Raw genomic sequence first — 57,671 nt, 5'->3', positions numbered from 1 at the left:
AAAACATATGGGTAGCAAAGAACGCGTAGAACGTTTAAAAGCAGAGGTCCATCAGCTTATTCTTGATGCAGCAATGGGTATCGTCAAAAATGAAGGATGCGAGGCGGTAAGCATCAGGAAAATTGCCGATACCATTGAATACAGCCCAACTATTGTATATTCTTATTTCCTGAATAAGGAAGCTGTTTTGATTGAGCTGTCGAAACGGGGTTTTACTATGCTGATCAATTGCATAAAACAGCAGTTGGTATCCGTGACCGGTGCAAAAGAAAGAATGGAGACCGTACTGAGGGCCGTTCTTTACTTTGCCAATAACGAAAACGAGCTTTACCAGTTAATGTATACAGTGGGTACCAGTGTTGAGGATGTTGGAAAAGCATTTCCCGCACTGTCGACATTTATTAATGTGTTCAGGGAGGAAATGCGACCTGTGGTAAAAGGAAATGCACTCACAGAGGAGGTTTTTTGGTGTAATTATCTCATTTGCATGTCTTTTGTACATGGTTTGGTCGCCCTGAATCGCTATTATAAAGATATTGATCCTGCCATGAACAATATGGTATTAAAGAAAGCCATAGGGGGGATTATCGGAACGATTGAACTTTCATAAGCATTATTGCTGCCGCGAGTTTTAACTCGTGGTACACATGTTTTCAGCTTTCAGCTGAAAACATAAGCCGAAGGCTTTGACCATGCCACCCACGAGATACGCTGCGCTAATCTCGCGGAAGCTTAACCTAATATCTGTCGATACAAGTCAAAATAATCAGCCACCATTTTATCTTTCGAAAACCTGGAAGCGGCCCAGGTATGGCAAGCCACCCGATCAATAGTATTGATCTGATTAACGGCTTCTACAGCTTCATCAACGTTATCCACCAAAAAGCCGGTTTCGGCATCCCTGATCAACTCCGACATCGATCCCCGGTTAAAGGCGATCACCGGGGTGCCGCAGAGCATGGCCTCGGCCACACTCATACCAAAGGGTTCATTAAAACTGATGGGGTGGAGGAGGGCGTAGGCATTGCCCAGCAATTGTTTCCGCTTTTCTGGTCCGGCATGGCCTATGTATTCTATTTCAGCCGATAAAAAGGGCTCTACTTTTTCGCGGTAGTAGTTTTCATCCTGAATGATACCGGCTATCAGCAACCTGCGTTTGCTTTTTTTGGCAATGGCTATCGCTTCGGCAGTACCTTTATCAGGGTGGATGCGACCGAAATAAAGCAGGTAATCATCTGGCTTCTCGTAAAATTCAAAATCGGCAGTGTCCAGTCCGTTATAAACCGTAGCCAGATATTCCAGCTCCGAACTGCGATCTGCGTTGCTGATACTCACATAATGCCCCCTATGGTTATATTTTTTGTACACGGGGATAATGCGGGGTGACGAAAAGCCATGTATAGTAGTAATCAACGGCGTTTTAATCAGGCCCGAATAGGTGAGGGGCAAAAAATCAAAATTGTTATGGATGATATCAAAAGCTCCGGCCTGCTCCATCAGGTTACTGATGTGCAGGCATTCCAGCACTTTGGCATCCTGACCGCGGTCTTCCTCGTAACCTACAGCACAAACCGATTCTAGCTTGCCCGCAGTTATCGAATCGCCGGTGGCAAAAAGGGTAACCTCCATGCCCAGCTTTACCAATCCCTCGGCAATGTTTGATGCTATTTGCTCCCAGGGGCCATAATGCCTGGGCGGTGTACGCCAGGCAACAGGCGCTAATACGGCAACCCTCATTTTATAGATGTGCAAATGTGCATATATGTAGATTTCAAATGTGCAAATGTGCGTATGTGCAGATGTGCAAATGATGGTTTTGAATTAAAACATATGATAATATCTCTAGTCATAAGAACGGACATTTATGTATCTACTCATCAATAATCTGCACATTTGCATATCCGCACATCTAACAGGTTTCCATTTTTTGTGTACCATACTTGTTGTATTCGTATTCGAGCTCAAAAGCTTTCAGTACGGTGAGGTGCGATATAAGATAGGCCAGCGTACTTTCGGCGCCCTGGTTGCGGTTGATGCCAGTTGGCAGCAAACCATCGCAGCAGCCTTTGGTTTCATGATCATACAAAGGTGCGCGCAGGGTATTTTCGCCCAGGAACCATTTATAGCTCAGGAACATTTTTTCGATATACTGTGGCACCCGGAATATCTGGTAAGCCTGGAAATGCATCAGCACCATAGCCATGGTTTCAATAGCCTGCTGATCAAACGTAGGGAAACTACCGCCACGGTAATACCAGCCATCATTACCTACCGGACTCAGATACCCGTTTGACAGGGTGAGTTTATCCAGGAAAGCCATTGTAGCCAAAGCTATACGCTTAGCATCTTCGTTCCCGGTAATTTCACAGGAGTGTAGCAGGGCCAGCGGCAGTATGGCGTTATCATAGGTCATTTTTTCTTCGAACCATTGCCAGTCGGCCGATTGATTATTTTCATAGGCATCAATGAGTGGCTGGGTAAGGTTGTTCAGTATTTTTACCATACCCTCGTCGGTTGGGTAAACCTGCAGGTATGAGCTAATACCGATGATGGTATTGGCCATGCCTCTCAAATGTCCCAGTTTTTCAAAATGGGGAACCGATTTGTGGAATATCTCCAACGCAAACTCCCGGTAGGAATTACTGGCCGCACACCCGATCAGATGACCCAGCGCCCAAATGGTACGACCGAAAGAATCCTCAGAACCTACCTCATCCAAATAACGACGGTCGAAACTCAGGAAATTGCGGAAATTGCCATCATCCGTTTGCATATAGTGAATATAGCTGAGGTAGATGGGTAACAGTTCAAACGCTTCACGGCTTTTACTACGCTGGTAAGCCATCAGGGCCATAATGAGCGCGCGGGCATTATCATCTAAACAATAACCCTCTTTTAAATTGGGGATGCCATATTTGGCGTGTTGCACAATACCGGTATCATCAGTTAAACGCAATACATGCGTTAGGCTGAATTTAGGCAATATCTCTGGATCAACGATACTATTCTTGAGTATCTTATCGCTAAAGTCGAACCTGACAATAGCCTCCTGGGCTACTTTTATAAATTCGGCACCTACAACAGGCCAGCGTAAATGCAGGCCATATTGATAGGCATTCTCTTTCAATTCTTTCAGCACACGGTCCTGGTCTAGCAATTCAATAACGGTATCGGCCAGGGTATCTGAGTTTTTAAAATCAAACAGGCGCCCGCGCTTATCGGCCAGTAGCTCGGTAGCATGCCAGTATGGGGTTGATACTACGGCAGCACCAGCACCTACAGCATAAGAAAGCGTACCGCTGGTGATCTGCGCCTCGTTGAGATAGGGAGTAACATAAATTTCGCAAGCGGTGAGGTAGTTCACCAGTTCCTCTTCTGAAACAAATTTGTTGATGAAAGCCAGGTTAGCCGATACGCCCAGCTGGGCGGCAAGTGTTTTGAGGTGGTCACGGTATTCCTCGCCCGAGCTTTTGATGACACCCGGGTGGGTGTTGCCTAACACCACATACATGGCATCAGGATGTTTGGCTACGATGCGTGGCAGGGCTTTTACTACAGTTTCCAGACCTTTGTTACGGCTCAGCAAACCGAAGGTGAGCAGTACGCGATGTTTTTTAAATGACGACAGATTTTTAACCGGGTTATCTTCCAGCGCTTCCACATCGGGCACACCATGTTCAATAATCTGGATCTTTTCGGCGGGGATATCATAAATGGTGGTTAAAAACTCCACGGCCCGCTGGCTCATCACAATTATTTTTGACGATTGTTCCGCTATTTCGCGGATGATGATGCGTTGCACATAGCTGGGATCTTTCAGTATGGTATGGAGTATCGAGATCAGCGGTTTTTCGAGCCGGTTGATTAGCGGTAAAATATATATGCCGCTTTCGCCGCCGTATATACCAAACTCATGCTCCATGATACATACATCGGCATTGCTGGTGTTGATGTAATTGGCAGCGCGGATATAATCTTTTTGGTGATCCTGGCGAATAACATATTTTACCTCCTCCGGGTATTCGTAATGCTGCAGATTCTCAGAATCATTGAGCGCGACCACGAAACCACCATGTGCCAATGATTGCCTTTCAGGAAAATTGGCGTTAATAGCCCGCATCAGGTTTTGGTTGAAGGTAGCCAGGCCGCATTCGCGGGGAGGGTAAGTTGATATATATGCTATTTTCATATTGGGTATAGATGTTAAGAACGTACGGTTATTGATTAAACAAGTCTTTTTAATTAATTGTTTAAACTGTGACTATAAAAAAGAGCATAACTGATCTGTTTTGGTAGGAAACAAGCATTTTAAGAGCTTTTCATACAGTCTATGCTATAAATGCACAAACCATACCAATTTAATTCAAACTATAAAAAATGATATATTATTTAATAAAGTAACCTGAAAGTTACTTTCAATAGATGAGTCGATTTTTCTGATCTGTGTTAAGGTACGGAATAATATCTGATAAGCTGCTATATGGATTGCTTTAGACTCACCCTGACGTGGTTTCTCTGGGTGATCGTACCTCAATGACGCGTTTATTATATGAGCCTTATGCTAGCACACACGTATTATGCCGTATAATACCCAACAGCCTCCAATATCACCTCGCAGGCATGTTCAATTTGTTGTGGAGTGATGATAAGCGGAGGAGCTATGCGCATGGAATTGCTGCAATGCAGAAACCAGTCGGTGATGATGCCGTGTTCAATACAGCGGTCAATTATTTTTTTGTTAAGATCAAAACTGTCCAGTTCAATGGCCAGCATCAGTCCTTTACCCCGAATTTGTTTAATAGCCGGATGAATCAGCAGCTTGCGGAACAGTGCTTCTTTTTCGGCTACGCCGGATACCAGGTTTTCTTCTAATAATACTTCCAATGCGGCCAATCCTGCCGCACAGCATACGGGGTGCCCTCCAAAGGTGGTAATATGGCCCAGGATGGGGTTTTCTTTGAGCGCGCTCATGATGGTGTTGGAGGAGATGAAAGCGCCTACAGGCATACCGCCTCCCAGCGCTTTGGCCAGCAGCAGGATATCTGGCACAATGCCAAAATGTTCAAAAGCAAAAAGTTTGCCCGTGCGACCAAAAGCGGCCTGTATTTCATCCAGTATTAGTAAAGTGCCGGTTTCGTCGCAGCGTTTGCGCAGTGCTTGCAGGTAACTGGCATCGGGTACGCGGATACCGGCTTCGCCCTGTATAGTTTCGATAATGACGCAGGCGATCTGATCGTTGATCAGTTTCAGATCATCCTCCTCATTAAAACGGATAAAACTCACACCAGGTAATAGGGGACGATAAGCCTGTTTAAATTCTTCGTTACCCATAACGCTTAGGGCGCCCTGTGTACTGCCATGGTAGGAGTTGTGGCAAGCGATGATCTGCTGACGGCCTGTATAGCGTTTGGCGAGTTTTAAAGCCCCCTCAACGGCTTCGGCTCCCGAGTTGGTAAAATATACCGATTGTAGATTTGGGGGTAGTACAGATACCAGCTTTTCGGCAAAGCGAACTTGCGGAGTTTGTACATATTCGCCATAAACCATGAGGTGCATATATTGGTCAACCTGGTGCTTAATGGCTGCTATCACTTTCGGGTTGCCGTGTCCCAGGCTGCTTACGCCAATGCCCGATATGAGGTCGGTATGGGCTTTGCCTGCCGTATCATACATATATACGCCTTCGGCCCGTTCAAACTCCAGCAACAGCGGAAAATTAGTGGTTTGCGCATTATTGGCTAAAAAGAGCTGGCGAAGGGTAGGCATTTTAAGTCGTAAGTTTTTAGTTCTGAGTCCTAAGTTATCGGAAGCAAAGATAGGTTTTAATGCAGGAATATAAATTGAACCGGAATCAAAACAAGTAAGGTCAATAGGAATTGTCACTAAAGACTAAAGACTAAAGACTAAAGACTAAAGACTAAAGACTAAAGACTAAAGACTAAAGACTAAAGACTTAATTTCCTGCTCTTTCGCTGCGTTCGCTGAGTTGTTTGATGAGCTCATCGCGGAACTCGCGTTCGCTTTTGTAAAGCTCGCTCACTTTTTCGGGGGGGAGTATTTTCAGAAAAGCGTCTTTATAACGCTTGCGTATGGCTACCTGCTGACTTTCGTAATAAATTTCTTTATCTATTTGCTCGGTACCATTGGCTGCGGCACTGGAGTTATTTAAACGCTTGAGTACGTTAACGGCAGTGAGCTCTTGTTGATATTGACGATAAATCGGCCAAAACTTGGTAGATTCTTCATCAGTAAGATTGAGCTGTTTGGTAATGAACCTGTCGCGGGCTGCTTCTAGTCTTTTACCAGTTCCTTTTTTGTCACGCAAAGGGGCAGGGGTTATCTTTTGCTTTTGCACCAGGCTGTTATTTGCCTGTGCAAAGGATTGGTAACCCGCTGCTATTATAAAAAATAAAATAAAAATATGCCTGATCAATATACGCATTAAAAAGTATCGTTAATTAGTAGTATCCAAATAGTCTGACAGGTCTTCATCCAAATTTGCACTGTTAATTTGCTGTCCTCCATCCATCAGGGTACGGGTATCGCTTGCATCTGCGTGTAATTGCAGGTAACTCTTAATTTCATCAACCGGCACTGTTGATAGTTGTTCATGTAAAAAAGAATGATCATGTTTTACAGGTGAATCGCCATTTCTGATCACCACACCAATGCCCAATATCAGGGCAAAGCAGGCCGCTGTTGCATACCTGAAGGTTGGTGACGCGAACATCCTGCGTACGATACCTTTCTTTTTAGCTGCCACGGGCAAGGTAAAGCTTTTGGCAGTAACTACCTCATTCTCGTTAACGGTTTTATTTAAAATATTCTGGTTTAACTGCTCAAAATAGTTCTCAGGCACAGTAAAGCTTTCGGCCTCGCTGTTGATATGCTGCTCAACAGCTATCCTGCTTTGAATATTACTGCTCAGTGTTTCGAAGTAATTTTCGGGCACGGTGAAGCTTTCGGCTTCGCTGTTGATATGCTGTTCAATAGCTATCCTGCTTTGGATACTATTGCTCAGTTCGTTAAAATAATTTTCGGGTACACTAAAACCCTGATGCTCCGGGTTTAATGCCTCCTCAATCGTTATCCTGCTTTGAATGTTGCTGCCAAGCTCGTCAAAATAATTTTCAGGTACGGTAAAACCGGAGTCCTGTATGTTCACAGCGTCTTCAACACGTATGCGGCTTTGTATGTTACTGCTTAATTGATCAAAGTAGTTTTCAGGCACGGAAAACCCTGTAGATGAGTTTTTCAACTCTTCCAGCCTTATGCGTGATGTTATATGCTGCGCTAATTCATCGAAATAGCCAGGCGGAACCAGGAACGGATTCTTGGCATCGATCCGTTTCAGTGATTCATAATCATCCAGCCACTCCCTATTGTCCATATCGCTTTTCATACAGTACTATAGATGAATTTATTGCTAAAAGGTTTAACGTAATTCTGTATTAATTTTGAATTTAATCTCTCGACAATAAAAAAGCCTCTATCTTCTTGACAGCCAGGTGAAAAGACGCCTTTAAAGCGCCCACACTTGTGCCCAAAACATCCGATATTTCTTCATATTTCATATCATCATAATACTTCATGTTGAAAACCAGACGTTGTTTCTCGGGCAGAGTTAACAAGGCTTCCTGCAATTTGCGCTGTGCCTGGTCACCATTAAAATAGGTTGAATCGGCTAGTGAATCTGCCAGTTCATAAGCTACATCATCCAACGGTATATTATTTTTTTGTTTTTTCTTATTCAAAAAAGTAATACACTCGTTGGATGCTATCCGGTACATCCAGGTATACAGTTGTGCGTCGTTTCTAAAACCCAGCAGGTTTTTCCAAACCTTTATAAAAACATCCTGCACCAGGTCGTCCGCATCGTCATGGTCAACAACCATGCGGCGGATGTGCCAGTAAATTTTTTGCTGGTATTTTTTCAATAACAGGTTAAACGCTTCGTTACGTGTTTTTTCGTCCTGGAACTTACTTAAAATCTCTGAATCTTCAACCTGCAACGACATTTTTCAATTTTTATAGTTAAATGCTAATTACCGCATTTTGTTTTCTTTTCATTACCTTTTTTGCAGCCAGTACAATATGTTCAGCATCAAGGCCATACTTGGTCATTAGCTGCTCTGGTGTACCGCTTTCGCCAAAGCTATCATTAACGGCTACATACTCCTGCGGTGTTGGGTTATGTACAGCCAGCACCTGTGCAATACTGTCGCCCAAACCACCCAGGCGGTTATGCTCTTCGGCAGTTACCACACAACCTGTTTTTGCTACCGACTCTAATACGGCTTCGGCATCTAAAGGTTTTATGGTATGTATGTTAATAATCTCGGCATCAATACCTTCCTCAGCCAACATTTCGCCGGCTAATATGGCTTGCCATACCAAATGACCTGTGGCAAATATACTTACATCTGCGCCTTCATTCACCATCCAGGCCTTACCAATCTCAAATTTTTGATCAGGGTCGGTAAAAATAGGTACCACCGGGCGACCAAAACGCAGGTAAACCGGACCTTCATACTCGGCAATAGCCAGGGTAGCGGCTTTGGTTTGGTTATAATCGCAGGTGTTGATCACGGTCATACCAGGCAACATTTTCATCAAGCCGACATCTTCCAGGATCTGGTGGGTAGCGCCATCTTCGCCCAGGGTTAAACCAGCGTGTGAGGCACAAATTTTTACGTTTTTGTTAGAGTAGGCTATCGACTGGCGGATCTGGTCATAAACCCTGCCGGTTGAAAAGTTGGCGAAAGTGCCTGTAAACGGAATTTTACCACCAATGGTCATACCGGCGGCAATACCCATCATGTTAGCTTCGGCAATGCCAACCTGTACAAAACGCTCAGGAAATTCTTTGATGAAATCATTCATTTTTAACGATCCGATCAGGTCGGCGCAAAGGGCCACTACCTGGTCGTTTTTTCTGCCGGCTTCCAGCAGCCCGGCGCCAAAGCCCGAGCGGGTATCTTTTTTATCTGTGTAAGTGTACTTCTTCATTTCTGTTGTGAGAGGGTTGTACGTGGTACGTTTTAAGTTGTACGTTTTTTTGATTTAATTAAGATGTATCACGTAAAACGTATAACCTCTTAAATTATACGTAATTTTTAATTGAACAGTGGGTAATTGAGTTTAAAACGTATTACGTAAAACGTTCAACGTATAACCTCAAAAAGGGCAAATCAATAATCGCCCAGTGTTTCTTCCAGTTGACCGAGGGCTAGTTGCAGCTGCTCGTCGTTTGGTGCTACACCGTGCCATTTGTGGCTGCCCACCATAAAATCAACACCATAACCCATTTCGGTATGCATCAGTATCATGATTGGTTTACCCTGGCCTGTACGGCTTTTGGCCAGCTCCAGCGTTTTTACCACATCGGCCATATCATTACCTTTCATTTCCAAAACGTCCCAGCCAAAGGCTTCCCATTTGGCATGCAGATCGCCTAATGACAGTACCAGGTTGGTAGGCCCGTCAATTTGCTGGCCGTTCACATCAATAGTCGATATCAGGTTATCAACTTTATTGTGCGGTGCAAACATGGCAGCTTCCCATATTTGTCCTTCCTGTAATTCACCATCGCCATGCAGGGTAAACACTAATGATTTATCACCATTCAGCTTTTTAGTAAGTGCAGCGCCAATGGCTACCGATAAACCCTGACCTAGTGAGCCCGAAGCGATACGCACTCCGGGTAAGTGTTCATGCGTGGTTGGGTGACCCTGTAAACGGGTGTTCAGCTTGCGGAAGGTAGCCAGCTCGGCTTTGTCAAAATAGCCTGCATGAGCCAGTGTACTGTAAAATACAGGCGAAATATGCCCGTTTGATAAAAAGAAAATATCCTCGCCAACGGCATCCATATTAAAATTAGAGTCGTGGTTCATTACCGAAAAGTAAAGGGCGGTGAAATAGTCTGTACAACCTAATGAACCACCCGGGTGACCCGATTGGCAGGCGTGTACCATACGTACAATGTCGCGACGGATCTGCGACGCGGTTTTTTCTAATTCTTGAATAGTAGGTTTCATTAATAAAGTTCGGGAAGGGCTAAAATAGCCTGGATATGGTTTTTAAAGTTTATGATATCAGGTCGAGTATTTGCTGTGAAGCATTTTGAGTATCAACCTTGTGAATTATTTTGCTGATGATACCATCGGCACTGATCAGGAAAGTAGTGCGCGCGGTGCCCATATATTGTTTGCCGTACATGTTTTTCTCTACCCAAACACCGTAAGCTTCAACAATTTGTTTTTCGTTATCGGCTATGAGGGTAAAAGGCAAGCTGTATTTGGTTTCGAATTTTTTGTGCGATTTTTCGTCGTCGGTGCTTACGCCGATCACTTCAAAGCCAATTTTTGATAAAACCTGATAGTTATCCCTAAAGTTACATGACTCGGCAGTACAGCCCGGGGTATCATCTTTTGGATAAAAATAAAGAATCACATTTTTTCCTTTGTAATCAGCAAGAGTGATGGTTTTTCCATTCTGGTCTTTTGCCGTAAAATCAGGGGCTTTATCGCCTTCTTTTAATGTTGCCATAGGTTTTGTTTTTGTTGCGAGGGTCGGGGAGCGAGGTTTGAGGGGGTAGGTTGTTTTCAAAACACAAACCCCGCTCCCCGAACCACGATCCCGACCCTACCTGTAAAAATCGGCTGTAAATTCCGAAAAATTATTTTTATTGTCGCCAACTGTCAGCTTAAATATGTGCTTGCCAGGAGCAATTTCGCCGCTAAAGGTATAACTTAGTATTTTACTTTTATAATCCCACTCCATTAAAACCCATTTATTGTCGATAGTGCCGCTATAGCTTTTAATGCCCGACAGGTTATCGCTCATCCTAAAGTTGATACTTTTGGCCGCTGCCATGCTTTTACCGTTCAGGATATTGAGCGGATGGATTACCGGCGGTATGGTATCAATCCTGATAAAATAGTCGCCAAAGGCAGTCACTTTTGATTTTATGTACCCATCCTGGAAATAGCCGCCCTGGCAGCCACCGGCAATGCTTACGATAACCGCTTTATCGGCATATTTACCCAGATCGACATCGGGTTTTATCCAAAGATCGTAACTGTCATGAATAGGCGTGAGGCGGTTATGGATATGATGCACCTGCGAAAAACCAGAAGCTGGTTTGGGTGATACGGAATAAATAAAATCCAGATCATCATACAAATTGCCCGGCATGATGCTCACTTTTACCTTATCAGTACTAAACTCGCTTTTTTTATCAAAATGAAATAGTGTTCCTGTTATTTTATAAGCGGGAGGTGTGAATTTTTCAGACTGTACTTTTAGCTTTAAGGTAGATACGTTGCCCGCCACATCTTTTACAACATATTCCACATCATGCAGGGCATTATCATCAAAAGTCATGATGCCCCGGTTGATGGATTGGGGGTAAAGGGATATATGACTGCCCGGCAATATAAAGCACTTTTGCATCCAACGGCGTGATGATTCAAAAGCGGGATAATCAATATAAGCGTTGATGGCATGGGTTTGATCAAAGGCAAAGCGTTCTACGGTAAAAGTATACACGGTTTGACCGTCGAGCTTTAACTCCAGCGAGTAAATACCATTATGATTGGCAGAAGCACTGTTCATGTCTGTAGTATTGATGCCGAAACCTACATAACCACTCAGGTGCAAAATCTGTGGTTTTAGTAAGCGATAATTGCCGGTCCCGGTGGCTCCGGTTACTGCCAGAAACTCTTTAGGTGTTTTTTCGCTGAAGGAACTTCCATTGAGATGGTAGATACCAATAGAAGTAATGGAAGGCGGAACCCTGTCTGGAATGGTTAGGCCAAACAATTGCGGGTTAATAGTTTCTTCTGTTTGGGTATCCCTGATCTCGAAATGGACGTGCGGCCCGGCTGATGCACCGGCATTGCCAGACATGGCAAATACCTCGCCTTTTTGAAGCGGTACTTTTTTAGCATCAAGGTTAAAATCGGCCTCGTAAGTTTGGTGCTCATATTGGTACGCTTTTACCAGGGCTGCTATAGCCGGCGAAAAAGCTTCGAGGTGACCGTAAACGGTAGTATAGCCATTGGGATGGGTGATGTATACAGCCCTGCCAAAACCACCAAATTGTACTCTTAGCCGTGAAACATATCCATCGGCCGCGGCATGTACCGGATAGCCCGTACGCTGATTGGTTTTAAAATCGAGCCCCGAATGAAAGTGGGAAGGCCGCAGTTCGCCAAATGAACCGGCCGTAGTTGGCTGCAAATCAAGCGGATAGCGAAAATAGTTTTGCGGGTATTGCCTGCTTTGTATGGGTGTTTGTGCCTGTATGCCCAAATTAAAAACGAGGCATAGCAAGGTAATCAGCTGTTTTTTAATCATGTTTTATTTGAAATTTAGCCCCCTCTAAATCTCCCCCCGGTAAGGGAGACTTTCTGTTGTTGCTTAAAGCCCTCCCTTCCGGGGAGGGTTTGGGTGGGGCTGATCATGTTTTATTTCACGTAAAAGTCAAGCAATTTTTCGTCCTCTAAATATCCTTCCAGCCTGTCGCCAACTTTTACTTTTGATACGCCGACTGGCGTACCGGTAAATATAAGGTCGCCTTTTTTAAGGGTAATATATCGTGAAACAAAGGCAATAATGTTTTCAAACGGAAACAGCAGATCGCGGGTATTGCCCTGCTGCCGGGTTTCGCCGTTTATATCCAGTTTGAAATTCAGATCATAAATTTGCCGGAATTTGTTTTTAGGCACAAAAGCGCTGATAGGTGCTGAGCCATCGAATGCTTTAGCCAGCTCCCAGGGCAAGCCCTTTTCTTTATGTTTACTCTGTATATCGCGGGCGGTAAAATCAATACCCAAGGCAATTTCTTCGTAGTAACCGGCCGCGAATTTCTCGTTGATGTGCTTGCCTTCCTTACTTATTTTTAAAACGATCTCGATCTCGTGATGTACATCGTCAGAAAAATCTGGATGATAAAAAGGTTTGTTATCCTTAATGATGGCCGTTTCGGGTTTCATAAAAATAACCGGAACGGCAGGCACCGGGTTATTTAATTCTTTGGCATGTTCGGCATAGTTGCGGCCAATGGCAATTATCTTCATTTGTTTTATTTCGGATTTCGGATGTTCGATTTCGGATTTTGTTAATTATAGATACAGACGATATAAATCTGAAAGCCAAAAATTCTAAAATAAATCCGGAATAAAAATTAAATCCGAAATCGAACATCCGAAATCCGAATTAATTACAGTACCGAGATACGTTTAATAACCGATTCGGTACCGGCTACCACGCGTACGAAGTAAAAGCCGCGGGTAAGTTTGTTGGCTATAGGATAGTTGATGTTATGATCGCCGGAATCAACCCTCGACGAAAACATAGTGGTGATATCGTTGCCCAATACATCCATTATTTTAATGGTGACATTGGTATTGCGGGATAGGGTATATTTTAAATTGATTTGATCGGTAACCGGGTTTGGGTATAACTGAACATCATTCAACAACTTATCTTCCGGGTGCGATACGCTGACTTTTACGCTTGAGGTTACGGCCGGTTTTAATGGCGGTAATACCAGGTGCAGACCATTTTTTAAATAAGAGGGTTTGGAACCTTTACCTTTTGAAACACGCAAATAAGTAGTGTCGTTTTTAATTTTGGCATCGGAGACAAAAGCAAAGTTCATAAAAACTGCCATCGCAATTAGTACGAACCAGGTATAGGTGTAAATAAAGGTATAAGTTATTTTTCGCCTCATATTAAGTCTTCGCCTACAAAAGTATAAATAAAGCCCTCATCAATTAAAAAAATGATGCTTTTGTAAAACATTTTAACAAAATTTAACAAAATGTGTCCATTTTATAGTTTAGACTCGTCTTTCATTTATACGTTTAATGTTTATTTAAGTTTACGGGAAAAAATTAATATTTTTGCATCTTTTAAAATATAATAGTGTCGAACCATAAAGATCTGCAAAAACTGACGGCCGCAGGCCTGCTCATCAGTTTAGGAATAATTTACGGTGATATTGGTACCTCTCCATTATACGTATTTAAGGCTATAGTTGGCCAGCAACGAATTTCCGAAACATTAATACTCGGAGGAGTATCCCTCATCTTCTGGACGCTTACCCTGCAAACTACATTGAAATATGTAGTGATCACCCTGCGTGCCGATAACAAGGGCGAAGGTGGTATTTTCTCACTTTTTTCGTTGGTTCGCCGTAAAGCAAAATGGCTTATTGTACCTGCTGTGGTAGGTGGTTGCGCGCTGCTTGCCGATGGTATCATTACGCCGCCTATTACCATATCATCGGCCATTGAGGGTTTGCAAACCTATTACCCCCGTTTGCCAACGGTTGAAATTGTAATGGCTATCATCACCGTGCTTTTTGTAATACAACAATTTGGTACATCATTGGTGGGTAAGGCTTTTGGCCCTATCATGTTTATTTGGTTTACGATGATGGGCGTACTGGGGATAAGTTACATCATACATGATCCCATTGTAATAAGAGCTTTAAACCCATATTATGCCTATAAATTACTAAGCTCAAGCACCAGCGGTAACGCGTTTATTGTACTGGGCGCCGTATTTTTATGTACCACCGGAGCCGAGGCTTTATACTCCGACCTGGGGCATTGCGGTAAAGCCAATATCCGCATCAGCTGGATATATGTTAAAACTTGTTTGATATTAAACTATCTGGGACAGGCGGTTTGGTTATTGCAACGCAACGGCACTGCGATGGACCTTAATATTAATAATCCGTTTTATAAGATAATGCCAGTGTGGTTTTTGCTATACGGTATTGGTATTGCCACCGTTGCCGCTATTATTGCCAGCCAGGCCCTGATATCGGGCTCGTTCACGCTAATAGCCGAGGCGGTAAGACTTAACCTGTGGCCCAAGGTGCGTATCAATTATCCATCGGAACAAAAAGGCCAGCTGTATGTGCCCAGTGTAAACTGGATACTTTGGGCAGGCTGTTTAGGGGTAGTGCTTATATTTCGTCATTCTGATAGGATGGAGGCGGCCTATGGTTTAAGTATAACTGTGGCGATGCTCATGACTACCATATTGGTATCTAAGTTCCTGAAGCGCAAAAAGGTACCAAGTTATATCATTACAACGTTTTTGATTGTTTACCTGGTTATCGAGGGCACTTTCCTGGCGGGTAACTTACACAAGTTTTCTGATGGTGGCTGGTTTACCCTTTCAATAGGGTTTGTGCTGTTCACTGTAATGTGGACCTGGCATACTGCCCGTAAGATCAGGAACCGTTATGTGAAGTTTGTGGGTATTGATGATTACTTTGATATTCTTAAGGAATTGAGCGCGGATGAAACTGTACCTAAATATGCCTCGCAACTGGTGTATCTGACCAGTGCTAATTTTAACTCCGAAATTGAATCGAAAATAGTTTACTCCATATTGCAAAAGCAGCCCAAACGGGCCGATGTTTACTGGCTGGTGCACGTTGATGTGGTTGATGAGCCTTACAAACGCGAATACGAAGTGGAGTTCCTGGTGCCTAACAAGCTCATCAGGATCGACTTTAAACTGGGTTTTCGGGTGGAGCAACAGATAAACCTGCTGTTCCGCAAAGTGGTGGAAGACCTGGTTAAAAAAGGCGAGGTGGATATTACCAGTCATTATAAATCATTAAACAAGCATAAGATCGTTGGCGATTTCAGGTTTGTGGTGATCGAGAAAGTATTGTCGCGCTCACATAGCCTGTCGTTCTACGAACGGTTTATTATGGATTTTTATGTACAGCTTAAAAAGGTGAGTTTGTCTGAGGAACGGGGCTTCGGTCTTGACCTGAGCTTTGTTACCGTAGAGAAAGTCCCGTTGATGCTATCGATCCCTGAAGCTATAGAGATACACCGGGTAAATTAGTTTTTTGGGAGGAAGGATTATGGGATCAAGGACTTTTAGACTTAAGGACTTAATCTTGCTCTTTGTTCCCAAAATCTTTGCTCTTTGTTCCCAAAATCTTTGCTCCTTGTTCCAATAATCTTTGCTCCTCTCAAAAAAAGGTGTTAAGTCAATATTAATTCAGTATTACTACAGAATGTTTTTTCACTTTTACGGCGTTTGAATAAAATCCTGTAAGTGAAAAAGAAATTATATTTAACGTTTTGGGCATTGCTTTTTACCACCGGTTTATTTGCCCAGGGACTTGATCTTAACCTGTTAAAAGATATCAATGGCCCGGTTCGCGGTGGTGATAAAACCTGGAGATTTATTACGAAAAAGGCTATTTATGTTGATGCCGCGGTACCCGTTGGTTTCCTGGTAGCTGGTTTTGTAAACCATGACGATGATCTTAAAATCACCGGTTTACAGGCTGGGGCCTCCCTGATCATTGCAGGGGGATCTACCTATGTGTTAAAAAAGATATTTAACCGTACCCGGCCATTCATTGCACATCCCGATCTGATAACGTTGAAAGAATTTCCCGGACCTACAGATGCTTCCTTTCCATCAGGGCATACCGCATTTGCTTTTTCGGCGGCTACCTCCTTAAGTTTGGCTATACCCAAGTGGTATGTGATAGCGCCTTCATTTTTATACGCTGGCGCTGTAGGATATTCGCGAATGTACCTGGGTGTTCATTATCCCAGTGATGTGGTAGCCGGTGCAATTGTTGGCGCAGGCTCAGCTTACCTGAGCTTCAAAGCGCAGCAATGGATCCTCGGTAAGAAAAAGCATAAGACTTATCCTGAGTAAGAGTAGTCTTAAATCCGAAGTTCTGAGTCATAAGTCTAAAATTACCTTTTTTATATTTAGAACTTCGGACTCAAGACTTCGAACTCTAAACTCACAACTTCCTCTCCCAGGCCATTTTCATGTATTTCCTGATCTCATCGTTCAGGTCTTCTTTAAAATACATCCTGAAATAATGGTTATGGTCATTAGTGCCAGGTACTATTTTTATTTTGGTAAAGCACAGGTTATCTTCATATATTTCCTGAAAGGGAAACACCACATCAATAAAATTTTTACCTAACTGGGTAACGTAGGCAAAATTTACCCGGGCGCCTATAGCGATCATGCTTTTGGTGGGGTAAACTTTGATGGGTGCTATTTGCAGATATTCTGTAATGAAATGATCAAAAAGCTCCACCGTGTATTTCGATTTGCCCTGCAAAAAATCATCCAGGTTACGTTCACGACAGGAATGTACCTGATTGGTAGCAGAAAATTCGCGGTTACATATGGGGCATATCCACGTCATAAAAGTTTTGAGTCTTAAGTCTTAAGTATTGAGTTCTGAGTATCAAAAATAATAGACTTAAAGATAAAGTTTTATCTTTTATGCTCCGAACTCAAGACTCCGAACTTAAGACTTAGAACTTAAGACTTAGAACTTGCCTCCCTGCCCAGCACACTGTTTTTATAGCTATAAGTAAAGTAAATAACCAAACCTATCACCAGCCATATTAAAAAGCGCAGCCAGTTGGTATAGCCCAGCTCCGTCATTAAATAAAAGCAGCTCATTAAGCCCAGCACCGGTATCAGTGAAAAGTTTTTGATAAAGCTGTAAATGCTGATAATAATAATAAGTATAAAAAACAGGTAATTAGGAAAGTTATACAGAAAGCCATCCAGGCCCAGGTAATACTTTTTAGCATCGCTGATGTTGGTAGCTCTTAACGCGGTATCAAATTTATCCTCCTCGATATCCTTAAAATATTTGGTGGCATTAGCTGGGGTGATGTGCTGATCGCCAAAAAGGGTATTGAAGCTGGTAAGCAGTGTAGCGTTATCCGCAGCATCCAGATTGTCAATAATGGCCGACCGGTCTTTTAGTTTTTTAAACTGCATCATTTCCACCTGGGGAGCCGGTTTAAAGTAAATACAGGCCCCTAAAATAATGAGTGTTATGAGCGGGATAATTATTTTACCGTTAACGTAAGGCAAATGGAATTTACCTGCTTGTGCAGCCTCGCGTGGTAATAGTAACACACCGCCGCATACTAATACAAAAGCAAACAGGGTGCCGATGCTGGTTAAATCAGTCACTTCGGTCAGGTTCATGAACAGGGCTGGTATAGCTACCACAAAGCCGGTAACTACTGTGGCAAAAGCAGGTGTATGAAACTTAGGGTGAATACGGGAGAAAGCTTTTGGAAGTAAACCGTCGCGGCTCATGCTCATCCATATACGCGGTTGCCCCAGTTGAAATATCAATAATACACTGGCCGTAGCAATAACCGCGCTGATAGATATAGCATAGCTGATGTTATGCAGACCAACCTTGGCAAATACAAATGCCAGGGGATCACCCACCTGTAGTTCTTTGTAACTTACCATACCGGTAAGCACCAGGGCAATGAGTATATAAAGCACTGTGCAGATAATAAGCGAATAGATCATGCCGCGAGGCAAGTCGCGCTGTGGTTTTTCGCATTCCTCGGCTGTGGTTGATATGGCATCAAACCCAATATAGGCGAAGAAAACGCCCGATACGCCCTTCATTACGCCGCTAAAGCCGTTAGGCATAAAAGGGTGCCAGTTTGCTGGGGTAACATAAAAAAAGCCGATAACGATAACGGCTATAACAATTAATATTTTTAAGATAACCATGGCATTGGTTGCCTTTTTGGTTTCGCGTATGCCAATGTAAACCAGGTAAGTGATCACAAACACAATACCCAGCGCTGGCAGGTTGGCTATTAGCTTAAAGTTGCCTATGCCGGGAGCAGTATCCCATGCCATTGCCGCTATTTTTACCCGGTCGCCAATATCAGCCAGGTGACTGCCCGCTGCCTGTACCTGTTCATGTGCCCGCAGAGCCGACACGTAATCCATGGTAAGATACTTGGGCATATGGATGTTAAAACCTTCCAATAGGTTTACAAAGTATTCGCTCCAGGATATAGCCACAGCAATATTACCGATGGCATATTCCATTAAAAGATCCCAGCCTATGATCCAGGCTATCAGCTCGCCAAAAGAGGCGTAAGCGTAGGTGTAAGCGCTGCCCGCCACCGGTATGCGTGAGGCAAACTCCGCGTAGCAAAGCGCCGAAAAGCCACAGGTAATAGCGGTAACTACAAATAAAATGGAAACCGCGGGTCCGCCATGAAAAGAGGCCTCACCAATGGTTGAAAATATGCCTGCGCCCACAACAGCGGCTATACCCATGAGGGTGAGGTCTTTTACATTAAGTTCTTTTTTGAGTTGCGATGTTGCAGTTCCCGGGTGCTCGCTATCACTAAATCCACACTCCACATCATGTAATATTTTTTCTACAGATTTCTTACGAAATATACTTTTCGACATTTATTCAGCTAATTAGTCCAACTCAAATTCAAACATAATCATTTTTTTGCATTGAATAAGTATATGCTTATTTTGCGCCATGAAGATAGGAATAAAAGATGTTTTGTACCGGATAAGGCCGTTTTTTATCCTATATCTGCTGGTACTGTGTGTATGTTTGATTATTAAATTAACCTACAGTCGCGAAACTATATACTTCACGGTGAATGGTTTAAACAGGCCCTGGGCAGATACGCTGGCACCTTATGTAACCGATATAGGTGAGGGCCTCACGGCCGTGATCCTTTCCCTGGTCATTGGCTTTTTCAGTTACCGTAAAGGTTTGCTATTGGCTACCAGTTATGCCGTTACCAGCATAGTAGCGCAAATTTTAAAATTCATTTTTGACGCTCCCCGCCCCAGAATATATTTTGAAAACCAGCTCGATCGTATTCACTTTGTGAAGGGGATATACATATTGGCTACGCATAGTTTCCCTTCGGGGCATACAGTGTCTATATTTTCGGCTACGGTGGTGATCACTTATTTATGTAAAAACAAACTGTGGGGTATACCTGCTTTACTGGTAGCTATAGCAGTGGGCTATTCCAGGATGTACCTGAGCCAACATTTTTTTGAAGATGTGATGATGGGTTCTGTTATTGGGGTAATTGTAACCGTAATCTGGTTGAGTTGGTTGGATAGCAAATCATTTATCCATACTGATAAATGGAATAAGGGTTTGATACATACGCTCCGTAAGTAAAAAAAGAAAAGGCCCGGTTTTTAAAACCGGGCCTTTTTATGAAATGATTTAATATTAAGCCTCTTCAATGGCTAATCTCCTGTTTCTACGGATAACCATCAGTACAATGATCAGTATTATAGGTATACCACCATATAAGGCTACCTTAGCACCAAATGATATACCCTTAGCATTGGATATATACTGGTCATGACGTTGCAATTCAGGAGCTATTTTTAAGGAACTGCTAAACGCTTTTAACTCTCCCTTAGCTATATCCTGGCGTTGTTCAGGAATCAGATACTCCATAGTATAGGCAGCTTCACGGGTATATATGATGATAAAGTTCCTTAACTGTGGCGATTCGCCGGTGGTGTTGCTGTTATCAACGCGCAGCGTAAATACTTTGGCTTTTAAAGAGCCAACAGTGGTATCGCGCAGGTTCATAACACTGCCGGTACGTGATTGTTTCTGGATATCATTCACCGTGTTTTTAAGCACCTGGTTCAAATCCCGTTCTTTATCCAGTGGTTTGGTATTAGCCGGGTTTGGGGCCTTGATAACTACCATATAACCAAAGGCACCGTTGCCAGTATAGATTTGCTGACCCAAGGTGTCCTTCTTTAAAAAATTAGCAGGTAACGATATCGAAACCAGGCTATCTATCTGCACCGGTTTTAAAGCCTGGCTAAAACCCAGTGTTGCAAACAAGCATATGATTGTTGTACTTAAAATTATCTTTTTCATACTTAATTTAACCCCCAAAGGAGTGATTGGTTTAAAAAAACAGTTAATAATGAATCTTTTATGACAATTATCTGATTGATTATCAATTAGATATAAATAATTAATATTGATAGATAATGCAAGAGTTATGCCAGTGAGTATTCGTGTAGTGGTTTTAAAGAGGGAATGACAGGCACATAATACTGTGGCAGAGTAGGATAGGTACAAACATAACCTGCCTTATGAAAGGAGATTGAGTGATGCTTTTTTGTATTAAAAATAATACACTTTGGATTAACTACAAATAAAAAAGCCCCTCCGTTTGGGGAGGGGCTTTTGTTTGATCGGTATTTTTTTAGTTGATTTTATCCATTTCGGCTTTTACAAATTCGGCCAGCTCTTTGACGTAAGCAGCGCTGAAATCAAATTTGATACCTGCTGTTTCGTATATCTCCTTGATGGTTTTGGTATAACCCAGTTTCAGGGCATCCAGATATTGCTGCAAACCTTTCTCTGGGTTTTCCTTATAATTTTTCCATACCGCTATAGCGCCTAACTGTGCCATGCCATATTCAATGTAGTAAAAAGGAACTTCAAAAATATGCAGTTGTTTTTGCCACAAGTTGGCTTCGGCTTCAGGATGTTCGCTCCAATCAGCAAACCCCGCGCCAAATGGCTCATATATCTTGATCCAGGCTTCGGTACGCTCGGCATCGGTATGGTTAGGGTTGGTGTAGATCCAATGCTGAAACTGATCAACTACCGCTACCCAGGGTAATGTTTTCAATACATCAACAAGCTGATCGCGTTTGGCGCGTTTCAAATCTTCTTCGTTATCAAAAAACACGTTCCAGTTATCCATGGAGATCAACTCCATCGACATGGAAGCCAGCTCTGCCACTTCCGATGGGCAATGTTTAAAGTCATTCAATTCCAGGTCGGCAGTTAAAAAGGTATGTACCGCATGGCCGCCTTCGTGTACCATAGTAGTGAGATCGCGGAAAGTATTAGCCGAATTCATGAAAATAAACGGCGCGCCGGTTTCTGCCAGCGGATAGTTGTAACCACCGGGTGCCTTACCTTTGCGGCTTTCCACATCAAACAGGTTATTATCCTTCATAATCTCCAAACGCTCGCCCAGGTAACGGTTAATATTACTAAAGCATTGGATGGATTTTTCGATGAGCTCAGTCCCGCTGTTAAACGGTTTTAGAGCCGGCTTGCCTGATATATCAACATCCATATCCCATGGTTTCAATTCGGGGAGATCAAGTGCTGCTTTACGTTTTGCGGCCTGTTCGCGCAGGATGGGTACAATTTCAGTTTCGATAGCGGCATGGAAGGCGTAGCAGTCCTGCGGAGTATAATCAAACCGGCCCAGCGCCTGGAACATATAATCCCTAAAGTTTTCGAAGCCCGCATTGGTAGCGACAGTATGCCTTAATTTGCGGAGGTGATCAAACAGTTCGTTCAGTTGATTCTTATCCTGCAGGCGGCGGTTAGTTATTTTTTCCCAAACCTCATGGCGTTTTGCACGGTCGGTGCCTTTTAAAAATACAGAGGCTTGCTCTAAAGTAAATTCTTTATCATCAATATGAACCGACATGGCCCCGGTGATGGATTGATATTTTTGCTGTTCAACCTGTATCTCTGTTTGCACCGGGATATTCTCTTCCCTGAATAATTCAAGGGCCTTTTTTACAGCACGTAAAAAGATAAAATATTTTTCACCATCCAGCTGGTCTACGTATTCGCTGGCAACCAGTTTTTTGTTCAGGTCGTTGCTGTAAGGGGCAACTTTAGGCTCAATTTCGGTAGCAAAGTATTGGAAATTCTGTAACAGTTCTTCGCTGGTAGTATCGCAAGTCATACGGATGTAGCGCCAGGCAAAGTCTTCTTCCAAAGCGGCTTCCAGTTCGCTTTTATCATGCAGCCATTTTTCCAGCTCCTCAACGGAATTGATAGGGCGATCAAGCAATTCTTTATAAATAGGTTCCAGGTTTTCCCACTTCATTTCAAGTGTAGCCGGGATGTATGTTTTTGTTTTCTTGTGGATCATAATTTTTAGATGTGCAGATATGCGTATGTGCAAATATGCAGATTAGTCGGGAAGTCCGAAAGACCGGAAAGGAGGGAAGTGAAATTTCCCAACCTTCTGATCAATCATTTGGAATTTTTTAAACAGGTATTGAAAATAAAGGGATACTTAAGCCCGAGGCCATGATCCGTGTTTTACTACGGTGTACCATCGAACCCCAGAATCCGTGCTGCTCAGGAACCATGATTAAAAGGTCGGCGCCCATTTTTTTGATCTCGTTGGCAATCCCGTCAATAATAGAGTCGGATTTTACATTTTTATAATAATAATCAATACCCTCCAATCCGTCGTCGATGCGATTTAATGCGGCTGCATCTGCACCCGCTTCCTGTAATTCCTCTACGGTTTGATTGATCAAAAGAACTTCTATTTCTGCCTTAGTAACCAATGCAACATCTTTAACCTGGGCCAGGATTTCTTCAGAAACGCCATTCAAAACATCGCAGGCAAAAAGTACCTTTTTAGGAACGTTAAACTTTACGTGAGCGGGAACCGCCAACACCGGGGTACGCAGTTTTTTGATGATTGATGTAGTGGTATTTCCCAAAAGCTCCTGCTCCAATGATTTTTCTTCCATGCCCATCACAATCATCTCCGGCTGATATTCGTTAACTACTTCTTTAATGGCATTATCTATAAAAGAGAACGTAGCCCTGGCTACCGTTTCGATGCCGTATTCGTCGGCCAGTAATAATGCTTTCGACTCCAGGAGCAGCCTGTTGGCTTCTATCATTTCTTCCACGTGTGTGGCCGAAAGACGGGCATTCTCCACGTGTACGGAAATCGTGAAATCATTCAATAAAATTAATTTATAATTGTTTAAACGAGCTACGCCGGCGGCCCATGCAACGGCATTTTCTGCCAGATCTGTATAATTGGTTGCAGCTAATATGGTTTTCATAATATAAAGATGAAATTATTTAGGTTGAAATTAACTGCAATTAATACATCAATTGTTATCACAAGGTAATATTGCAGAAAACAAAATACATTGGCCCTAAACCAAAATAAGGTGTCATGCTAAGCTCCGTCGAAGCATGGTGAGTGGGCCTCTGCGCGCGACCCTTCGACGGAGCTCAGGGTGACACCCCTCTTTTTGTAATAATATTAATCTGCCTGATCTACTCACAGACTATTACTATGTGTATTTAAACGGATGCCTTATACAAAGTTTGTGACATATGTTTGATACCATCCTTATAACTGGTGGTTTTAAAGTTGAAAGCTTTTTCAAATTTGCTGGAATCAAAAATGTAGTCATGATCATATTGGTAGTACATCTCTACAGTACCCATTACTGTTTTGTTAAAAAGACCGTAGGACCACAGCAAGAATTTATTAATCGCAAAAAAATTGGACTTCATTTTATAAATACCTGCGGCAAGCTCAATAAATTGCTGGCCGGTTATGGCAGGCGCGGTTGGCATATGCCACACCTGGTTATCACTTTCGGGATGTTGCCCCAACAGGAACATGGCTTTGCCTGCATCGGGAATGTAGGTAAAACTGTGCAGGGTTTTGGCTTTACCGATCCATTGGGCGCTCAGTTTTTCAGAAAGGCGTTTCAGCACCATCTGGTCAAAAAAAGCATTCAGCGAGTCGGTGCCGTAAAAATCAGCTCCGCGGGCAATACTGGCTTTAATATTTCCTGCTTTAACTTCGGCCATTAAGGTATTGGCAACTCCGGCACGTATCTGGCCTTTAACACTGCTGGGGTGGTAAGGGGTATCTTCGGTCATGGCGCCGTTAACCAGGCCGTAACTGTAAACATTATCGAAAAATATCAACCGTGCACCGGTTGCCTTAGTCACGTTGATTACATTTTGAATAATTACAGGCCATTGCTGCCTCCATATCTCTTTATCATAAACCAGGCCGGCGCAAAGGTATATTACTGTTGAACCTTGGGAAGCTTGCAATATTTCGTCGTAATTTAACAGATCGGCTTTTTGCCAGGTTAAGTTAGGTGCTTCTATTTGTACGGGTTTACGACTTACCAAACGTACCATATCATTGTTGTTGATTAATTCCTGGGTGAGGGCGTTGGCCACTGGGCCGCCGGCTCCTAATATAGTGTGCATATGTTTTCTTGTTTTGTGTATAACAAAGGTAGATAGCCTTTGTGAGTCAAAACGTTAACAAAAGATAAGAATTTGGGGGATTTCGGAATTGGGAATTTCGATGTGGGATTTATTTTAGTTTGAAGTTTAGGATTTAGAAATTAGAGCTTAGCATTTTACTAAGCGCTTATCTTCATGATCCTGCGGCGGATGCGGGAAAGTGAAACAGGGGTTATACCTAAAAAGTTGGCCACATAATGTTGCGGGATGCGTTGTAAAACTTCGCCACCGGTTTCCAGTAGCTTGTTATAACGTTCCTCTGGCGTTTGAGTAACAAATGATGCTATACGGTCTTCACAGCAGATGAGGTAATGCTCTGCAATTAACCTGCACATACGCTCCATTTTATGACCTATCAATTCATCAGCATAAGCCTGTTGCAGATTATTATAGCTGAAACTAACCAATATAGTATCTTCCAGGGCCTGTACATAGTTAATGGCTGACTGGCGGGTTAAAAAACTTTTGTACGAACTCGCGAATTCATTTTCAAAGCTGAAATAACCAGTAATTTCTTCACCATCCTTTATATGGAAATACCTCACCGCTCCTTTCGCTACAAGGGTTAAATAATTGCATACTTTCCCTGGTTCGGCAAGATTTTTCTTTTTCTTAAGTACGATTATTTCCAGGTAAGACTTCAATACCTGCCATTCGGCCTCAGTAAGCGGAACAAAGATTTCTACCTGTGCCCTGAATTGATTAAGCGCGGTTAATGAATCCATATCCTGTCTAATAAAAACAATGCGGCAAATACCGCACTGGCAATACCGTTGGTGGTCATAAAGGCGAAATTTACCCTGCTCAGATCATTGGGTTTTACCAGCAGGTGCTGATAAATAAGCATAGCACAAAAGAATGCGATACCTATATAATATAGAAAACCTACATGCGTAAAAAATATCGGCATAATAATAAAAGCAGCCGAAAGTACATGTAAAAAGGTCGATAATCTTAAAGCGTTTACTTTACCTAAATAAGCAGGGATGGAATGCAGTTTAAGGCTGCGGTCAAAATCTTCGTCCTGCAGGGCATAAATGATATCAAAGCCGCTCACCCAGCATAAAACCGAAAGCGAGAAGAATAAAGGTGTTAAAGCAAAGGCTCCGGTTACTACCAGGTAAGCACCGATAGGGGCCAATGATAAACCCAAACCCAATACCAAATGACAAAGCGCTGTAAAACGCTTGGTGGCGCTGTATCCCATTACTACCAATAAAGCTACCGGCGATAAATAAAAACACAGGGGGTTAATGAACCAGGTAGCCGCGATGAATAACGCGCAGTTAACCAATGTAAAAGTTAAAGCCGCCGAAGCACTGATACGGCCCGAAGGTATATCACGCTGTTTGGTGCGAGGGTTTTGCGCGTCGATATCCCTGTCCAGATAGCGGTTAAAGGCCATTGCCGAGTTACGGGCAAATACCATGCATAGCACCATCAATACCAGTTTGCGCCAGTCGAACTGGTGTTGCGTAGTGGTAACCGCCAAAAAAAAGCCGATGAAAGCAAATGGCATGGCGAAAATGGTGTGTGCAAATGTTACTAATGAAAGATATTTTTTCATTTAATCTCTTGGTTCAAAATGCGGTATTACAAAATCCTTATTAATGGTATCTATAAAAGCTAATATCTCCTCGCGGCCCAATTGGGTTTCTGACGAGGTGACAAAATAATGCGGCACCTCCTCAAAGGTAACCTGTAGCGCTTTTTTAAATTTAGCGATATTCTGATCTGTTTTGACACTTGATTGCTTATCAGCCTTGGTAAATATCAATACGAATGATAAACCTTTTTCACCAAGCCAATTGCAAAACTCCAGGTCGATTTTTTGTGGCTCCAGGCGACTATCAATCAGCACCATTACGCATTGCAGGCTTTCACGTTTATCCAGGTAAGTGTGGATAAATTTGCTCCAGTTTGCTTTATTGGTTTTGGAGGCCCTGGCATAACCATAGCCCGGCAAATCCACAATATACCAGCTTTCATTGATATAAAAATGGTTAATAAGTTGAGTTTTACCCGGTGTTTGCGATGTTTTAGCCAGACCCTTTTTTGCCGTAAGCATATTGATCAGTGACGACTTACCCACGTTGGAGCGACCAATAAAAGCGTATTCGGCCTTTACCGGTGGCGGTAGTTTGGATATCTGGGTATTACTGCAAATAAATTCGGCCGATTTAACAATCATGCTGCAAAGGTAATTATTTTTAATTGCGTGTTGATGAGCATTAAAGTTGATTAGGTTTGTGTTATAATGCACCCGATCAGCTTGTTTTACAATAGCTCAACAATTGTAATTGCAATAATAAGTAAATTTGATGTTTAAACATGTATTATGATGAATGAATATAAAATTCCTGCCCAAACGCGTATTGGTCACGTACATTTAAAGGTAAGCGATTTACAACGCTCGCTTGATTTTTATTGCGGCTTGCTGGGTTTTGAAAAAATGGCTGCCTATGGCGATCAGGCTGCCTTTATATCGGCTGGTGGTTATCATCATCACATCGGCCTGAATACCTGGCAAAGTAAAGGGGCGCCACCTGCACCGGAGTATGCACCCGGATTATATCATACTGCCATTTTGTACCCGGAACGGAAAGACCTTGCAGTAATACTCCAACGACTGATTGATGCCAAATACCAAATCACCGGTGCATCAGATCATGGCGTATCCGAAGCTATATATTTAGATGACCCTGATAAAAACGGAGTTGAGCTGTATTGGGATAGGCCCCGGGAACAATGGCCTATGGACGAGAACGGTAACTTAGGTATGTATACCCGCAGGTTGGATATTGAGGGGCTGCTGAACACGATTAAAGGATGATTAGGGATTAACAGGATTGGGATTTGGCCATAGCACTATATCTTAATTATTAAATAAAGAATAAAAAAAGGAGACTGTTTCCAAAATCAGGAAACAGTCTCTTCTTATTTTAGGATCTTGTAAATCCTGCCTAATCCTTTAATCGTGTTATAGCTCCCTTATCTTAATATCCTTAAAATAAGCTTTGTGACCATGATCCTGTAAAGCTATCACACCGGTTTTGGCATTGCCATAGTCAGGATGATCTTTCCATTTTCCTTCGGCTTTTTTCTTTTGCCAGTCGGCATCCCAGGCGGTAAACTCTAAAATTTTAGCACCATTAAGCCAATGTTCTACGTGGCCTTTGTTAAAAACAATTTTGCTGGTGTTCCATTCGCCTACAGGCATGATTTTCTTTTGATCATTGGGCAGGTGCATGGCATAATCGCAGCCGGTTTTTTGCCAGTCCTCCAGTTTATCGGGCCAGCCTGTATCGTCAATAATCTGGTATTCGGGGCCAGTTACGTAGGTAGCATCATATTTAGGATCTTCAACCACATGGTATAATACACCGCTGTTGCTGCCTTTGTCAATTTTCCATTGCCAGGTAAGCTCAAAATTGGCGTAGCTTTTATCGGTAACAATATCACCGCCGGTATCGCCCTTTGCAGCGCCCAGACAAACCAGTGCGCCATCTACAATGGTCCAGTTTTTTACTGGTCCTTTTTTGTTAAAGCCATGCCAGCCTTTCAGGCTTTTACCGTCAAATAAACTTACCCAGCCACCTTTACCGGCAGTTACTTTTTTTACAGGTGCAGGGCCCTCTACCGGAATGCCCGAAGTTTGTACACAAACCAAACCTGCTGCGGCCAATATCAAACCAATTTTTTTAAGTTGTTGTTTCATTTTTTAGTTGATTGAGTGAATGGTTGATTAGGTGAGTGGTTGATAAAAAAACTTAATCAACCACTCACCTAATCAACTACTCACTTATTTTTTAATCAATTGCATTTTTTCAGGATCCCAAAACATGGGGCTGTTGTTGTAATAGCTATCATTACACAATAGGGCAGGAGCAGCTGCGCGGTAGCCAAAAATGGCATCCTCGGTTACTTTGCCATTGTTACGGATGGCGTTAAAAAAGTTATTCATATGGTCGTACGGGCCACCTTTGTATCCTTTTTCGGCATCGTAAATTATCTCTTCGGGTGGTACCATTTTTTTGCGTTCGGCATAACCACTGCCTGCTTTTTTCAGCTTATCCAGGTAAAATGGATCATCGGAACCAAAGGTTTTGTTTCTTTTCAGGGTTACCTTATCCCAGGTAATATCCATCGAGCCCTCGCTGCCTACCAGTTTCAGGTAAGTGGTGCCGCTGGTACCATCCACAAAATTGCAGCGTAAGGAAAGGTTAAAGGCCGGATGTGCCGCAGATTTACCATAGTCAAATGTACCTAACAGTACATCAGGTACTTCGCGCCCATCATTCCAGAAACGCAGACCGCCTGCGGCATAGATTTTATTAGGGCCAACAGAATCTGTGATAAAATGCAGACTGGAGAACAGGTGTACAAACAAATCCCCGGCCATACCCGTGCCATAATCGGTATAATTACGCCAGCGGAAAAAACGCTTGGAATCATAATCACGCTTCTTGGTATTGCTGATGTAGGTTTCCCAATCAACCGTTTGTGCCGATGCATCGTCTGGAATAGGATATTGCCAAACTTCCAGTGGTTCGCGACGGGCCCAGAAACCTTCGGCATAATTGAGCTCACCAATAGCTCCGCTTTTTAATAGTTCATGTGCTTTCTCGTTACCTAATGATGATACACCCTGGCTGCCCACCTGAAAAACTTTTCCTGTTTCCTTTTGAGCTTTAATTACGGCAGGGCCTTCAGAGATGCCATGTACCATCGGTTTTTCGCAATACACGTGTTTGCCCGCGTGCATGGCATCAACAGATATTTGCTGGTGCCAATGATCGGGTGTACCAATAATTACCGCGTCGATATCCTTGCGGTTGAGTATCTCTTTATAAACCTTGGTGGTAAAGATATCGGCACCCCAGCGGGTTTTAGCATCCTTAAGCCTACCGTCGTACAAATCGCAAACAGCTACCAGTTTTACGCCCGGGATTTGCAGGGCCACAATAGCATCCTGTGTACCCATGCCACCGGCACCAATCAACGCAATGTTAATCTGGTCGTTTAAACTGTGCCCTAGTGGCCTTTTTAGTATAGAAAAAGGTTTTAGCTCATGTTCGGCAGCAAACATACTGGTACCTGCGGCTACGGCGGCTGTGGTGGTGGCTAGTTTTTTAATAAAGCTACGGCGCGACGACTCTTGTTTTTCTTTCATAGATCAGGAAATGAATTTTATAACAATAATTAATTTAAAGAGAATTGATGAACCCCGTTATCTTGTGTGAAGAATAAACCAGTTCATCTATTTTGGTACTAATTGGTTTTTAAAATTAATGAATTGACTTAACATTTACACAAGCCAAATAACTTAATCCAACCAAATAAACTCAATCAGCATACAATCACTATCTTTGCCCACATTATACAAATGAGCAAAACTATAACTCCCTACCACGATGAGCAGGCCACCAAAAAAGAGCAGGTGGCCGATATGTTCAACAATATATCCAAAACTTATGATTTTCTCAATCATTTTATGTCATTGGGGATCGATATCATCTGGCGCAAAAAAGCCATTAGCGAATTAAAAAAGGATAAGCCCAAACTGATACTGGATGTAGCCACCGGTACCGGCGATTTCGCGTTTGAAGCTCTAAAAGCCCTTCATCCCGAAAAAATAATTGGGGTTGATATTTCGCGTGGAATGCTTGATATTGCGGAACAGAAGATACAGAAACGTAACCTTGGCCACAAATTTGAAGTAAAACTGGGTGATTCTGAAAGATTGCCCTTTGAGGCTGATGAATTTGACGCCGTTACCGTAGCTTATGGCGTTCGTAATTTTGAAAACCTGGAAAAAGGCCTGGCTGATATACAAAGGGTGCTGAAACCCGGGGGCAAAGCGGTGGTATTAGAGTTTTCAAAACCCCGGGTGTTCCCGGTAAAGCAGTTGTATAATTTTTATTTCAACTATATTACACCTGGTATTGGTAAATTGTTCAGTAAAGATGCAAGAGCTTATTCCTATTTGCCAGAGTCGGTAGCGGCTTTCCCGGATGGAAAAAGTTTTGTTAGCCTGATGGATAAGGTAGGTTTTAAAAATACCAAACACCGGCCATTGTTGTTTGGCATATGTTCTATATATACCGGCATTAAATAAAAATGAGTTTAAAAAGGTACCTGGTTATATTTATACTAATGTGTTGCAGCAAATTAATATTTGCTCAAGAACGGGTACCTGCATGGGGTGGCGGAGCTGATCTGCAGGATTTTAGTTTTGGCTTTAGCTTTAGTTATGTAAGCAGCGATTTCAAGATCGTTAAAAAGCCAAACTGGCGTACCCCATTTCCTGACCCTGATAACAACAACCAGCCTTTAACCAGTCCTTTAAATAGTATCAGTTCAAAAAGTTTACCCGGCTTTTCGGTGGGTTTTGTTACCCGTTATAGCTTAACTGATCACCTGGAAGTGCGTTTTACGCCGTCATTGGTTTTTGCCGACCGGGATTTGACTTATACTTATGAAAACCCCACACAAAATCCAGATGTGAGCAAGAAGGTTCAAACAACCACTGTTGATGCGCCTTTGTCGTTCAAACTAAAATCAGACAGGTTAGGTAATTTTAGGGCCTATATGCTGGGCGGGGTTAAATATTCTCACTCCATCGCCGCAAAAAAGAACGATGCTAACTCCGACCTCATGGATAAGCTGGTTAAAAATGTAAGTGGTTATGGTTCATATGAGGCTGGCCTGGGTTGCGATATCTACTTTGAGTTTTTTAAACTTTCGCCCGAGATCAAAATATCCAATTCCTTTGGTAATGTGCTGCTTCCTGAAAATCAACCATTCTCGGCCCCCATCAGCAAATTGTCGCTGCATACAATCATGTTCAGCCTGTTTTTCGAGTAAGAGAAACTGGGGGGCGCTCGGCTCCTGCCGGGAATAGTGGTAAGCGGAATGTTTAGTCATTAATATTTATGCAAAAAGTGGGTTTACACTATTTTTATCAGTAAGTGCTTTAATTTGCTGATTATGAGATATTTGTATTAATGTTAACCATGAATTGTGTAAACCATGTAAACCCACTTTTGTATTAACTAAATTAATTCAAGCTAATACTGTCCATCAATTCATAGTTGATGTAAATTTCATAGAAAATATCCCAGAGGGATAAGCCCTTTGTAGAAAAAAGGATAATAATTTTTGCATCGGAGAGGCTACCCCTAAGCGTCATTTAGTATTTTTGTGAATACACAGATTAGTATGCCAAACACCTATACACAATTATATATTCATTTTGTATTTGCCGTAAAATACAGACACGCAGTAATTGATGGAAAATGGGAAGGCCGTCTTCAAAAATATATTACCGGAGTGACCCAAAACAACGGTCATAAGCTATTGGCAATAAATACAATGCCAGATCATTTACATCTTTTTGTTGGGCTGAATCCCAAACAATCAATTTCGGAGCTAATGAAACTAGTTAAGGGCAATAGTTCGGAGTTTATAAATAAGGAGGTCTTTACCAAAAGAAAACTCTATTGGCAGGAAGGTTATGGAGCGTTTAGTAATAGCCGTTCACAAATTGATGATGTAGTTAAGTATATACTGAATCAAAAAGAACATCATCGTAAAAAGACCTTCCGAGAGGAATATCTTCAAGTATTAAAAGATTATGCAGTCGAATATGATGAGCAATATATTTTTCAAGACCTGTTGGACGGATAAAGGGTAGCCTCTACGAGGCAATGAAAACTATTGTAAGTTCTACAAAGGGATTGACCCTACGGTCATGAAGTTCGGCCATTGATGCAAACCATCGTAGCTCCTTTTTCTTAGGGATTTTACCAACCTAACTTATTTCCCAGCCCACTTTCATTACCCCTGCCCGACAATAGTTTAAAGTAAAAAACATAATTTCGCTGCCATAGTTATCTACTTACCATGAATAAAATTGCTTTAATCACAGGAGCTACCGCCGGCATTGGTGAAGCTTGTGCGCATGTATTTGCCCGCGAAGGCTATAATTTGATATTGACTGGCCGCCGGCTTGACCGCCTGGAAAAGGTGGCTCACCATTTAAATGATAAATATAATGTGGAGGTTGCGGTATCGTCATTTGATGTACGTAACCGCGAACAGGTAGTAGAGAACCTGGAAGGTTTACCTGCCGAATGGAAAAAGGTTAATGTATTGATCAATAACGCAGGCCTAAGCCAGGGACTTGATCCCATACAAAATGGCAGTTATGATGACTGGGATACCATGATTGATACCAATGTGAAAGGTTTGCTTTATGTAAGTCGCGTAGTATCAAACTGGATGATTGGTAACGGTTATGGCCATATCATTAATCTGGGTTCTATAGCCGGCAAAGAAGTATATGCCAATGGTAACGTATATTGTGCCACTAAACACGCGGTTGATGCCTTAAATAAAGGTATGCGCATTGACCTGTTGCCGCATGGTATAAAAGTTACCGCAGTACATCCGGGAGCGGTGGAAACAGAATTTTCAGAAGTCCGTTTCAAGGGGGATAAAGATAGGGCCAAAAAGGTATACGAAGGCTTTGAACCACTTGCCGCTGATGATATTGCGGAAACGATATGGTTTGTTGCATCGCGCCCGGCACATGTGAACATTAATGATCTGGTGATCATGCCAACCGCGCAGGCCACAGCAGGTAATATATTCAGAAAATAGATGTGCGGATGTGCAGATTTTAGATGTGCAGATGATTAATAGGTAAATCATCAATTCAATAATTATAATCTGCACATTTGCATATCTGAAATCTGCACATTTAAAATTCACAAATTTACTAATTATAAAATGTCATTAATAAATCAAATAGATCAGGATATCAAACTGGCCATGCTGGCCAAACAGGCCGATCGTTTAAGAGGCCTTCGTGCTATAAAATCAGCTTTGTTACTAGCTAAAACCGAAAAAGGCGCGGCAGAGGAACTTACTGCCGAGGCAGAAATCAAGGTACTTCAAAGGTTGATTAAACAGCGTAAAGAATCGGCAGATATTTATAAAACCCAAAACCGCGAAGATCTTTATGAAATAGAGATAGAAGAAATGAAGGTGATTGAGCCTTATTTACCTCAGCAAATGACCCGTTTTGAAATTGAAGGTTACCTGCAGGAGCTAATCAGTAGGTTAGGTGCAACATCAACCAGCGATATGGGTAAAGTGATGGGAGCCGCCAATAAAGAACTTGCCGGTAAAGCCGATGGTAAAACCATATCAGAAGTAGTAAGACAATTGTTGGGTTAGTCTTAAGTTCCGAATCTTACGTTTTAAGTTAATAACATGCTTTTAAGCCTAGAACTTCGAACTCAAAACTCAAGACTTAAAACTTGGGACTCAAGACTTAGAAATTTATTACTATAATTGTTGTAACTCATCCGTAATAAACTAATTTTATGGCGGAATAGTAGAATTTGTACTGAATTTGATTTCGGTATAGAAAATTTAAAAAAATTAATATCAGAATTTTATATGGATTTCGTGCTTAAAGAGGAACACGGGTTTAGTTATATAGATGAGGGCGAAGGTGAGGTGTTGTTGTTGTTACATGGTTTAATGGGGGCGCTGAGCAATTGGGAAGAAGTTGTTGAAGAGTTCAAGTCAAAATATCGTGTTATTATACCTATACTACCAATTTATGATATGCCTCTTTTAACCACTGGTGTAAAGAGTCTTTCAAAATTTGTTCATAAATTTATAAAGTTTAAAGAGCTAAGTAACATAACTGTACTTGGTAATTCATTGGGCGGACACGTGGCTTTGATTTATGTTTTAGCTCACCCCGAAAATATTAAAGCCATGGTATTAACCGGTAGTTCTGGTTTATACGAAAACGCATTTGGAGGCTCGTTTCCACGACGCGAAAGCATTGATTTTGTAAGGGAAAAGGTACAATATACTTTTTATGACCCTGTGGTGGCAACCGATGAACTGGTTAATGACGTATATAAGTTAATTAACGACAGGCACAGTGTAGTAAGGTTGTTGGCTATGGCAAAATCGGCCATTCGTCATAACATGAAAAAGGATCTGCATAAAATGGATCTACCGGTGTGTTTGATATGGGGTAAGGATGATAAAATAACACCGCCCGAGGTGGCTGCAGAGTTTAATGAGTTTTTACCTAATGCCGAATTACATTGGATAGATAAATGCGGACATGCGCCGATGATGGAGCGCCCGCGGGAGTTTAACAGGTTGTTAACTGGATTTTTGGAAAAACTAAAAGTTTAATATCATGGTAGCAATTGAACTGATGGCAGGCGCAATTCCGCCGGTACACACTTCTGATACGATACAGAAAGTACTTGACCGCATGGTAGAGTTCCGCCTCAGACATTTGCCCATTGTGAACGAAGAACAGTTTTTGGGCCTGGTAGCCGAAGATGACCTGATAGGGGAGAGCGATTATCAGACCGCTGTTGGAGCGTTGGCTTTATCGCAGGTAAACCCGTATGTGCTCGAAGATCAGCATATATATGATGTGATACGTATGTTTTATGAGCGCCAGCTCACCGCTATACCAGTGCTTGATGCCAAGAGGAACTATCTTGGACTCATATCTGTTAATGCCATCACAGAATATTTTGCCAAGATTACCGCAGTAGCTGAACCTGGTGGTATCATCGTATTGGAGATCAGTAATAAAAATAACTCCCTGGCCCACATGGCTCAGATTGTCGAGTCGGACAATGCCCAGATACTGAGTTCATACATACAAACTTTTCCAGATTCTACTAAAATGGAAGTGACCCTCAAAGTAAACAAACAGGACATTTCGGCCATATTAGCTACCTTTTTGCGTTATGAGTATGATGTAAAGGCTACCTTTAACAATACCGATAATAACGATAACGCAAAAGACAGGTACGATTCACTAATGAATTACCTTAATTTGTAATTAGTTCATAGATCATTGATCATGGTTCATAGTTGATAATAAAAAAGAATAATCGTCAACCAGTAACTACCATGAACTATGAACCATCAACCATGAACAAACCCAAACAATCATAAATGAAGATAGCAGTTTACGGCAGACCGTTTAATGATCCGTCTGTAATACCATATATTCAGCAGGTATTTGATAACCTGGCACAGCACAATGTCGAAATATACGTTCATTATCAGCTTAATGAATATCTGCAGGATAAAATAAGCAACGTAAAATATAACGTACTTGAAAATACAGATTCCATCAAAGGGTTTATTGATCTTTTTTTAACCCTTGGGGGCGATGGTACCCTGTTGGATATGGTAACAGTAATTCGCGATTCCGGGATACCGGTAATCGGTATCAATTTTGGCCGCCTGGGCTTTTTGGCCAGCGTCAATAAAAATGATATCACAGCGGCCATACATGCCGTAGTGAATAAGGAGTTTTCTCTTGACTGCCGTGAGTTGCTGACCATTGATTCAACGATGAAAATTTTTGGTGACGATAATTTCGCCCTGAACGATGTAACCATCCATAAGCGCGATGATGCCGCCATGATCATCACCCATGTGTTTTTGAACGATGAGTTTTTAAACTCCTATTGGGGCGATGGTATTATCATCTCTACATCAACGGGATCAACAGCTTATTCATTAAGTTGCGGCGGCCCTATTATTTTCCCGCAGTCAAACAGTATTGTACTAACGCCGGTATCGCCCCATAACCTTAATGTACGGCCCATCATTATACCAGATAGCAGTAAGCTATGCTTTGAAGTGGAGAGCCGTAGTGCAAATTACCTGGTATCGTGCGATTCGCGAGTGGCGGCATTAGATCAAACTGTTAAATTTCACGTTCAGAAAGCTGACTTTCAGTTAAATTTGGTACGTTTAAATAATGAAAGTTATTTAACCACGCTAAGAAACAAACTATTATGGGGCTTAGATGCCCGTAATTACTAAATTTGCTTAATGCCCAAATTTGTAGTACTTCTATTTTTTTTATTTGTATCCTATCAGTTGCAGGCCCAAACCTGGGAGGTTGGTGGCGCGCTAGGCGGCGCAGGCTATATAGGTGATCTTAACCCTAACAATCCCGTTAAAATAAGCGGAATTTCCGGCGGCGTATATGTAGCACGCAATTTTGATGGCTATTTTTCGGCAAAACTGAATTTTATATACGGTAAGATCAGCGCTGATGACAGTAAATCAAGCAATCAGCAATTCAGAGATCGTAATTTGAGCTTTAATGATCCTTTGAAAGAGTTAAGCCTTATCGGTGAGTTTAATTTCATGAACTACATCCCCGATGCAGGGCCACACAAATACACCCCTTATATATATACAGGTATTGGCCTAACCGCCTATGCCCCTCGTGCCGATTATATGGGAAAATCATATGGTTTAAGACAATTAAGAACCGAGGGTGAACCTACCTATGGTAAAACTACTATTGTAATTCCGTATGGTATCGGTTTAAAATATAATTTTAATACTAAATGGACAGTTGCCGGGGACTTGGGGTATCGGTATACGATGACCGATTATCTGGATGACGTAAGTGGTAGATATGCTGATCCCGCTCAATTGCCAAATGATTATTCAAGAGCCTTAGCCGATCGTTCGGGTGAGGTTGGGAAACCAAAAAACGCGATAGGCTCCCAGCGTGGCGACTTTAAACCCCGTGATACTTATTTCTTTTTAGGCTTTACTATTTCCTATACCTTCGTTACGCAGCGTTGTTACTATTAATATCTATGGGTTATTGTATATAAAACAAAATATTATTTTGTTTTATATACAATAACAAAATTAAATTTTACGTTTGATATATAAATGCCAGTAATAGTTGGCGTTTATTGTTTAACCTTAAACTTTAATATCATGGCTGAGTTAAATCCTTCAACATCAAAAGCAGGCGGGGCACACAGACGCAAAAGAATGAACCTTCGGGTCGACCTCACCGCTATGGTTGATTTGGCATTTCTGCTAATCACCTTTTTATCATGACCACTACCCTGGCAAAACCCAAAGCAATGGATTTGACTATGCCGGTAGGTGAACACCAGGATGCAATCCCATCAAGCCGCAGCCTTACGCTTTGCCTGGGTAAAAATAACCAGCTGATGTACTACCTGGGAGAGCTGAAAAATCCGGTCATTGCACCGGCTGTTACTGGCTTTAATAAAGACGGTATCCGTAAAGTATTGCTCGAAACCGGTAAATCGATACATAACAAAACCGGTAAAAGCATGATCGTGCTGGTAAAGCCGTCCGATCATTCGGTATACAATAACCTGGTTAATATTTTAGATGAACTTACTATTACCGATGTATCAACCTACGCTATTGTGGATATTGACCCTCATGATACCGATATGCTCAAACAAAAAAATATTTATTAACGGTATCCTTTTTCAGGCTTAAAATAAGCAGATTAACAGGCCGGGCATCATAATCATTAGATGATTTTTGATGTCCGGCCTGTTAATTTTCGTTTCAAATAAGTGTAATAAATCTTTACTTAACCGGTTATTTGTGTGCTTTTTGTATCATTTTAGTGCATTATTGATAATAACATTTTCTTTTCCTGCGGCATACTAAAAAAATACAAAGTAAGTTTTACCTTTGTACCCTGAAAAAACCGGCAAATTGAATTTTTACAATTGTGTGGCCGGGTGCTATTTTGGAGGACTTATGTTGAACAAATATTTTATTTAGGCATAGCATTGATAAAATTAAAACACAAGCGTGTCTTTTGCAGACATTCACAGAGTAGCTTTTGATAATGAACAGTATGGGATATTTTGATCAGATTGATTTGTTAAGGCTACCAAAGCATGTTGCCATTATTATGGATGGCAATGGTCGTTGGGCAAAAGAAAAAGGCAAATTAAGGGTATTTGGCCATCATAGCGGAGTAACATCTGTTAGGGATGTTGTTGAAGGCGCTGATAAACTAGGTATAAAATACATAACACTCTACACCTTTTCATCCGAAAACTGGAACCGGCCCAAACTGGAGGTTATGGCCATTATGGAATTAATGGTTAGTACCATTCATAAAGAAATAGCCGGTTTTATGAAAAACAATATTAAATTAAATGCCATAGGCGATCTGGATATGTTACCCGATAAATGTAACCGGGAACTGAAGGCCGCTATGGAAAAAACATCGGCCAATACCGGGGTGGTGCTTACACTGGCATTAAGCTACAGCTCGCGCCGCGAAATTGTACGTGCTGCTAAAAATATAGCCATCAAAGTACAAAAAGGCGAATTGGAGATAACAGATATCAACGAAGATGTTTTTGAAAATAACCTCTTCACTGGTGATATGCCCAATCCTGAATTATTGATCAGAACAAGCGGTGAATTCCGTATAAGTAATTATTTATTATGGCAAATTGCCTATGCTGAGTTGTATTTTACACCTAAGTTTTGGCCCGACTTTAGAAAGGAAGATTTGTACGAAGCTATACTTGATTATCAAAAGCGGGAACGCCGTTTTGGTATGACAAGTGAGCAAGTTAACTAAATTTTTACTTTTAACACTTTTTAACAACTGTATAAATTAATTTTAGCCCACTAAAATATTCGAATGTATAAATTTCTTTTTGCTATTCTTTTCTCTGTTTTTGTTACCTCCGCGTTTGCCCAGGTTTCCAATACTCCGAGAGCACCATTGACAAAATCGATACCGGCCGATAGTTTAAGTTATCTTAATCCCCGGGATTACATTATTGGTGGTATTTCTGTTAGTGGGGCAAAGTATCTGGATAAAGATATTTTGATACAGCTTTCAAAATTAACCAAAGGCGATCGTATCAACCTGCCAGGCGAGCGGAATGCCGAGGTGATAAAAACCTTATACTCCCAGGGCTTATTTGATGATGTGCAGTTAAACATTACCAAAATTAACATGGATACCATTTACCTGGAGATAGCTGTTTCTGAACGGCCGCGTTTATCGCGTCTGCACATTACAGGTATACGTAAAGGTGAAATTGAAGACGTACAGAAAAAGCTGAACGACCGTACCGGGAAAATCGTCAACGAAAATTTAATAAATACTACAACAGCCATCATCAAAAAACATTTTGGCGAGAAGGGCTTTTTGAACACAACCGTAAAACTTACCCAGCGTAAAGATCCGGGAGATGCCAATAGTGTGATATTGGATGTGGCTATTGACAAAAAAACCAAAGTGAAGATAAATCAGGTTATTTTTGAAGGTAATAAAGCGTTTTCATCCAATAAGCTGAAAGGCTTTTTGAAAAAAACCCGAGAAAAGAAATGGTACAACTTGTTTGGTTCTAAAAAATTCAAGCAGGATAAATACGAGGAGGACAAGCAAAGTTTGGTAGAATCCATGCAGAGTAAAGGTTACCGCGATGCAGAGATCGTAAGTGATTCTGTTTGGAGCCATGATGCTACTACCGTTAACGTAAAAATTAAAGTTTACGAAGGCCCTAAATATTACTTTGGTAATGTGAAATGGTCTGGTAATGCTAAATATTCTACCGAATTACTGAACAGGATCCTGCACGTTAAAAAAGGTGATGTATTTAGTGAAGATGAACTGAACAAAAGGTTGGTAGGCCCAACCCCAAGTAATGATGATGTTTCGTCGTTATATCTTAACGATGGTTATTTAACTTACACCGCCGACCCAGTACAGGTAAAAGTTTACAATGATACGGTTGATTTGGACATCCGCGTTTACGAAGGTCCGCAATACACCATTAACCGCGTAAGCTTAAAAGGTAATGATGTAACCAACGATAAAGTGGTTATGCGTGAAATTCAAACCAAACCAGGTCAAAAATTCAACAAAGAATTATTGATCCGCAGCTCACGCGAAATTGGTCAACTGGGTAACTTTGATGAGCAAAAAACAGAACCAAAACCGGTTAATATCAATCCGCAGGATGGTACAGTTGATTTGGTTTACAACGTAGTTGAAAAGCCTTCAGATCAGATCGAGCTATCGGGTGGTTTCGGTGGTGGCCAGTTGGTGGGTACCCTGGGTTTAACTTTCAATAACTTCTCGTTAAGAAATATCTTTAACCTCAAAGCATACAAACCGCTGCCAAAAGGCGATGGTCAGAAACTGAGCTTACGTGGCCAATCAAGCGGACGTACCTATCAGAACTTCTCGTTCACTTTCTCTGAGCCATGGTTAGGTGGTAAAAAGCCTATTTACTTTGCCTTATCAGCATATACACAGGGTAGCTCAACCGGGCAATATTATCCTAAATCGAGCCCGTTATACAATAACCTGCGTATTAATGGTATTGGTGTAACCTTGGGTAAACGTTTAAAATGGCCTGATAACTACTTCCAGTTAAACTACTCGTTAAACGTCGATCACTACAATCTGGATAACTATACCGGTTATTTATTTACCAACGGTACTTCATACAACATTAAGTTAACCCAGGAATTAAGCCGTAACTCTATTGATGCGCCTATTTTCCCAACACAGGGTTCAAACATTAAATTTACCGTACAGGCAACGCCTCCATACTCTTTATTCAATAATATCAATTACAAAATAGCAACTCCAGAGGAGCGCTATCACTTTGTAGAGTATTATAAATTTAAGTATGATGCACAATGGTTCTCTAAACTGGTTGGTAAATTCGTACTGATGTCGCAGGTGAGGTTTGGCTTCCTGGGCATGTATAATAAAGATGTAGGTCCATCTCCGTTTGAGCGTTTCAAATTGGGTGGTGATGGTATGCAGAGTTACCAGTTTTTACAAGGTAGCGAGATTATTGGTTTAAGAGGTTATCAAAACTTCTCGATTGTACCAGAAGGTTCAACCGAAAATCAAAATACAAACACGGGTAGTACCATCTACAACAAATACACATTGGAGCTGCGTCACCCGGTAATTGCCAGCCAATCAGCAACTATATTCTTACTGGCATTTGCCGAGGGTGGTAACGTTTGGAATAACTTTAGTCAGTTCAATCCGTTTAATGTTAGGCGTTCGGTAGGTGTTGGAGCAAGAATATTTTTACCTATATTTGGCTTGCTTGGATTAGATTATGGCTACGGATTTGATAAAATACCAGGTCAGCCTGACGCAAACAGGGGGCAATTCCATTTTACAATTTCTCAGAGTTTATCCGGCGGATTTAATTAATTTGCACAGCGATATATGAAGAAGATAATTTTAATAGCGTTTTTAACGTTAACAGCATTTACGGGAGCTTACGCACAACGTTTTGCTTACGTTGATTCGGAGTATATATTAAAACATATGCCCGAATATGCCTCATCACAAAAACAGCTGGCAGCATTATCTGATCAATGGCAAAAAGAAGTAGACAGCCGTTTTCAGGAAATTGACCGCTTGTATAAAGCATATCAGGCCGATCAGGTTTTAATGACGGCTGATATGAAAAAACGCCGCGAGGCCGAAATCGTTGATAAAGAAAAAGCTGCAAAGGATTTTCAACGACAAAAATTCGGACCCGATGGTGAACTTTCACAAAAGAGTAATGCTTTGATTAAACCAATCCAGGATCGTGTGTCTAAAGCTGTGCAGGCCATTGCCGAAGGCGATAACCTGGATATGGTATTTGATAAAAACAGTGAAGTAATTATGTTGTATGCCAATCCGCGTTATAACCGGAGCAACGATGTGATTACCAAATTAGGGCTTAAACCCGGAGTATTTGCTAAATAAATTTTTGAATAAATAAACAGACTATTATTAAACACAGGACAAGAAAAATGAAAAAACTATTTAAAGTTGCTTTAGTTGCAGTAGGTATGATATTTGCGGGCAACTTTGCCAATGCGCAGACTAAGATCGGGCACATTAACTTCAATCAATTAATTGACATGATGCCTGAAACTAAAACTGTGACCACTCAGATGCAGGCTTATCAAAAAACATTTATTGATCAGCTTACCAGCATGAATACTGAGTACACTACAAAAGGTCAGGAGTTTCAAAAAAATCAGGCTACAATGACCGATGCAGTACGTACTGTAAAAGGCAACGAGCTACAGGATTTGCAAAAACGTATGCAGGATTACCAAAATAACGCACAACAACAAGTTGATGCTAAAAGACAAGAATTAGGTAAACCGCTAATTGATAAAGCTACTGCTGCAGTTAATACTGTTGCTAAAGAAAAAGGATACGCTTACGTATTGGATTCTTCACAGGTAAGTTTATTAGTGTCTCCGGATGCTGATGACCTGATGGCTGCTGTAAAATTGAAATTAGGATTAAAATAAACATCAATTATTAGTCATTTAAAAAAAGCGTCGCGTATTTACGTGACGCTTTTTTTATTTTTGTATATAAAGCCTGTAGGTGCATTTAAAACGTGTACTGAAATGAAAAATCACTAATTCAATAAATCACTACGAAGTACTCATGAGTACCGTTTAAAATAAATTACAAACGAATAATTGGATGCATCAACCCATTGGTATTTTCGATTCGGGCTTTGGCGGCCTTACTGTTTTCAAATCAATTATAGAACAGCTTCCGGAGTATGACTATATATACATGGGCGATAATGCCCGGGCGCCTTATGGTAACCGCTCATTCAACACCATTCATCAGTATACCTGGGAGTGCGTTCAATGGATGTTTGAGCAAGGCTGCCCACTTATCATTGTAGCCTGTAATACAGCTTCGGCCAAGGCCCTGCGCACTATACAGCAGCAGGACCTTAAAACCGTTGATCCCTCAAAAAGAATACTCGGGGTAATACGCCCAACAGCCGAAGTTATAGGCGATTATACCATAAGCAAAGAGATTGGCGTACTGGGCACCAAAGGAACCGTACAATCGGGCTCTTATCTTTTGGAGATCCAGCACTTTTTTCCGGATATCAAAGTTCATCAGCAGGCCTGCCCGCTTTGGGTTCCATTGATTGAGAACGGCGAGTATGATCAGCCCGGTGCCGATTACTTTGTGAAATTATACCTGGATCAGATCATGACACAATCGCCACAAATTGATACTATTTTACTGGCCTGCACGCATTATCCGCTTATACAGCAAAAAATAGAAGCTAATTTACCCGCGCATGTTAAAGTGGTAGCCCAGGGTGATATTGTGGCCAAAAGCCTGGTTGATTATCTGCAGCGGCATCCCGAAATGAAAACCCAATTAAGCAGGAACCAAACTAAAGCATTTTTTACTACTACCGATGATACTGCCGATTTTGATCATCACGCCTCCGTGTTTTTCTCGGCTCCTGTAAAATCAACTTTTATATCAGCTAATGATCTGGTGAAGTGCTGATAAGGGAGCCCCTCCCAACCCTCCCCGGAAGGGAGGGCTTAAAAGTATTTAAAGAAGTCTCCCCTTCCGGGGGAGATTTAGAGGGGGCTCACTACTCCACAATCCCCACCAACTTAATATAACTTACCACCCTAAAATAGTATAACATTTAGTAAGTTTGCGGTTTAAGCAAAACAGGCCTCTTGAATACTTATCTGATATATTTTATTGTTGCTATAGGGCTGTTTAGTTTTTCGGCCTTTTTTGCGTTGTTTGGTGTTTATGCCGAGCGCAAAATTTCGGCATTTATACAAGACAGGCTTGGCCCTACAGAAACCGGTAAGTTTGGCTCGCTCCAAACCCTGGCCGATATATTAAAGATGATCCAGAAAGAACTCATCATTCCGGCAGCTGCTGATAAATGGCTGTTCATGCTGGCGCCGGCGGTAATTTTTATCGCGGTTTACATGGGCTTTGCCGCCCTGCCCTGGGCTCCGGGTCTTATCCCTTCCAAAATAAACCTGGGTATCTACTACATATTTGCCATTATCTCGGTAGAAACACTGGGTATCCTAATGGCGGGTTGGGGGTCAAACAATAAATATTCTATATTGGGCGCTATGCGTTCTGCTGCGCAGATCATCTCGTATGAGATACCTGCGGGCTTTGCCATTATATCGGTAGTGATGATAGCACAAACGCTCAATCTGCAGGACGTGGCCATGCAGCAGGGTATCCTGGCTACCGAAAAAATAAAATTCGCAGGTTTTTGGGATGTATCAGGCATAGGCGGCTTGTTCAGCTGGAATATATTCCGTGCCCCACACCTAATCATCGCATTTGTGATCTATTTTATAGCTTCATTGGCCGAAAGTAACCGCGCTCCTTTTGATATCCCCGAAGCAGAATCAGAACTGGTTGCTGGTTTCCACACCGAGTTTACGGGTATCAGGTTTGCCCTGGTGTTTTTAGCCGAATATTCGATGATGTTCCTGGTATCGATGATAGGCGTGATTCTGTTTTTAGGAGCCTGGAATACACCTTTACCCAATATAGGCCCAGTACATTTAGCCACATGGACAACAGGTATGGCCTGGGGTATTTTATGGGTAAGTTTGAAAACCCTGGCGCTGGTTGCCGTGCAAATGTGGATCAGGTGGACATTGCCCCGTTTCCGGGTTGACCAGCTGATGGACCTTTGCTGGAAAGTACTTACTCCGCTGGCCTTTGCCTGCATGCTGATATCGGGCGTTTGGCGATTATGGCTCATGTAACTTGGGAGTAAGGATTTTTGGAGCAAAGAACAAGGACAGAACATAGAATTTAAGAGATAAGATAAAAAGGAATAATAAAGAAAAAGGAATCAGAGTAATCCCTGAATTCAATAAATCAAGATTCAGACAAAATCAAGGTAAAAAAATCAGCGAAATCAACGTAATCATACAAATCAACGGTAGATGTTTAAAAGGTTAATTAACGGTTTTACTACGGCATGGAAAGGTTTAAGCCTTACCGTGAAGCATCTTTTTGCCTCCAATGCGGCCAGGAAGATCACGACCGTAAGCGACGATAATTACTTTAAACAATTGGAGGGCACCAACACTATTCAATATCCCAAACAACAGCTGCCCGTACCCGAGGTGGGGCGTTATCAGCTGGATGTGGAAATGGATGATTGTATTGTATGCGATCTGTGCGCCAAGGTATGCCCCGTTAACTGTATCGATATTGAATCAATCAAAGCGACGGAAGCCATTGGGCAAACCTCTGATGGTACTACCAAACGCCTTTATGCCGCTAAGTTTGATATTGATATGGCCAAATGTATGTATTGCGGCCTGTGTACCATTGTATGCCCAACCGAGTGCATTGTGATGACCAATCAGTATGATAAAACCGTGTTTCAGCTGAGCGATCTTACGTATCAATTCTCAGACATGTCGCCAGAGGTTGCTGCCGAGAAGCGGGCTTTGTTTGATCAGCAACAAGCAGAGAAGCAGGCCGCTAAACTGGCGGCCATGCAAAAAAAGGAGGGTGGAGCATGACCCTCTTACGCGTGCTTTTTTACTTCCTGAGTTTTATAGCTATTGTTTCGGCATTGTACGCGGCTTCCAGCAAAAATCTGGTGCGCAGCATCTTTGTGTTTTTTGTTACCCTGTTTTCACTGGCTGGTTTATATGTGCTGGCCCTGGCCGATTTTGTGGCCGTAACCCAGGTAGTGATCTACGTTGGGGGGATACTGGTGCTGATCCTGTTTGCCTTTATGCTTTCGGGCAAAGAAACCCTGAACGTACTGCAAAAGCAGGAAGGGAAGTTTCTGAGCATGAAAAAATTGCCAGCTATACTTTTGGCAGTGCTGTTTTTTGTCGTGCTGATCAATGTGGTCTTTAAAGCTAATGCTGATAATCTGCCTTGGGTAAGAGATGCCATCAGTCTTAAAAACGAAATCACTCCGAAAGATATCATGATCGATAACATCGGTGTAAATTTAATGACCCGTTACCTGTTGCCCTTTGAAGCTATATCCATCTTATTGTTAGTAGCTTTGGTTGGAGCAGCTCATTTATCACGTAAGGAGGGCAAAGCATGATCACACTTACCGATTTTCTGATAGTAAGCGCGGCCCTGTTTTGTATAGGTTTGTATATGACTGTTTCCAAGCGGAACGCTATACAAATATTGATAGGTATTGAACTGATCCTGAACGCGGCTATTTTAAACCTGGTAGCCTTTGGCAAATATGATAAAGTAAATAACAGCGGACAAATATTTGCCCTGTTTGCTATTGTGCTGGCCGCTGCTACAACAGCAGTAGCATTGGCTATTATTTTGAACGTGTACCGGAGATATAAGACTATTGATCCAAATGACATTACTAAACTGAGGGATTGAGCATGAAAGGATTGATGATTATATTTTTTTTATTGACCTGCACCAGTGCTTTCGCGCAAAAACGAGATACGTTTTTTTATGTGGATGGCCCCAAAAAGAAAATGATTATGTGCAGCTCGGTTATTGACAGCAACAGATCATATGTTACTGTTAATGGCAGGGCTTACACCGGACTATTAGATAGTTTAAACACAGATAACATTATCCAGTTTAAAGTGCTAAAGGCAACTGAGGCGGTTGCCATATTGGGGAAAAAAGGAAAGAATGGTGCTATCCAGATCACGATGAAGGTGTCCCATATTACCGGCAAATCTGTAGCCGGGGCTTCCCCGGGCGAAAATGATATTACGGATTATATCTTAGATGGCAGGCGATCTAATAAAATGGAAATATCCCACCTGGGACATCGTATTTTAAGTTCAAAATCTGAAAAAAAATCAGCCGCCGATCCATCAAAGAACAAAGTTATTTTAATAGCCGTTACCCGGAATTATGCTATTAAGCAATATCAAACAAAACTAAGCAGGCTTTCAACCGGATATAAAACATACCTGAATAAACACCATCATGACGATAAAGGTTTAACTTTTATCATTAACGGAGAAAAGTACGCTGTATCAACAGACGACAGGATAAAAAAAATATATGAATTGATTTCAGATGATAAGATTCAGGATCTTAATTTGAAATACGTTATGGGATTTGGCCGCACACCTTCATTTGTTAAAATAGATACCAAATAAATTGGACACCTTTTTACACGCCATACAAAGTTTAAACTATACGGTTGCAGCCGTAGTATTGCCGCTGCTTGCTGCTTTGGTAAACTTTTGTCTGCCGGTAAAAAGTAAAGCCGCTGGCTGGATATCAACCATAGCCATTTTGTTAAGCTGTGTATTATCCGCCAGGGTATTTGCTACGATATGGAATAATCCGCAGGTACATGCACAGCGCATTTGGTTTACCATTGGTCAGACACAGGTTTATGCCGGTATCCTGCTCAATAATCTTTCGGTACTGATGCTGTTGCTGGTGTCGGTTATCGCCTTGCCGGTACATATCTATTCTACCGCGTACATGAAGCATGATGAGCGGTACAGCCGTTATTTTACTTACCTCAGTTTCTTTTGTTTCAGCATGCTGGCTTTGGTGGTAGTAGACAGTTTGATACTGTTCTATGCCTTTTGGGAACTGGTTGGTTTTTCATCGTACCTGCTTATTGGTTTCTGGTTTACGAAGGATAAAGCCGTAAAAGCCAATAAAAAAGCATTCATCATGAATCGGGTTGGGGATATCGGTTTGCTGAGTGCCATCATTATCCTTTTTGCACAGTTTCATACTTTTGATATCGATACCATATTTGGTCAAAACGGACTTGCGCATCTGATGGGCATACAGGATGGAAAATGGACTTTGATACCAAATCACTTGCCTGATTCAGTCGGCTCTGTTTGGGGGCGCGGAACTATAACCGCATTGCCAGCCCTCTGGCAATACGTAGCTTGCGCTGGTATATTTTTGGCCGTAGCCGCCAAATCGGCCCAGTTCCCATTACATACCTGGTTACCCGATGCTATGGAAGGTCCAACCTCGGTATCTGCCCTCATTCATGCCGCTACGATGGTAGCCGCAGGTGTGTTTTTGTTGGGCCGGGTTTACCCCATGTTCATCGAAACAGAGCTCACCATACTGGCCTGTATCGGTTGCTTTACCGCGTTTATGGCAGCAACCATCGCGCTTACCCAGAACGACCTGAAACGTATTCTCGCTTACTCCACCATATCGCAATTAGGCTTTATGATATTGGCCATGGGCGTGGGGGCCTATGCATCTTCATTGTTCCACCTGGCTACACACGCCTTTTTTAAATGTTTGCTGTTTTTGGTGGCAGGTATTGTGATACACCAGATGCAGCACATTAAGGATGATAACAACCTCGATATCGATCCTCAGGATATCTCGCACATGGGTGGCCTGCGTAAAAAACTGCCGCTTACTTTTATAACCGCGGTTATAGCCGCGCTGGCCCTGATAGGTTTACCGCTTACCTCGGGTTATCTGTCTAAAGACGGTATCCTGATCCAGGCATTTGAATGGAGCGATGGCCGGAATGCCTGGTTTAAGATCATCCCGGTGATGGCCCTAATTACCAGCTGGCTTACCGCATTCTATGTAGCCCGGCTCATATTTAAAGTTTTCTTTGGCGAGTTCAGGTTATTAAAAGACAATCCGGATATTAAGCCGCACCTGGGCGATGGCGGCTGGCCGTATACCTTGCCTTTGATACTGCTTGCTGTTTGCTGTTTATTTCCGCTATTTTCATTTAACCCATTGGCTTACGAGCACGCCTGGTTGTTTGAAGGTTTAAAAACATCAGCTCGTCATGCGGGGGAGGGTGTATACCACAGCCTGATACCTATTAGTGTTAATGTGATCAGCTTGCTGCTGTTATTTGCTGCTTACCGAATATATACCCGGGAAAGCAGATTACCGTTTCCGCAAAAGGGCTTTTTTTACCGCTTATCCTACAATCAATGGTATATCGATAACTTATATAAACGGGCTATCGTAAACCCGGTATTGCGTTTGGGAAGCGTTTGCTTCTGGATAGATCGTAATATTATCGACGGCTTCCTGCATCTGCTAACACGTATCAGTGGCTCCATAGCGAAATTAGCTGCCTGGACAGACGAATATATCGTCGACGGATTTTTGCATTTGTTGGCCGCTATAGTGCAAAGTATTGGCAATTTTGCACGTAAGTTTCAAAGTGGTAAAGTACAATATTACCTGTTTAGCATGCTGGTGATTGTACTGTTGTTGTTTATTTTAAAAATACTGATATGAAGAAAGAATCAAGAGATAAGAATCAAGAGCCGGCTGGTTCAAAAATTGCAATATGATTTCTTGATTCCTGGCTCTTGATTCTTGACTCTGATATTTAATTCGCATGAATATATTAACCTTACTATTACTGGTACCTGTACTGTTCGGCTTCATCATTATGCTGCTGCCATCGTCATTGCGTGGCAGTTTTAAGTACCTCACCTTAACGGCTACCCTTATACAATTGGGTATCAGCATATGGATGTACTTACATTTTAAAACGGGGGCGGCCTATGGTGGTATCAATCATGAAGATCAGTTTCAGTTTGTGCAAAAGCTCCCCTGGATATCCCTCAACCTGGGCCGCATGGGAAAAATGCAGATTGATTATTTTGTTGGTATCGATGGTATGTCTATCAGTCTGCTGGTAATGACATCCTTGGTATTGGTTATCGCTACGCTGTCGTCCTGGGAGATCAAGAGTAATCTAAAAGGTTTCTTCCTGCTGTTTTTACTGTTGGATATGGCGGTTATCGGCGTGTTCTGTGCACTGGATTTCTTCCTGTTCTATCTGTTTTATGAGTTGATGCTGTTGCCGCTATACTTCCTCATCGGTATGTGGGGCGGTGCGCGCAGGGAATATGCGGCTATTAAGTTTTTCCTATATACTTTGTTCGGTTCGGTATTTATGCTGCTGGTGATGGTGGGCTTGTATTTATCAGTTACCGACCCGGCAACAGGCAACCATACTTTTAATATCATACAAATGATGAACCCTGCTAATTACAGCGGGCAATCTATATTCTCAATAGCCGGTCATCAAACCATATTGGGCATGCCGGCACGAACGCTTGGTTTTGTGGTCTTATTTATTGCTTTTGCTATTAAAGTACCCGTAGTGCCCTTACATACCTGGCTGCCCGACGCGCACGTAGAAGCGCCAACCCCGGTATCTATCATACTTGCAGGTATCCTGCTTAAAATAGGTGGTTATGGTATCATTCGCATTTGTTTGGGGATTTTCCCAGAGATAGCCACTTCCGGCGCATTCTGGTTGGGACTGTTGGGGGTGATCTCCATCTTATACGGCGCGTTTAACGCTTTAGCTCAAAAAGATCTGAAACGTATGATCGCTTACTCCTCCATATCACATATGGGTTTTGTACTCTTAGGAATCGCCTCACAAACCGCCGAAGGTATCAGCGGAGCGGTAATGCAAATGGTGAGCCACGGTTTTTTATCAACCATGCTGTTCTTTTTGGTGGGGGTACTATACAACCGCGTACACGACCGCGGTATTAATCATTTCCGTGGATTGGGTACATTGATGCCGCAATACACCGCTTTTGTAATGATCGCGTTTTTCGCGTCGTTGGGTTTGCCGGGCTTTTCGGCATTTGTGGCCGAAGCATTTTCTTTAACAGGGGCCTTTAAGTCGCCAACAGTAAATGGTTTGTTACCTTATTGGATGGCCATTTGCGGTTCGGTAGGCATATTGCTGAGCGCCGCCTATTTCTTATGGACATTACAGCGCATGTTTTTTGGCGCCGAATCATTAAAAGGGGGCAACGTTTGGAAAATAGCCCTGACCGACCTGAACCTGCGCGAGAAATTGACGCTGGCTCCACTGGCCCTCATAGCCCTGGCTTTGGGTATTATGCCCTCACTGGTTTTTGATAAGATCAATGATTCGGTGCTGGCGCTGGTTCAGTTTTTACAGCTTAAATAGTTCAATAAAATAAATGCACGATCTGCTACCCCATATATCCGCATCTTTATCGTCTGTTTTTGGCAGCATAGCCTATTTTATGCCCGAGGTTTACCTGGCATTGCTGTTCATCGTAGTGATGATAACCGACCTGATATTTGGGAAGCGATCCTTAAAACTGTGCCGTATAGTAGCCTGCGCAGGTTTGCTGCTGGTGATGTATCTTGACCTGAAACAATTTGCCCTGGTGGTTGATGGCGGGCATTTGATATTCAGTAATATGCTGCTGCTTATTCGCAGTGGCATATTCTTTAAATTGATCATCGATCTGCTGTCGTTTATCCTCTTGTTATATTTTAGCTGGGATAATAAATTGAATGGTCACCAAAAAGGCTTGTCTGATTTGTATTCTATTGCCATCGCATCCATGTTCGGTTTGCATTTAATGGTGATGGCGATAAACCTGTTATCCATTTACCTGGCTATTGAAATGGTTTCCATCGCATCATATTTGATGGTGGCTTATCGTACAGAAAATGCTTTCAGTACCGAGGCCGGTTTAAAATATGTGCTGTTCGGGGCCGCGTCATCAGCTATGATGCTGTATGGTATTTCTTTATTGTATGGCTTTAGCGGTTCATTGGATATTATATTCCATCATACTATTGAGCAGCTATCTGGAGTTAATCCTATCAGTACCTCCTTTGCCATGATCCTGGTTTTAATAGGCATCGGCTTTAAGTTATCCTTTGTACCTATCCATTTTTGGGTGCCCGATGTATACCAAGGGGCAAGCACACCGGTAACAGCGTACCTGTCAACCGTACCCAAAATAGCCGCTTTTGCGTTGCTCATCAATTTTCTTTCGCCATTTATGTTTACGGGGCTTTGGACCGGGTTTAATATGAGCATAGCACTTTCCGTAATCGGTATAGTTACTATGGTTGCTGGTAACTTTGCGGCGGTGCTGCAAACCAATATCAAAAGGATGCTGGCGTACTCCAGCATTGGCCATACCGGCTTCGCGCTGATGGCAGTTGCTGTTCTGTCCTTACAAAGCGTATCGGTACTAACATATTACCTGCTGGTATACGCGCTGGCCAATATTGGCGCCCTGGCGCTGGCCACTTATTTTGCTAACGAAACCGGTGCCGAGGATGTGGAGGACTATCGAGGATTTGGTCTTAAATATCCCATAGCCTCCGTTTGCTTTGTGATCATCCTCATATCGCTAACCGGTTTACCAATAACGGCCGGTTTTACCGGGAAGTTGTTTGTGTTTTCGACCGTGTACGGTGTTTATCAGCAAACCCATAGCATTTGGTTAATGTTATTGATGGTTACAGGCGCGCTTACTACGGTTGTTTCGTTATTCTACTATATCAAGATTCCTTTGAATTTATTTCTGAAAAGAAAGGAAATGGCCGAAATAAGCAATAAAAAATCTATGAATTTGCTCATATTATCAATATTCATAAGTTTTATACTGATTTTGCTAGGTATTTTTCCTCATTTGGTGCTTAAACTCCTTTAATTTTTCAATTTTCGTAATTTTTTAACAATAACTTAATATTCTTCGTTTTTTTATAATTAAAATCATACTTTCAGGCCGTTTTACAAAGCAATTCTAATATTTCCATGAAACGGTATTTTCCTTTCTTAGTAATTCTTGTCATTTTAGTATTAACTTTTCTTTTTCCTTCTGTAGAATTTAAAAATTCAGGCAATCCTCATTTTAATACCGGCGATATTGCCTGGATGTTGATGTCCACAGCCCTGGTTTTGATCATGACACCTGGCCTTGCTTTCTTTTACGGAGGGATGGTTAATAAAAAGAATGTGATATCAACCATGCTGCAAAGCATTGTTTGTATGGTAATTATTACGGTGATGTGGGGTATATTTGGTTTTAGTTTGGCCTTTGGCGATAGCTTTTATGGTATCATCGGTAATCCTTCTACCTATTTTATGATGAAGGGCATGCTGGGTAACGCCACCTGGAAAGCCGCGCCAACCATACCGTTGTTATTATTTGCTATGTACCAGTTGAAATTCGCCATCATTACGCCCGCGTTGATCACCGGTGCTTTTGCCGAGCGGATCCGTTTTAATTCGTACATCATTTTCCTTTGTCTGTTCTCGATATTTATATTTTCGCCGCTGGCGCATTGCACCTGGCACCCCGATGGCATACTGGCCAAGTTTGGTGTGTTGGATTTTGCCGGTGGTACCGTAGTGCACATGTCGGCCGGATGGGCTGCTTTGGCTTCGGCTATCTATTTAAAACGCCGTAACGAGGCTAACCATTCACCTGCGCGTATCACTTATGTAATGATCGGTACGGGACTTTTATGGTTTGGCTGGTTTGGATTTAATGCGGGCTCGGCATTTGGTGCCAACGCCTTAGCGGTTACCGCTTTAGCAACCAGTACCACCGCATCGGCAGCGGGTGGTATTACCTGGATATTTTTTGATATGCTGCGCGGGCGCAAACCTTCAGCTATGGGTACCTGCATTGGTGCCGTAGTGGGCCTGGTAGCCATTACACCAGCCGCCGGGTTTGTTACCGTGCCGCATTCACTGGCCATAGGCATCATATCCGCCGTGGTAAGTAATTTGGTGGTAGAGTGGCGCACGCGTACTTCTATTGATGATACGCTGGATGTATTCCCTTGTCATGGCGTTGGCGGTATGGTAGGTATGCTGCTTACCGGCGTTTTTGCAAACCAGCATGTAAACGCGGGCAATACAACAGGCAACGGCTTGTTTTTTGGCGAAACACATTTATTTATGGTGCAGTTAGTGGCGCTTGTTTGTGTTTCCATATTTTCGTTCTTTGGCTCATTGCTGTTGCTGAAAATTACGGATATGATATCGCCGTTGAGGGTTTCGGCCGAAGAGGAGGTTGTTGGGTTGGATATTAGCCAGCATGGCGAAAAACTATAATTATTGAATTTCAAACCAAATAAATAAACCTGAAGGTCCGGCTGTAAAGCCGGATTTTTTTTTGAGGAACAAGGACTTTTGGATAAAGTATTTTAAGAGCAAGGAATAAAGATCAAGCTGTTCGAACTCGATGACTTTAGGCAGCACATTAAACCACAGGTCTTAAATTTTGTCAAAGTAATAAGTTAAACCAGATGATAGAAATGGATGTTATCGCCGATAATCAATTGAATATATTTAGCCCTGCCCGTCATAGTCTTTTGCCGTTTGATGGAGAGGTGTTTTTATATCCCAATTTTTATCAGGAGGATGGTGTTTATGATGTGTTTGATGAGTTGAAACATTCCATTTTGTGGAAGCAGGATAAGATGAAGATCTATGGGAAACAGGTCAATTTTCCGCGACTTACTTCCTGGTATGCCGATGGCGACAAAACTTACACTTACTCTGGCGTGGTGAATATCCCTCTTCCATTTACACCCTTATTGCGCAAGATTAAAGAGGCAGCCGAACAGCAATGCAATAAGCAGTTTAATTCGGCCCTCCTCAATTTTTACCGTAACGGCGGGGATAGCATGGGCTGGCATAGCGATAATGAAAAAGAACTGAGTGGTAACCCGGTTATCGCATCTGCATCATTTGGGGCCACGCGCACTTTTCAGTTTAAACATAAGCAACAAAAAAATGCCAAAGTATCCATGGCCCTGAGCAATGGCAGCCTATTAATTATGCAAGGCGAAACGCAACATCACTGGCTGCACCAGGTCCCCAAAACAACCGACGACACCGGTCCGCGTATTAATATTACTTTCCGGGATATTAAATATGGGGGGGACTAATTTGGGTGATTGGATTTAAGCCTTAATTTTCGTATCTTTATGTAAATATCAGCCCGGTTTTTTCTGAAAAGGAGAAAACCGGGCTGTTTTGTTAAGGGAAAAAGATCATGAAAATCGACTTTTTGTATTTAGTTTATTGATAATAAGTGTTTTATTCCTTTTTAAACTTTTCAAAACGTATCAAAAATTTGTTAAAAAGTGTTAAAATCGATGGTTTTGAGTGAGTTTTTAGCGGTTTTTGACTTGTTTTTGCACTGTTTTTGTAACAAAAAGTGTTAAAATAAGAGGTTTAAAAAGTTTTGGGACTGTGTTAAAAGGATCGCTTTTACAAAAATGAAGTGACCATACTTCTGTTCTGGGCGTAAAAAGCGTTTAGATAAATTGTAACAAAAAATTAACGTTTTGGTAACTTATCCACAAACTACGGTTTAATGACAATTGATATGGGGATAGTTCATTATAAAATGATACCTTTGCAGCCTCATTCCAAATCATGAGCGATCAGATTAAACATGAATGCGGTGTGGCATTTATCCGCCTCTTAAAGCCACTGTCTTATTATCAGAAAAAGTACGGAACAGCTCTGTACGGCCTGAACAAGCTTTACCTTTTAATGGAGAAACAACATAACCGCGGCCAGGATGGCGCGGGGGTTGCCACTATTAAACTGGACATTGAGCCTGGCAAGCGGTACATCAGCAGGCACCGGTCAATGGCATCAAATGCTGTTGCTGATATTTTTGAATACATCCAGAAGAAATTTGCTGATATTCAAAAAGAAAGCCCTGAAAAACTGGCTGATACCGAATGGTTAAAGGAAAATGTAAGCTTTACCGGTGAGGTTTTACTGGGGCACTTGCGTTATGGTACCCATGGTAAAAACAGCATCGAAAGCTGTCACCCGTTTTTAAGGCAAAACAACTGGATGACCCGTAACCTGGTTCTTGCCGGTAACTTTAACATGACTAATGTTGATGAGTTATTACAGCAGTTGTATGACCTGGGCCAACATCCTAAAGAAAAAGCCGATACCATAACCGTTTTGGAGAAAATAGGTCACTTCCTGGATACAGAGAATCAGGGTCTGTTTGATCAGTACAAACGTGAGGGCTTGGACGATAACACGGAGATCAGTAAGCTGATAGCCAATGATATGGACGTAGCCAAGATACTCCGTAAATCGGCTAAAAATTGGGATGGTGGTTATACCATTGCCGGTATTATTGGTCATGGCGATGCCTTTGTAATGCGTGACCCGGTGGGTATCCGTCCGGCTTATTACTATTATAATGATGAGATAGTTGTTGCCGCTTCAGAGCGCCCGGCTATCCAGACAGCCTTCAATATACCTGTTGAAGAAATTAAAGAGATTCGCCCAGGTCATGCGCTTATTGTTAAAAAGAACGGTAAAATAACCGAGGACATGTTTAGCGAACCATTGGAAAAGAAAGCCTGCTCCTTTGAGCGTATCTATTTTTCACGTGGCAGCGACTCATCGATCTACCGCGAACGTAAACAATTGGGCAGGTTACTTTGTCCTCAGATACTGGACGCGGTTGATAACGATATCAAGAATACCGTATTCTCCTATATCCCCAACACCGCCGAAGTTGCCTTTTATGGTATGGTAGAGGGGATACATAAATACGTAAAGAAATACCAGCGCGACAGGCTGCTGAATCGCGATGATAAGATAAGTGAAGAGGAGTTAACAGAAGTATTGCAGATGGCACCTAGGGTAGAAAAGATTGCCATTAAGGATGTAAAACTGCGTACTTTTATTACCCAGGATGCCGACCGCAGTGAAATGGTTGCTCACGTATATGATACTACTTACGGATTGATCAAAAAGAATACCGATACACTGGTAGTTTTGGACGATTCGATTGTACGTGGTACCACGCTAAAACAAAGTATCCTGAAAATATTAGATAGGTTAGGTCCTAAGAAAGTGGTAGTAGTTTCATCTGCTCCGCAGATCAGATATCCGGATTGTTATGGTATAGATATGTCGCGCATGGGGGAGTTTGTAGCTTTTGAAGCAGCGATTAGCCTGTTGAAAGAAATGGATCGTGAAGACATTATTCTGGATGTTTACCAGAAATGTAAGGATAGCGCCCAATTACCAAAAGAAGAGGTGAAAAATTACGTAAAAGAGATCTATTCTTTATTTACCGATCAGCAGATCTCAGATCGTATAGCGCAGATCATCACACCAAAAGAAATCAAATGTAAAGTTGAAGTTTTATACCAAACCTTAGATAACCTGCACATTGCCTGCCCTGATCATACCGGCGACTGGTATTTCAGCGGCGATTATCCAAC

General features: G+C 42.1%; 55 protein-coding genes (1 of these 55 cut by a window edge). 32 read left to right on the top strand and 23 right to left on the bottom strand.

What is annotated here, in order from left to right; genetic code table 11:
• The first annotated feature begins 7 nt into the window (after positions 1-7).
• Positions 8-610, top strand: coding sequence for a TetR/AcrR family transcriptional regulator (locus BW976_RS15600; protein WP_076374235.1), 603 nt, complete (start codon positions 8-10; stop codon positions 608-610).
• 122 nt (positions 611-732) lie between these two features.
• On the opposite strand, the gene BW976_RS15595 is transcribed toward BW976_RS15600, so the two are convergent.
• From BW976_RS15595 to BW976_RS15540, 12 genes are all read right to left on the bottom strand, one after another.
• Positions 733-1,737, bottom strand: a complete 1,005-nt coding sequence (locus BW976_RS15595) for a glycosyltransferase family 4 protein (RefSeq protein ID WP_076374234.1) — start codon at positions 1,735-1,737, stop codon at positions 733-735.
• A 172-nt stretch (positions 1,738-1,909) separates the two neighbouring features.
• Positions 1,910-4,189, bottom strand: coding sequence for a glycosyltransferase family 4 protein (locus tag BW976_RS15590; protein WP_076374233.1), 2,280 nt, complete (start codon positions 4,187-4,189; stop codon positions 1,910-1,912).
• Positions 4,190-4,575: 386 nt separating this feature from the next.
• The gene (locus BW976_RS15585) at positions 4,576-5,766 is read right to left on the bottom strand and encodes an aspartate aminotransferase family protein (RefSeq protein ID WP_076374232.1); all 1,191 of its coding nucleotides are present in this window, start codon (positions 5,764-5,766) and stop codon (positions 4,576-4,578) included.
• A 187-nt stretch (positions 5,767-5,953) separates the two neighbouring features.
• On the bottom strand, positions 5,954-6,442 hold the full coding sequence (locus BW976_RS15580) for a hypothetical protein (RefSeq protein WP_076374231.1): 489 nt from the start codon (positions 6,440-6,442) through the stop codon (positions 5,954-5,956).
• Positions 6,443-6,454: 12 nt separating this feature from the next.
• Positions 6,455-7,402 (bottom strand): hypothetical protein, encoded by a 948-nt coding sequence (locus BW976_RS15575; protein WP_076374230.1) that lies wholly within the window; start codon positions 7,400-7,402, stop codon positions 6,455-6,457.
• A 61-nt stretch (positions 7,403-7,463) separates the two neighbouring features.
• The gene (locus BW976_RS15570) at positions 7,464-8,018 is read right to left on the bottom strand and encodes an RNA polymerase sigma factor (RefSeq protein WP_076374229.1); all 555 of its coding nucleotides are present in this window, start codon (positions 8,016-8,018) and stop codon (positions 7,464-7,466) included.
• A gap of 16 nt (positions 8,019-8,034) precedes the next feature.
• Positions 8,035-9,009: a transketolase family protein gene (locus BW976_RS15565; protein WP_076374228.1), complete on the bottom strand. Its 975-nt coding sequence runs from the start codon at positions 9,007-9,009 to the stop codon at positions 8,035-8,037.
• A gap of 182 nt (positions 9,010-9,191) precedes the next feature.
• Positions 9,192-10,037, bottom strand: coding sequence for a transketolase (locus BW976_RS15560; RefSeq protein WP_076374227.1), 846 nt, complete (start codon positions 10,035-10,037; stop codon positions 9,192-9,194).
• A gap of 49 nt (positions 10,038-10,086) precedes the next feature.
• On the bottom strand, positions 10,087-10,548 hold the full coding sequence (gene bcp, locus BW976_RS15555) for a thioredoxin-dependent thiol peroxidase (protein WP_076374226.1): 462 nt from the start codon (positions 10,546-10,548) through the stop codon (positions 10,087-10,089).
• A 96-nt stretch (positions 10,549-10,644) separates the two neighbouring features.
• Complete coding sequence (locus BW976_RS15550; protein ID WP_076374225.1) at positions 10,645-12,360, bottom strand: M23 family metallopeptidase; 1,716 nt, start codon at positions 12,358-12,360, stop codon at positions 10,645-10,647.
• Positions 12,361-12,470: 110 nt separating this feature from the next.
• Positions 12,471-13,082, bottom strand: a complete 612-nt coding sequence (locus BW976_RS15545) for a fumarylacetoacetate hydrolase family protein (protein ID WP_076374224.1) — start codon at positions 13,080-13,082, stop codon at positions 12,471-12,473.
• Between the two features lie 143 nt (positions 13,083-13,225).
• On the bottom strand, positions 13,226-13,738 hold the full coding sequence (locus tag BW976_RS15540) for a T9SS type A sorting domain-containing protein (RefSeq protein ID WP_076374223.1): 513 nt from the start codon (positions 13,736-13,738) through the stop codon (positions 13,226-13,228).
• Between the two features lie 194 nt (positions 13,739-13,932).
• Between BW976_RS15540 and BW976_RS15535 the strand changes: the two genes are divergently transcribed.
• Entirely contained in the window at positions 13,933-15,882 is a 1,950-nt protein-coding gene (locus BW976_RS15535) for a KUP/HAK/KT family potassium transporter (RefSeq protein WP_076374222.1), read from the top strand.
• A gap of 216 nt (positions 15,883-16,098) precedes the next feature.
• The gene (locus BW976_RS15530; protein WP_076374221.1) at positions 16,099-16,716 is read left to right on the top strand and encodes a phosphatase PAP2 family protein; all 618 of its coding nucleotides are present in this window, start codon (positions 16,099-16,101) and stop codon (positions 16,714-16,716) included.
• A 91-nt stretch (positions 16,717-16,807) separates the two neighbouring features.
• On the opposite strand, the gene BW976_RS15525 is transcribed toward BW976_RS15530, so the two are convergent.
• A complete protein-coding gene (locus tag BW976_RS15525; RefSeq protein ID WP_221283365.1) occupies positions 16,808-17,224 on the bottom strand; it encodes a DUF5655 domain-containing protein in 417 nt (138 codons plus the stop codon).
• 119 nt (positions 17,225-17,343) lie between these two features.
• A complete protein-coding gene (locus BW976_RS15520) occupies positions 17,344-19,275 on the bottom strand; it encodes an amino acid permease (protein WP_076374220.1) in 1,932 nt (643 codons plus the stop codon).
• A 79-nt stretch (positions 19,276-19,354) separates the two neighbouring features.
• Between BW976_RS15520 and BW976_RS15515 the strand changes: the two genes are divergently transcribed.
• Positions 19,355-20,020 carry a phosphatase PAP2 family protein gene (locus BW976_RS15515; RefSeq protein WP_076374219.1) on the top strand — a complete coding sequence of 222 codons (666 nt, stop codon included), beginning with the start codon at positions 19,355-19,357 and terminating at the stop codon, positions 20,018-20,020.
• A gap of 54 nt (positions 20,021-20,074) precedes the next feature.
• Here the strand turns inward: BW976_RS15515 and BW976_RS15510 are convergent, their stop codons facing one another.
• The 7 genes from BW976_RS15510 to yihA form a co-directional block, all read right to left on the bottom strand.
• The gene (locus tag BW976_RS15510; protein WP_076374218.1) at positions 20,075-20,746 is read right to left on the bottom strand and encodes a hypothetical protein; all 672 of its coding nucleotides are present in this window, start codon (positions 20,744-20,746) and stop codon (positions 20,075-20,077) included.
• A 334-nt stretch (positions 20,747-21,080) separates the two neighbouring features.
• On the bottom strand, positions 21,081-22,784 hold the full coding sequence (locus BW976_RS15505; RefSeq protein ID WP_076374217.1) for a M3 family oligoendopeptidase: 1,704 nt from the start codon (positions 22,782-22,784) through the stop codon (positions 21,081-21,083).
• A gap of 118 nt (positions 22,785-22,902) precedes the next feature.
• Complete coding sequence (locus BW976_RS15500) at positions 22,903-23,724, bottom strand: universal stress protein (RefSeq protein WP_076374216.1); 822 nt, start codon at positions 23,722-23,724, stop codon at positions 22,903-22,905.
• Positions 23,725-23,971: 247 nt separating this feature from the next.
• Positions 23,972-24,904, bottom strand: a complete 933-nt coding sequence (locus tag BW976_RS15495) for an NAD-dependent epimerase/dehydratase family protein (RefSeq protein WP_076374215.1) — start codon at positions 24,902-24,904, stop codon at positions 23,972-23,974.
• A 158-nt stretch (positions 24,905-25,062) separates the two neighbouring features.
• The gene (locus BW976_RS15490) at positions 25,063-25,668 is read right to left on the bottom strand and encodes a Crp/Fnr family transcriptional regulator (protein WP_076374214.1); all 606 of its coding nucleotides are present in this window, start codon (positions 25,666-25,668) and stop codon (positions 25,063-25,065) included.
• Positions 25,656-26,510, bottom strand: coding sequence for a UbiA-like polyprenyltransferase (locus tag BW976_RS15485; RefSeq protein ID WP_076374213.1), 855 nt, complete (start codon positions 26,508-26,510; stop codon positions 25,656-25,658). The genes BW976_RS15490 and BW976_RS15485 overlap by 13 nt, the downstream gene beginning before the upstream one ends.
• Entirely contained in the window at positions 26,511-27,134 is a 624-nt protein-coding gene (gene yihA, locus BW976_RS15480; protein WP_076374212.1) for a ribosome biogenesis GTP-binding protein YihA/YsxC, read from the bottom strand.
• 147 nt (positions 27,135-27,281) lie between these two features.
• Between yihA and BW976_RS15475 the strand changes: the two genes are divergently transcribed.
• Entirely contained in the window at positions 27,282-27,776 is a 495-nt protein-coding gene (locus BW976_RS15475) for a VOC family protein (protein WP_245834708.1), read from the top strand.
• Positions 27,777-27,923: 147 nt separating this feature from the next.
• On the opposite strand, the gene BW976_RS15470 is transcribed toward BW976_RS15475, so the two are convergent.
• Complete coding sequence (locus BW976_RS15470; RefSeq protein WP_076374210.1) at positions 27,924-28,661, bottom strand: 3-keto-disaccharide hydrolase; 738 nt, start codon at positions 28,659-28,661, stop codon at positions 27,924-27,926.
• An 84-nt stretch (positions 28,662-28,745) separates the two neighbouring features.
• A complete protein-coding gene (locus tag BW976_RS15465; protein WP_076374209.1) occupies positions 28,746-30,116 on the bottom strand; it encodes a Gfo/Idh/MocA family protein in 1,371 nt (456 codons plus the stop codon).
• A 213-nt stretch (positions 30,117-30,329) separates the two neighbouring features.
• On the opposite strand from BW976_RS15465, the gene ubiE reads away from it, so the two are divergent.
• From ubiE to BW976_RS15335, 27 genes are all read left to right on the top strand, one after another.
• Positions 30,330-31,061, top strand: a complete 732-nt coding sequence (gene ubiE, locus BW976_RS15460; protein ID WP_076374208.1) for a bifunctional demethylmenaquinone methyltransferase/2-methoxy-6-polyprenyl-1,4-benzoquinol methylase UbiE — start codon at positions 30,330-30,332, stop codon at positions 31,059-31,061.
• 2 nt (positions 31,062-31,063) lie between these two features.
• Complete coding sequence (porT, locus tag BW976_RS15455; RefSeq protein ID WP_076374207.1) at positions 31,064-31,810, top strand: type IX secretion/gliding motility protein PorT/SprT; 747 nt, start codon at positions 31,064-31,066, stop codon at positions 31,808-31,810.
• Positions 31,811-32,164: 354 nt separating this feature from the next.
• The gene (tnpA, locus tag BW976_RS15450; protein WP_076374206.1) at positions 32,165-32,632 is read left to right on the top strand and encodes an IS200/IS605 family transposase; all 468 of its coding nucleotides are present in this window, start codon (positions 32,165-32,167) and stop codon (positions 32,630-32,632) included.
• Positions 32,633-32,848: 216 nt separating this feature from the next.
• Positions 32,849-33,607: an SDR family oxidoreductase gene (locus tag BW976_RS15445; RefSeq protein WP_076374205.1), complete on the top strand. Its 759-nt coding sequence runs from the start codon at positions 32,849-32,851 to the stop codon at positions 33,605-33,607.
• A gap of 129 nt (positions 33,608-33,736) precedes the next feature.
• Entirely contained in the window at positions 33,737-34,186 is a 450-nt protein-coding gene (locus BW976_RS15440) for a GatB/YqeY domain-containing protein (protein ID WP_076374204.1), read from the top strand.
• A gap of 225 nt (positions 34,187-34,411) precedes the next feature.
• Positions 34,412-35,173, top strand: a complete 762-nt coding sequence (locus BW976_RS15435; RefSeq protein ID WP_076374203.1) for an alpha/beta fold hydrolase — start codon at positions 34,412-34,414, stop codon at positions 35,171-35,173.
• Positions 35,174-35,177: 4 nt separating this feature from the next.
• Entirely contained in the window at positions 35,178-35,840 is a 663-nt protein-coding gene (locus BW976_RS15430) for a CBS domain-containing protein (RefSeq protein ID WP_076374202.1), read from the top strand.
• A gap of 116 nt (positions 35,841-35,956) precedes the next feature.
• Positions 35,957-36,838, top strand: coding sequence for an NAD kinase (locus BW976_RS15425; protein ID WP_076374201.1), 882 nt, complete (start codon positions 35,957-35,959; stop codon positions 36,836-36,838).
• Between the two features lie 9 nt (positions 36,839-36,847).
• Positions 36,848-37,627, top strand: coding sequence for a type IX secretion system protein PorG (gene porG, locus BW976_RS15420; protein WP_076374200.1), 780 nt, complete (start codon positions 36,848-36,850; stop codon positions 37,625-37,627).
• 132 nt (positions 37,628-37,759) lie between these two features.
• Positions 37,760-37,885: an ExbD/TolR family protein gene (locus tag BW976_RS29730; protein WP_217696260.1), complete on the top strand. Its 126-nt coding sequence runs from the start codon at positions 37,760-37,762 to the stop codon at positions 37,883-37,885.
• Positions 37,882-38,280 carry a biopolymer transporter ExbD gene (locus BW976_RS15415; protein ID WP_217696259.1) on the top strand — a complete coding sequence of 133 codons (399 nt, stop codon included), beginning with the start codon at positions 37,882-37,884 and terminating at the stop codon, positions 38,278-38,280. Before BW976_RS29730 ends, BW976_RS15415 begins: the two co-directional genes overlap by 4 nt.
• A 392-nt stretch (positions 38,281-38,672) precedes the next feature.
• Positions 38,673-39,413: an isoprenyl transferase gene (locus tag BW976_RS15410; RefSeq protein ID WP_076374280.1), complete on the top strand. Its 741-nt coding sequence runs from the start codon at positions 38,673-38,675 to the stop codon at positions 39,411-39,413.
• Between the two features lie 63 nt (positions 39,414-39,476).
• Complete coding sequence (gene bamA, locus BW976_RS15405) at positions 39,477-42,029, top strand: outer membrane protein assembly factor BamA (protein ID WP_076374199.1); 2,553 nt, start codon at positions 39,477-39,479, stop codon at positions 42,027-42,029.
• A 15-nt stretch (positions 42,030-42,044) separates the two neighbouring features.
• Positions 42,045-42,575: an OmpH/Skp family outer membrane protein gene (locus BW976_RS15400; protein WP_076374198.1), complete on the top strand. Its 531-nt coding sequence runs from the start codon at positions 42,045-42,047 to the stop codon at positions 42,573-42,575.
• Between the two features lie 47 nt (positions 42,576-42,622).
• Positions 42,623-43,135 carry an OmpH/Skp family outer membrane protein gene (locus BW976_RS15395; protein WP_076374197.1) on the top strand — a complete coding sequence of 171 codons (513 nt, stop codon included), beginning with the start codon at positions 42,623-42,625 and terminating at the stop codon, positions 43,133-43,135.
• 181 nt (positions 43,136-43,316) lie between these two features.
• The gene (gene murI, locus BW976_RS15390; RefSeq protein WP_076374196.1) at positions 43,317-44,156 is read left to right on the top strand and encodes a glutamate racemase; all 840 of its coding nucleotides are present in this window, start codon (positions 43,317-43,319) and stop codon (positions 44,154-44,156) included.
• A gap of 182 nt (positions 44,157-44,338) precedes the next feature.
• A complete protein-coding gene (nuoH, locus tag BW976_RS15385) occupies positions 44,339-45,409 on the top strand; it encodes an NADH-quinone oxidoreductase subunit NuoH (RefSeq protein ID WP_076374195.1) in 1,071 nt (356 codons plus the stop codon).
• Between the two features lie 183 nt (positions 45,410-45,592).
• Complete coding sequence (locus BW976_RS15380; protein WP_076374194.1) at positions 45,593-46,180, top strand: NuoI/complex I 23 kDa subunit family protein; 588 nt, start codon at positions 45,593-45,595, stop codon at positions 46,178-46,180.
• Positions 46,177-46,725, top strand: a complete 549-nt coding sequence (locus tag BW976_RS15375) for an NADH-quinone oxidoreductase subunit J family protein (RefSeq protein WP_076374193.1) — start codon at positions 46,177-46,179, stop codon at positions 46,723-46,725. Before BW976_RS15380 ends, BW976_RS15375 begins: the two co-directional genes overlap by 4 nt.
• A complete protein-coding gene (gene nuoK, locus BW976_RS15370) occupies positions 46,722-47,027 on the top strand; it encodes an NADH-quinone oxidoreductase subunit NuoK (protein WP_076374192.1) in 306 nt (101 codons plus the stop codon). The genes BW976_RS15375 and nuoK overlap by 4 nt, the downstream gene beginning before the upstream one ends.
• Positions 47,028-47,029: 2 nt before the next feature.
• On the top strand, positions 47,030-47,770 hold the full coding sequence (locus BW976_RS15365; protein WP_076374191.1) for a hypothetical protein: 741 nt from the start codon (positions 47,030-47,032) through the stop codon (positions 47,768-47,770).
• Between the two features lies 1 nt (position 47,771).
• Positions 47,772-49,874, top strand: a complete 2,103-nt coding sequence (nuoL, locus tag BW976_RS15360; RefSeq protein ID WP_221283363.1) for an NADH-quinone oxidoreductase subunit L — start codon at positions 47,772-47,774, stop codon at positions 49,872-49,874.
• A gap of 103 nt (positions 49,875-49,977) precedes the next feature.
• Positions 49,978-51,582 carry a complex I subunit 4 family protein gene (locus tag BW976_RS15355; protein ID WP_076374190.1) on the top strand — a complete coding sequence of 535 codons (1,605 nt, stop codon included), beginning with the start codon at positions 49,978-49,980 and terminating at the stop codon, positions 51,580-51,582.
• Between the two features lie 13 nt (positions 51,583-51,595).
• Positions 51,596-53,095 carry an NADH-quinone oxidoreductase subunit N gene (locus BW976_RS15350; protein ID WP_076374189.1) on the top strand — a complete coding sequence of 500 codons (1,500 nt, stop codon included), beginning with the start codon at positions 51,596-51,598 and terminating at the stop codon, positions 53,093-53,095.
• Positions 53,096-53,199: 104 nt separating this feature from the next.
• The gene (locus BW976_RS15345; protein ID WP_076374188.1) at positions 53,200-54,507 is read left to right on the top strand and encodes an ammonium transporter; all 1,308 of its coding nucleotides are present in this window, start codon (positions 53,200-53,202) and stop codon (positions 54,505-54,507) included.
• A gap of 194 nt (positions 54,508-54,701) precedes the next feature.
• Positions 54,702-55,346, top strand: coding sequence for an alpha-ketoglutarate-dependent dioxygenase AlkB family protein (locus BW976_RS15340; protein WP_076374187.1), 645 nt, complete (start codon positions 54,702-54,704; stop codon positions 55,344-55,346).
• A gap of 493 nt (positions 55,347-55,839) precedes the next feature.
• A protein-coding gene (locus tag BW976_RS15335) for an amidophosphoribosyltransferase (RefSeq protein WP_076374186.1) crosses the window boundary here: on the top strand, positions 55,840-57,671 show its 5' portion. 76 nt of this gene lie beyond the right edge of the window; the window shows 1,832 of its 1,908 coding nt (coding positions 1-1,832); the start codon lies at positions 55,840-55,842; its stop codon lies off the right edge, out of view.

It is taken from the genome of Mucilaginibacter lappiensis (genome assembly GCF_900155965.1).
Taxonomy (GTDB): domain Bacteria; phylum Bacteroidota; class Bacteroidia; order Sphingobacteriales; family Sphingobacteriaceae; genus Mucilaginibacter; species Mucilaginibacter lappiensis.
This window is presented reverse-complemented; position numbering and strand designations above follow the sequence as displayed.

Bases quoted from the DNA above. Each gene is read 5' to 3' on its own strand.
- BW976_RS15600 (WP_076374235.1), top strand. From the start codon at position 8: ATGGGTAGCAAAGAACGCGTAGAACGTTTAAAAGCAGAGGTCCATCAG.
- BW976_RS15595 (WP_076374234.1), bottom strand. From the start codon at position 1,737: ATGAGGGTTGCCGTATTAGCGCCTGTTGCCTGGCGTACACCGCCCAGG.
- BW976_RS15590 (WP_076374233.1), bottom strand. From the start codon at position 4,189: ATGAAAATAGCATATATATCAACTTACCCTCCCCGCGAATGCGGCCTG.
- BW976_RS15585 (WP_076374232.1), bottom strand. From the start codon at position 5,766: ATGCCTACCCTTCGCCAGCTCTTTTTAGCCAATAATGCGCAAACCACT.
- BW976_RS15580 (WP_076374231.1), bottom strand. From the start codon at position 6,442: ATGCGTATATTGATCAGGCATATTTTTATTTTATTTTTTATAATAGCA.
- BW976_RS15575 (WP_076374230.1), bottom strand. From the start codon at position 7,402: ATGAAAAGCGATATGGACAATAGGGAGTGGCTGGATGATTATGAATCA.
- BW976_RS15570 (WP_076374229.1), bottom strand. From the start codon at position 8,018: ATGTCGTTGCAGGTTGAAGATTCAGAGATTTTAAGTAAGTTCCAGGAC.
- BW976_RS15565 (WP_076374228.1), bottom strand. From the start codon at position 9,009: ATGAAGAAGTACACTTACACAGATAAAAAAGATACCCGCTCGGGCTTT.
- BW976_RS15560 (WP_076374227.1), bottom strand. From the start codon at position 10,037: ATGAAACCTACTATTCAAGAATTAGAAAAAACCGCGTCGCAGATCCGT.
- bcp (WP_076374226.1), bottom strand. From the start codon at position 10,548: ATGGCAACATTAAAAGAAGGCGATAAAGCCCCTGATTTTACGGCAAAA.
- BW976_RS15550 (WP_076374225.1), bottom strand. From the start codon at position 12,360: ATGATTAAAAAACAGCTGATTACCTTGCTATGCCTCGTTTTTAATTTG.
- BW976_RS15545 (WP_076374224.1), bottom strand. From the start codon at position 13,082: ATGAAGATAATTGCCATTGGCCGCAACTATGCCGAACATGCCAAAGAA.
- BW976_RS15540 (WP_076374223.1), bottom strand. From the start codon at position 13,738: ATGAGGCGAAAAATAACTTATACCTTTATTTACACCTATACCTGGTTC.
- BW976_RS15525 (WP_221283365.1), bottom strand. From the start codon at position 17,224: ATGACGTGGATATGCCCCATATGTAACCGCGAATTTTCTGCTACCAAT.
- BW976_RS15520 (WP_076374220.1), bottom strand. From the start codon at position 19,275: ATGTCGAAAAGTATATTTCGTAAGAAATCTGTAGAAAAAATATTACAT.
- BW976_RS15515 (WP_076374219.1), top strand. From the start codon at position 19,355: ATGAAGATAGGAATAAAAGATGTTTTGTACCGGATAAGGCCGTTTTTT.
- BW976_RS15510 (WP_076374218.1), bottom strand. From the start codon at position 20,746: ATGAAAAAGATAATTTTAAGTACAACAATCATATGCTTGTTTGCAACA.
- BW976_RS15505 (WP_076374217.1), bottom strand. From the start codon at position 22,784: ATGATCCACAAGAAAACAAAAACATACATCCCGGCTACACTTGAAATG.
- BW976_RS15500 (WP_076374216.1), bottom strand. From the start codon at position 23,724: ATGAAAACCATATTAGCTGCAACCAATTATACAGATCTGGCAGAAAAT.
- BW976_RS15495 (WP_076374215.1), bottom strand. From the start codon at position 24,904: ATGCACACTATATTAGGAGCCGGCGGCCCAGTGGCCAACGCCCTCACC.
- BW976_RS15490 (WP_076374214.1), bottom strand. From the start codon at position 25,668: ATGGATTCATTAACCGCGCTTAATCAATTCAGGGCACAGGTAGAAATC.
- BW976_RS15485 (WP_076374213.1), bottom strand. From the start codon at position 26,510: ATGAAAAAATATCTTTCATTAGTAACATTTGCACACACCATTTTCGCC.
- yihA (WP_076374212.1), bottom strand. From the start codon at position 27,134: ATGATTGTTAAATCGGCCGAATTTATTTGCAGTAATACCCAGATATCC.
- BW976_RS15475 (WP_245834708.1), top strand. From the start codon at position 27,282: ATGATGAATGAATATAAAATTCCTGCCCAAACGCGTATTGGTCACGTA.
- BW976_RS15470 (WP_076374210.1), bottom strand. From the start codon at position 28,661: ATGAAACAACAACTTAAAAAAATTGGTTTGATATTGGCCGCAGCAGGT.
- BW976_RS15465 (WP_076374209.1), bottom strand. From the start codon at position 30,116: ATGAAAGAAAAACAAGAGTCGTCGCGCCGTAGCTTTATTAAAAAACTA.
- ubiE (WP_076374208.1), top strand. From the start codon at position 30,330: ATGAGCAAAACTATAACTCCCTACCACGATGAGCAGGCCACCAAAAAA.
- porT (WP_076374207.1), top strand. From the start codon at position 31,064: ATGAGTTTAAAAAGGTACCTGGTTATATTTATACTAATGTGTTGCAGC.
- tnpA (WP_076374206.1), top strand. From the start codon at position 32,165: ATGCCAAACACCTATACACAATTATATATTCATTTTGTATTTGCCGTA.
- BW976_RS15445 (WP_076374205.1), top strand. From the start codon at position 32,849: ATGAATAAAATTGCTTTAATCACAGGAGCTACCGCCGGCATTGGTGAA.
- BW976_RS15440 (WP_076374204.1), top strand. From the start codon at position 33,737: ATGTCATTAATAAATCAAATAGATCAGGATATCAAACTGGCCATGCTG.
- BW976_RS15435 (WP_076374203.1), top strand. From the start codon at position 34,412: ATGGATTTCGTGCTTAAAGAGGAACACGGGTTTAGTTATATAGATGAG.
- BW976_RS15430 (WP_076374202.1), top strand. From the start codon at position 35,178: ATGGTAGCAATTGAACTGATGGCAGGCGCAATTCCGCCGGTACACACT.
- BW976_RS15425 (WP_076374201.1), top strand. From the start codon at position 35,957: ATGAAGATAGCAGTTTACGGCAGACCGTTTAATGATCCGTCTGTAATA.
- porG (WP_076374200.1), top strand. From the start codon at position 36,848: ATGCCCAAATTTGTAGTACTTCTATTTTTTTTATTTGTATCCTATCAG.
- BW976_RS29730 (WP_217696260.1), top strand. From the start codon at position 37,760: ATGGCTGAGTTAAATCCTTCAACATCAAAAGCAGGCGGGGCACACAGA.
- BW976_RS15415 (WP_217696259.1), top strand. From the start codon at position 37,882: ATGACCACTACCCTGGCAAAACCCAAAGCAATGGATTTGACTATGCCG.
- BW976_RS15410 (WP_076374280.1), top strand. From the start codon at position 38,673: ATGGGATATTTTGATCAGATTGATTTGTTAAGGCTACCAAAGCATGTT.
- bamA (WP_076374199.1), top strand. From the start codon at position 39,477: ATGTATAAATTTCTTTTTGCTATTCTTTTCTCTGTTTTTGTTACCTCC.
- BW976_RS15400 (WP_076374198.1), top strand. From the start codon at position 42,045: ATGAAGAAGATAATTTTAATAGCGTTTTTAACGTTAACAGCATTTACG.
- BW976_RS15395 (WP_076374197.1), top strand. From the start codon at position 42,623: ATGAAAAAACTATTTAAAGTTGCTTTAGTTGCAGTAGGTATGATATTT.
- murI (WP_076374196.1), top strand. From the start codon at position 43,317: ATGCATCAACCCATTGGTATTTTCGATTCGGGCTTTGGCGGCCTTACT.
- BW976_RS15380 (WP_076374194.1), top strand. From the start codon at position 45,593: ATGTTTAAAAGGTTAATTAACGGTTTTACTACGGCATGGAAAGGTTTA.
- BW976_RS15375 (WP_076374193.1), top strand. From the start codon at position 46,177: ATGACCCTCTTACGCGTGCTTTTTTACTTCCTGAGTTTTATAGCTATT.
- nuoK (WP_076374192.1), top strand. From the start codon at position 46,722: ATGATCACACTTACCGATTTTCTGATAGTAAGCGCGGCCCTGTTTTGT.
- BW976_RS15365 (WP_076374191.1), top strand. From the start codon at position 47,030: ATGAAAGGATTGATGATTATATTTTTTTTATTGACCTGCACCAGTGCT.
- BW976_RS15355 (WP_076374190.1), top strand. From the start codon at position 49,978: ATGAATATATTAACCTTACTATTACTGGTACCTGTACTGTTCGGCTTC.
- BW976_RS15350 (WP_076374189.1), top strand. From the start codon at position 51,596: ATGCACGATCTGCTACCCCATATATCCGCATCTTTATCGTCTGTTTTT.
- BW976_RS15345 (WP_076374188.1), top strand. From the start codon at position 53,200: ATGAAACGGTATTTTCCTTTCTTAGTAATTCTTGTCATTTTAGTATTA.
- BW976_RS15340 (WP_076374187.1), top strand. From the start codon at position 54,702: ATGATAGAAATGGATGTTATCGCCGATAATCAATTGAATATATTTAGC.